This is a genomic window from Seohaeicola sp. 4SK31 (assembly GCF_028802875.1).
Taxonomy (GTDB): Bacteria; Pseudomonadota; Alphaproteobacteria; order Rhodobacterales; family Rhodobacteraceae; genus Seohaeicola.
Genome location: NZ_JARAMP010000021.1, coordinates 1 through 52,728, shown reverse-complemented (window position 1 = coordinate 52,728; position 52,728 = coordinate 1). Strand labels below are relative to the sequence as shown.

65 protein-coding genes and 1 pseudogene are annotated in these 52,728 nt (G+C 64.8%); 35 read left to right on the top strand and 31 right to left on the bottom strand.

Features of this window, described 5'->3' with window-relative positions:
* Window positions 1-22: 22 nt before the first annotated feature.
* Window positions 23-892: a hypothetical protein gene (locus PVW27_RS16595; RefSeq protein WP_274559665.1), complete on the top strand. Its 870-nt coding sequence runs from the start codon at window positions 23-25 to the stop codon at window positions 890-892.
* Window positions 893-897: 5 nt separating this feature from the next.
* On the opposite strand, the gene PVW27_RS16590 is transcribed toward PVW27_RS16595, so the two are convergent.
* The 4 genes from PVW27_RS16590 to fabA form a co-directional block, all read right to left on the bottom strand.
* On the bottom strand, window positions 898-2,160 hold the full coding sequence (locus tag PVW27_RS16590) for a flavin-dependent oxidoreductase (RefSeq protein WP_274559664.1): 1,263 nt from the start codon (window positions 2,158-2,160) through the stop codon (window positions 898-900).
* Between the two features lie 80 nt (window positions 2,161-2,240).
* Complete coding sequence (locus tag PVW27_RS16585; RefSeq protein ID WP_274559663.1) at window positions 2,241-3,032, bottom strand: enoyl-ACP reductase FabI; 792 nt, start codon at window positions 3,030-3,032, stop codon at window positions 2,241-2,243.
* A gap of 6 nt (window positions 3,033-3,038) precedes the next feature.
* Window positions 3,039-4,268: a beta-ketoacyl-ACP synthase I gene (gene fabB / locus PVW27_RS16580; RefSeq protein WP_274559661.1), complete on the bottom strand. Its 1,230-nt coding sequence runs from the start codon at window positions 4,266-4,268 to the stop codon at window positions 3,039-3,041.
* A 99-nt stretch (window positions 4,269-4,367) separates the two neighbouring features.
* Window positions 4,368-4,877 carry a bifunctional 3-hydroxydecanoyl-ACP dehydratase/trans-2-decenoyl-ACP isomerase gene (gene fabA / locus PVW27_RS16575; protein ID WP_274559659.1) on the bottom strand — a complete coding sequence of 170 codons (510 nt, stop codon included), beginning with the start codon at window positions 4,875-4,877 and terminating at the stop codon, window positions 4,368-4,370.
* 212 nt (window positions 4,878-5,089) lie between these two features.
* Here fabA and irrA point away from each other — a divergent pair, with 212 nt between their 5' ends.
* Both irrA and PVW27_RS16565 read left to right on the top strand, forming a co-directional pair.
* Window positions 5,090-5,542, top strand: a complete 453-nt coding sequence (gene irrA / locus PVW27_RS16570) for an iron response transcriptional regulator IrrA (RefSeq protein ID WP_432762087.1) — start codon at window positions 5,090-5,092, stop codon at window positions 5,540-5,542.
* 85 nt (window positions 5,543-5,627) lie between these two features.
* A complete protein-coding gene (locus PVW27_RS16565; RefSeq protein WP_274559657.1) occupies window positions 5,628-6,614 on the top strand; it encodes an NADPH:quinone reductase in 987 nt (328 codons plus the stop codon).
* 72 nt (window positions 6,615-6,686) lie between these two features.
* Here the strand turns inward: PVW27_RS16565 and PVW27_RS16560 are convergent, their stop codons facing one another.
* Both PVW27_RS16560 and PVW27_RS16555 read right to left on the bottom strand, forming a co-directional pair.
* On the bottom strand, window positions 6,687-7,277 hold the full coding sequence (locus PVW27_RS16560; protein ID WP_274559655.1) for a hypothetical protein: 591 nt from the start codon (window positions 7,275-7,277) through the stop codon (window positions 6,687-6,689).
* 90 nt (window positions 7,278-7,367) lie between these two features.
* Complete coding sequence (locus PVW27_RS16555; RefSeq protein ID WP_274559653.1) at window positions 7,368-7,796, bottom strand: FKBP-type peptidyl-prolyl cis-trans isomerase; 429 nt, start codon at window positions 7,794-7,796, stop codon at window positions 7,368-7,370.
* A gap of 207 nt (window positions 7,797-8,003) precedes the next feature.
* On the opposite strand from PVW27_RS16555, the gene PVW27_RS16550 reads away from it, so the two are divergent.
* The 11 genes from PVW27_RS16550 (at window position 8,004) to PVW27_RS16500 (ending at window position 16,673) form a co-directional block, all read left to right on the top strand.
* Window positions 8,004-8,687, top strand: a complete 684-nt coding sequence (locus PVW27_RS16550) for a haloacid dehalogenase type II (protein ID WP_274559651.1) — start codon at window positions 8,004-8,006, stop codon at window positions 8,685-8,687.
* A complete protein-coding gene (locus PVW27_RS16545) occupies window positions 8,687-9,514 on the top strand; it encodes an alpha/beta fold hydrolase (protein ID WP_274559649.1) in 828 nt (275 codons plus the stop codon). Before PVW27_RS16550 ends, PVW27_RS16545 begins: the two co-directional genes overlap by 1 nt.
* Window positions 9,511-10,485, top strand: a complete 975-nt coding sequence (locus PVW27_RS16540; RefSeq protein WP_274559647.1) for a threonine ammonia-lyase — start codon at window positions 9,511-9,513, stop codon at window positions 10,483-10,485. Before PVW27_RS16545 ends, PVW27_RS16540 begins: the two co-directional genes overlap by 4 nt.
* 150 nt (window positions 10,486-10,635) lie before the next feature.
* Complete coding sequence (locus tag PVW27_RS16535; protein WP_274559646.1) at window positions 10,636-10,890, top strand: hypothetical protein; 255 nt, start codon at window positions 10,636-10,638, stop codon at window positions 10,888-10,890.
* Window positions 10,891-10,966: 76 nt separating this feature from the next.
* Entirely contained in the window at window positions 10,967-12,133 is a 1,167-nt protein-coding gene (gene pobA / locus PVW27_RS16530; protein ID WP_274559644.1) for a 4-hydroxybenzoate 3-monooxygenase, read from the top strand.
* Window positions 12,133-12,921 (top strand): 3-oxoadipate enol-lactonase, encoded by a 789-nt coding sequence (gene pcaD, locus PVW27_RS16525; RefSeq protein WP_274559642.1) that lies wholly within the window; start codon window positions 12,133-12,135, stop codon window positions 12,919-12,921. The genes pobA and pcaD overlap by 1 nt, the downstream gene beginning before the upstream one ends.
* On the top strand, window positions 12,914-13,297 hold the full coding sequence (gene pcaC / locus PVW27_RS16520; RefSeq protein ID WP_274559640.1) for a 4-carboxymuconolactone decarboxylase: 384 nt from the start codon (window positions 12,914-12,916) through the stop codon (window positions 13,295-13,297). Before pcaD ends, pcaC begins: the two co-directional genes overlap by 8 nt.
* Complete coding sequence (gene pcaH, locus PVW27_RS16515) at window positions 13,290-14,027, top strand: protocatechuate 3,4-dioxygenase subunit beta (protein WP_274559638.1); 738 nt, start codon at window positions 13,290-13,292, stop codon at window positions 14,025-14,027. The genes pcaC and pcaH overlap by 8 nt, the downstream gene beginning before the upstream one ends.
* Before the next feature lie 3 nt (window positions 14,028-14,030).
* Complete coding sequence (pcaG, locus tag PVW27_RS16510) at window positions 14,031-14,630, top strand: protocatechuate 3,4-dioxygenase subunit alpha (protein WP_274559636.1); 600 nt, start codon at window positions 14,031-14,033, stop codon at window positions 14,628-14,630.
* Window positions 14,631-15,341 carry an alpha/beta fold hydrolase gene (locus PVW27_RS16505; protein WP_274559634.1) on the top strand — a complete coding sequence of 237 codons (711 nt, stop codon included), beginning with the start codon at window positions 14,631-14,633 and terminating at the stop codon, window positions 15,339-15,341.
* 3 nt (window positions 15,342-15,344) lie between these two features.
* Entirely contained in the window at window positions 15,345-16,673 is a 1,329-nt protein-coding gene (locus PVW27_RS16500; RefSeq protein WP_274559632.1) for a lyase family protein, read from the top strand.
* A gap of 54 nt (window positions 16,674-16,727) precedes the next feature.
* Here PVW27_RS16500 and PVW27_RS16495 read toward each other — a convergent pair whose 3' ends face one another.
* From PVW27_RS16495 to def (PVW27_RS16470), 6 genes are read right to left on the bottom strand one after another with little or no spacing between them, the layout of a single operon-like run.
* Window positions 16,728-16,967, bottom strand: coding sequence for a GlsB/YeaQ/YmgE family stress response membrane protein (locus PVW27_RS16495; RefSeq protein ID WP_274559631.1), 240 nt, complete (start codon window positions 16,965-16,967; stop codon window positions 16,728-16,730).
* Between the two features lie 9 nt (window positions 16,968-16,976).
* Window positions 16,977-17,216 carry a hypothetical protein gene (locus tag PVW27_RS16490; RefSeq protein WP_274559629.1) on the bottom strand — a complete coding sequence of 80 codons (240 nt, stop codon included), beginning with the start codon at window positions 17,214-17,216 and terminating at the stop codon, window positions 16,977-16,979.
* Between the two features lie 10 nt (window positions 17,217-17,226).
* Window positions 17,227-18,132 carry a methionyl-tRNA formyltransferase gene (gene fmt, locus PVW27_RS16485; protein WP_274559627.1) on the bottom strand — a complete coding sequence of 302 codons (906 nt, stop codon included), beginning with the start codon at window positions 18,130-18,132 and terminating at the stop codon, window positions 17,227-17,229.
* The gene (gene def, locus PVW27_RS16480; protein ID WP_274559625.1) at window positions 18,129-18,623 is read right to left on the bottom strand and encodes a peptide deformylase; all 495 of its coding nucleotides are present in this window, start codon (window positions 18,621-18,623) and stop codon (window positions 18,129-18,131) included. Before def (PVW27_RS16480) ends, fmt begins: the two co-directional genes overlap by 4 nt.
* The gene (gene def / locus PVW27_RS16475) at window positions 18,620-19,129 is read right to left on the bottom strand and encodes a peptide deformylase (protein ID WP_274559623.1); all 510 of its coding nucleotides are present in this window, start codon (window positions 19,127-19,129) and stop codon (window positions 18,620-18,622) included. The genes def (PVW27_RS16480) and def (PVW27_RS16475) overlap by 4 nt, the downstream gene beginning before the upstream one ends.
* Window positions 19,126-19,647: a peptide deformylase gene (gene def, locus PVW27_RS16470; protein WP_274559621.1), complete on the bottom strand. Its 522-nt coding sequence runs from the start codon at window positions 19,645-19,647 to the stop codon at window positions 19,126-19,128. The genes def (PVW27_RS16475) and def (PVW27_RS16470) overlap by 4 nt, the downstream gene beginning before the upstream one ends.
* Window positions 19,648-19,769: 122 nt before the next feature.
* On the opposite strand from def (PVW27_RS16470), the gene PVW27_RS16465 reads away from it, so the two are divergent.
* Window positions 19,770-20,942, top strand: a complete 1,173-nt coding sequence (locus PVW27_RS16465; protein ID WP_274559619.1) for a MalY/PatB family protein — start codon at window positions 19,770-19,772, stop codon at window positions 20,940-20,942.
* A gap of 39 nt (window positions 20,943-20,981) precedes the next feature.
* Here the strand turns inward: PVW27_RS16465 and PVW27_RS16460 are convergent, their stop codons facing one another.
* Both PVW27_RS16460 and PVW27_RS16455 read right to left on the bottom strand, forming a co-directional pair.
* Entirely contained in the window at window positions 20,982-21,332 is a 351-nt protein-coding gene (locus PVW27_RS16460; RefSeq protein WP_274559617.1) for a hypothetical protein, read from the bottom strand.
* A gap of 178 nt (window positions 21,333-21,510) precedes the next feature.
* Complete coding sequence (locus tag PVW27_RS16455) at window positions 21,511-22,353, bottom strand: molybdopterin guanine dinucleotide synthesis (protein ID WP_274559615.1); 843 nt, start codon at window positions 22,351-22,353, stop codon at window positions 21,511-21,513.
* A gap of 141 nt (window positions 22,354-22,494) precedes the next feature.
* Here PVW27_RS16455 and PVW27_RS16450 point away from each other — a divergent pair, with 141 nt between their 5' ends.
* Window positions 22,495-23,469, top strand: coding sequence for a glutathione S-transferase family protein (locus PVW27_RS16450; protein WP_274559613.1), 975 nt, complete (start codon window positions 22,495-22,497; stop codon window positions 23,467-23,469).
* 7 nt (window positions 23,470-23,476) lie between these two features.
* On the opposite strand, the gene PVW27_RS16445 is transcribed toward PVW27_RS16450, so the two are convergent.
* Window positions 23,477-23,839 (bottom strand): response regulator, encoded by a 363-nt coding sequence (locus PVW27_RS16445; protein ID WP_274559611.1) that lies wholly within the window; start codon window positions 23,837-23,839, stop codon window positions 23,477-23,479.
* A gap of 210 nt (window positions 23,840-24,049) precedes the next feature.
* Here PVW27_RS16445 and PVW27_RS16440 point away from each other — a divergent pair, with 210 nt between their 5' ends.
* The 3 genes from PVW27_RS16440 to PVW27_RS16430 all read left to right on the top strand — a co-directional run bounded on the left by PVW27_RS16440 (window position 24,050) and on the right by PVW27_RS16430 (window position 27,170).
* Window positions 24,050-25,042, top strand: a complete 993-nt coding sequence (locus PVW27_RS16440; protein ID WP_274559713.1) for an aminotransferase class I/II-fold pyridoxal phosphate-dependent enzyme — start codon at window positions 24,050-24,052, stop codon at window positions 25,040-25,042.
* On the top strand, window positions 25,039-25,935 hold the full coding sequence (cbiB, locus tag PVW27_RS16435; RefSeq protein ID WP_274559609.1) for an adenosylcobinamide-phosphate synthase CbiB: 897 nt from the start codon (window positions 25,039-25,041) through the stop codon (window positions 25,933-25,935). Before PVW27_RS16440 ends, cbiB begins: the two co-directional genes overlap by 4 nt.
* Window positions 25,936-26,003: 68 nt before the next feature.
* Window positions 26,004-27,170, top strand: coding sequence for a lytic murein transglycosylase (locus PVW27_RS16430; protein ID WP_432762089.1), 1,167 nt, complete (start codon window positions 26,004-26,006; stop codon window positions 27,168-27,170).
* A 96-nt stretch (window positions 27,171-27,266) separates the two neighbouring features.
* Here the strand turns inward: PVW27_RS16430 and smc are convergent, their stop codons facing one another.
* Window positions 27,267-30,722: a chromosome segregation protein SMC gene (smc, locus tag PVW27_RS16425; RefSeq protein WP_274559605.1), complete on the bottom strand. Its 3,456-nt coding sequence runs from the start codon at window positions 30,720-30,722 to the stop codon at window positions 27,267-27,269.
* A 208-nt stretch (window positions 30,723-30,930) separates the two neighbouring features.
* Here smc and PVW27_RS16420 point away from each other — a divergent pair, with 208 nt between their 5' ends.
* On the top strand, window positions 30,931-31,389 hold the full coding sequence (locus PVW27_RS16420) for a GNAT family N-acetyltransferase (RefSeq protein ID WP_274559603.1): 459 nt from the start codon (window positions 30,931-30,933) through the stop codon (window positions 31,387-31,389).
* A 28-nt stretch (window positions 31,390-31,417) separates the two neighbouring features.
* Window positions 31,418-31,867: a GNAT family N-acetyltransferase gene (locus PVW27_RS16415; RefSeq protein WP_274559711.1), complete on the top strand. Its 450-nt coding sequence runs from the start codon at window positions 31,418-31,420 to the stop codon at window positions 31,865-31,867.
* A gap of 2 nt (window positions 31,868-31,869) precedes the next feature.
* Here the strand turns inward: PVW27_RS16415 and PVW27_RS16410 are convergent, their stop codons facing one another.
* Window positions 31,870-32,151, bottom strand: coding sequence for a hypothetical protein (locus PVW27_RS16410; RefSeq protein WP_274559601.1), 282 nt, complete (start codon window positions 32,149-32,151; stop codon window positions 31,870-31,872).
* A gap of 106 nt (window positions 32,152-32,257) precedes the next feature.
* Here PVW27_RS16410 and PVW27_RS16405 point away from each other — a divergent pair, with 106 nt between their 5' ends.
* The 3 genes from PVW27_RS16405 (at window position 32,258) to PVW27_RS16395 (ending at window position 34,180) form a co-directional block, all read left to right on the top strand.
* A complete protein-coding gene (locus PVW27_RS16405) occupies window positions 32,258-32,629 on the top strand; it encodes a CidA/LrgA family protein (protein WP_274559599.1) in 372 nt (123 codons plus the stop codon).
* Window positions 32,626-33,342, top strand: a complete 717-nt coding sequence (locus PVW27_RS16400) for an LrgB family protein (RefSeq protein ID WP_274559598.1) — start codon at window positions 32,626-32,628, stop codon at window positions 33,340-33,342. The genes PVW27_RS16405 and PVW27_RS16400 overlap by 4 nt, the downstream gene beginning before the upstream one ends.
* 70 nt (window positions 33,343-33,412) lie before the next feature.
* Window positions 33,413-34,180 carry a FadR/GntR family transcriptional regulator gene (locus tag PVW27_RS16395; protein ID WP_274559596.1) on the top strand — a complete coding sequence of 256 codons (768 nt, stop codon included), beginning with the start codon at window positions 33,413-33,415 and terminating at the stop codon, window positions 34,178-34,180.
* A 92-nt stretch (window positions 34,181-34,272) separates the two neighbouring features.
* Here the strand turns inward: PVW27_RS16395 and PVW27_RS16390 are convergent, their stop codons facing one another.
* The 5 genes from PVW27_RS16390 to PVW27_RS16370 form a co-directional block, all read right to left on the bottom strand.
* A complete protein-coding gene (locus tag PVW27_RS16390; RefSeq protein WP_274559594.1) occupies window positions 34,273-34,836 on the bottom strand; it encodes a F0F1 ATP synthase subunit B in 564 nt (187 codons plus the stop codon).
* A 5-nt stretch (window positions 34,837-34,841) separates the two neighbouring features.
* Window positions 34,842-35,363: a F0F1 ATP synthase subunit B' gene (locus PVW27_RS16385; RefSeq protein WP_274559592.1), complete on the bottom strand. Its 522-nt coding sequence runs from the start codon at window positions 35,361-35,363 to the stop codon at window positions 34,842-34,844.
* A gap of 78 nt (window positions 35,364-35,441) precedes the next feature.
* Window positions 35,442-35,678 (bottom strand): F0F1 ATP synthase subunit C, encoded by a 237-nt coding sequence (locus PVW27_RS16380; protein ID WP_230801883.1) that lies wholly within the window; start codon window positions 35,676-35,678, stop codon window positions 35,442-35,444.
* Window positions 35,679-35,721: 43 nt separating this feature from the next.
* A complete protein-coding gene (locus PVW27_RS16375) occupies window positions 35,722-36,474 on the bottom strand; it encodes a F0F1 ATP synthase subunit A (RefSeq protein ID WP_274559584.1) in 753 nt (250 codons plus the stop codon).
* A 17-nt stretch (window positions 36,475-36,491) separates the two neighbouring features.
* Complete coding sequence (locus PVW27_RS16370) at window positions 36,492-36,827, bottom strand: AtpZ/AtpI family protein (RefSeq protein WP_274559583.1); 336 nt, start codon at window positions 36,825-36,827, stop codon at window positions 36,492-36,494.
* A 231-nt stretch (window positions 36,828-37,058) separates the two neighbouring features.
* Here PVW27_RS16370 and PVW27_RS16365 point away from each other — a divergent pair, with 231 nt between their 5' ends.
* Window positions 37,059-37,412, top strand: a complete 354-nt coding sequence (locus tag PVW27_RS16365) for an ArsR/SmtB family transcription factor (protein ID WP_274559581.1) — start codon at window positions 37,059-37,061, stop codon at window positions 37,410-37,412.
* Here the strand turns inward: PVW27_RS16365 and PVW27_RS16360 are convergent.
* Together PVW27_RS16360 and PVW27_RS16355 are read right to left on the bottom strand one after the other, a co-directional pair.
* Window positions 37,400-38,311 carry a DMT family transporter gene (locus tag PVW27_RS16360; RefSeq protein WP_274559579.1) on the bottom strand — a complete coding sequence of 304 codons (912 nt, stop codon included), beginning with the start codon at window positions 38,309-38,311 and terminating at the stop codon, window positions 37,400-37,402. The two genes, PVW27_RS16365 and PVW27_RS16360, sit on opposite strands and share 13 nt — an antisense overlap.
* Window positions 38,308-39,216 carry a LysR family transcriptional regulator gene (locus PVW27_RS16355; RefSeq protein WP_274559577.1) on the bottom strand — a complete coding sequence of 303 codons (909 nt, stop codon included), beginning with the start codon at window positions 39,214-39,216 and terminating at the stop codon, window positions 38,308-38,310. Before PVW27_RS16355 ends, PVW27_RS16360 begins: the two co-directional genes overlap by 4 nt.
* A 319-nt stretch (window positions 39,217-39,535) precedes the next feature.
* Between PVW27_RS16355 and ffh the strand changes: the two genes are divergently transcribed.
* The 7 genes from ffh to rimM are packed head-to-tail and all read left to right on the top strand — an operon-like array spanning window position 39,536 to window position 44,064.
* Entirely contained in the window at window positions 39,536-41,056 is a 1,521-nt protein-coding gene (gene ffh, locus PVW27_RS16350; RefSeq protein WP_274559575.1) for a signal recognition particle protein, read from the top strand.
* Window positions 41,057-41,059: 3 nt separating this feature from the next.
* The gene (locus PVW27_RS16345; protein ID WP_274559573.1) at window positions 41,060-41,644 is read left to right on the top strand and encodes a GNAT family N-acetyltransferase; all 585 of its coding nucleotides are present in this window, start codon (window positions 41,060-41,062) and stop codon (window positions 41,642-41,644) included.
* Entirely contained in the window at window positions 41,641-42,162 is a 522-nt protein-coding gene (locus tag PVW27_RS16340; protein WP_274559571.1) for a GNAT family N-acetyltransferase, read from the top strand. Before PVW27_RS16345 ends, PVW27_RS16340 begins: the two co-directional genes overlap by 4 nt.
* Complete coding sequence (locus tag PVW27_RS16335) at window positions 42,159-42,458, top strand: chorismate mutase (RefSeq protein WP_274559570.1); 300 nt, start codon at window positions 42,159-42,161, stop codon at window positions 42,456-42,458. Before PVW27_RS16340 ends, PVW27_RS16335 begins: the two co-directional genes overlap by 4 nt.
* A gap of 56 nt (window positions 42,459-42,514) precedes the next feature.
* On the top strand, window positions 42,515-42,892 hold the full coding sequence (gene rpsP / locus PVW27_RS16330) for a 30S ribosomal protein S16 (RefSeq protein ID WP_274559568.1): 378 nt from the start codon (window positions 42,515-42,517) through the stop codon (window positions 42,890-42,892).
* Between the two features lie 14 nt (window positions 42,893-42,906).
* Window positions 42,907-43,536, top strand: coding sequence for a 5,6-dimethylbenzimidazole synthase (bluB, locus tag PVW27_RS16325; protein ID WP_274559566.1), 630 nt, complete (start codon window positions 42,907-42,909; stop codon window positions 43,534-43,536).
* 24 nt (window positions 43,537-43,560) lie between these two features.
* Complete coding sequence (gene rimM, locus PVW27_RS16320) at window positions 43,561-44,064, top strand: ribosome maturation factor RimM (protein ID WP_274559564.1); 504 nt, start codon at window positions 43,561-43,563, stop codon at window positions 44,062-44,064.
* A 257-nt stretch (window positions 44,065-44,321) separates the two neighbouring features.
* Here rimM and PVW27_RS16315 read toward each other — a convergent pair whose 3' ends face one another.
* Both PVW27_RS16315 and PVW27_RS16310 read right to left on the bottom strand, forming a co-directional pair.
* On the bottom strand, window positions 44,322-45,488 hold the full coding sequence (locus tag PVW27_RS16315; protein ID WP_274559562.1) for a M20 aminoacylase family protein: 1,167 nt from the start codon (window positions 45,486-45,488) through the stop codon (window positions 44,322-44,324).
* Between the two features lie 166 nt (window positions 45,489-45,654).
* Window positions 45,655-46,608: a phosphotransferase gene (locus PVW27_RS16310; RefSeq protein WP_274559560.1), complete on the bottom strand. Its 954-nt coding sequence runs from the start codon at window positions 46,606-46,608 to the stop codon at window positions 45,655-45,657.
* Between the two features lie 104 nt (window positions 46,609-46,712).
* Here PVW27_RS16310 and trmD point away from each other — a divergent pair, with 104 nt between their 5' ends.
* The 3 genes from trmD (at window position 46,713) to rpmE (ending at window position 48,427) form a co-directional block, all read left to right on the top strand.
* A complete protein-coding gene (trmD, locus tag PVW27_RS16305) occupies window positions 46,713-47,543 on the top strand; it encodes a tRNA (guanosine(37)-N1)-methyltransferase TrmD (protein ID WP_274559558.1) in 831 nt (276 codons plus the stop codon).
* Between the two features lie 267 nt (window positions 47,544-47,810).
* A complete protein-coding gene (gene rplS / locus PVW27_RS16300) occupies window positions 47,811-48,194 on the top strand; it encodes a 50S ribosomal protein L19 (protein WP_274559556.1) in 384 nt (127 codons plus the stop codon).
* An 11-nt stretch (window positions 48,195-48,205) separates the two neighbouring features.
* Window positions 48,206-48,427 carry a 50S ribosomal protein L31 gene (gene rpmE, locus PVW27_RS16295; RefSeq protein ID WP_274559555.1) on the top strand — a complete coding sequence of 74 codons (222 nt, stop codon included), beginning with the start codon at window positions 48,206-48,208 and terminating at the stop codon, window positions 48,425-48,427.
* An 84-nt stretch (window positions 48,428-48,511) separates the two neighbouring features.
* Here the strand turns inward: rpmE and PVW27_RS16290 are convergent, their stop codons facing one another.
* From PVW27_RS16290 to PVW27_RS16270, 5 genes and pseudogenes are all read right to left on the bottom strand, one after another.
* Complete coding sequence (locus PVW27_RS16290; RefSeq protein ID WP_274559554.1) at window positions 48,512-49,702, bottom strand: rhamnan synthesis F family protein; 1,191 nt, start codon at window positions 49,700-49,702, stop codon at window positions 48,512-48,514.
* 51 nt (window positions 49,703-49,753) lie between these two features.
* Window positions 49,754-50,440 (bottom strand): hypothetical protein, encoded by a 687-nt coding sequence (locus tag PVW27_RS16285; RefSeq protein ID WP_274559552.1) that lies wholly within the window; start codon window positions 50,438-50,440, stop codon window positions 49,754-49,756.
* On the bottom strand, window positions 50,440-51,267 hold the full coding sequence (locus tag PVW27_RS16280; RefSeq protein WP_274559550.1) for a sulfotransferase domain-containing protein: 828 nt from the start codon (window positions 51,265-51,267) through the stop codon (window positions 50,440-50,442). Before PVW27_RS16280 ends, PVW27_RS16285 begins: the two co-directional genes overlap by 1 nt.
* Before the next feature lie 41 nt (window positions 51,268-51,308).
* The gene (locus PVW27_RS16275; protein ID WP_274559548.1) at window positions 51,309-52,478 is read right to left on the bottom strand and encodes an NAD-dependent epimerase/dehydratase family protein; all 1,170 of its coding nucleotides are present in this window, start codon (window positions 52,476-52,478) and stop codon (window positions 51,309-51,311) included.
* Window positions 52,479-52,574: 96 nt separating this feature from the next.
* Window positions 52,575-52,728: pseudogene (locus PVW27_RS16270) on the bottom strand (glucose-1-phosphate thymidylyltransferase); the annotation flags it as partial.

Here is a 52,728-nt window from a genome sequence, read left to right as displayed (position 1 = left end):
GGTGCGGGGCGATTTCACGGCGATGCGGTATACGAGTCTCAAGGATTTTCTGACCCGGTCGGACAAACTGCTGGCCAAGGGGCCGGTGGCGGTGATCTTTGTCGAGGATGAGGTCGAGGTCGCCTCGACCCTGCGGCATCATCTGGGGTTGGGATTTGCTGCGGTTCTGGCCTTCATGCCGGCCGCCTTCGATCTGGCGGAGGAGTTCGACAGCACGGTGCACCGGATCGACCACGACACGCTGGCGCCGACCATGCTGACCGATACGGTCAATGCGCTGATCAAGGCCGCGCCCGGAACATGGTTCTATTACTGCTACAACGCGGAATACCTGTTCTATCCCTTCTGCGAGAGCCGCTCTGCGGCCGAGATGCTGGCCTTTCACACCGAGGAACGGCGCGATGCGATGCTGTGCTATGTCATTGACCTCTATGCAGGGGATCTGAACGCGCGCCCGTCCGCCGTGAGCCTTGAGGATGCACATCTGGACAAGTCGGGCTATTACGCGCTGGCGCGTGTCGATCCGGACAATCACAACCACCCGCGCGAACGGCAGCTGGATTTCTTCGGCGGTCTGCGCTGGCGCTATGAGGAGCATATCCCCGCGCCGCGGCGCAAGATCGACCGGATCGCGCTGTTCCGGGCCAAGCCGGGGTTGGAGCTGCGCGAGACACACACGTTCAATAACGAGGAATACAACACCTATGCCTGCCCGTGGCATCACAACATCACGGCGGCCATCTGTTCGTTCCGCACGGCCAAGGCGCTGAAGGCCAACCCCGGATCGACCTTCGACATCCATAGTTTCCGCTGGCACAATTCCACCCTGTTCGAGTGGCATTCGCGACAGTTGCTGGATCTGGGGCTGATGGAGCCGGGTCAGTGGTTCTGAGCGGGTTATTCCGCCGCGCGGTCCATCGGCCCCAGAATGGCTGGCTGGGCGTTCAGCACCTCGATGGAAAAGCCTGACAGGCGCTTGTATTTCTCGGCATGGGCGGCGAGGTCGGCGCGGGGGATGACATCCTCGATCTTGTCGAACACACCGCCGCAACGGTCCTCGACCATCTGCATGACCGCATCCGGGCCAGCGCCACGATTGGCGCGCAGGATGCCTTCGGCGCGGGGGCGCATTTCGGCCTCGTAGGCTTCAAGGGCTTGGGGTGTCACGCCATGGGCGCGGAGCGCCGCCCCCAGTTTGCGCGCGTCGATGATGGCCTGGCTCGCGCCGTTGGAGCCCACCGGATAGGTGGCATGGGCGGCGTCCCCCATGAGCGTCACGCGGCCATCGGTCCAGCGGGCCATGGGTTCGCGGTCAACCATGGGATATTCATAGACCGGGCCGGTCGTGGCGCGGATCATGGCGGGGCAGTCGATCCAGCCGAAATCCCAATCCTCGAACGCGGGCAGGAATTCCGCCGGATCGGCGGGCTTGTTCCAGTCGCCCTTGGCCATGGCGCGGCCGGGATCGACGCGCAGTTCGGCGATCCAGTTCATCTCGGCCAGCCCGGTTGCGGGGTCGGTGGCGGAAATCGGATAGGCCACGAACCGCTGGGTGTCATGGCCTGCAAGGATCATCGCGGCCCCACCCAGAAAGGGCACGCCGGGGCTGGTGCCGCGCCACATGATCGCGCCGTTCCAGATCGGCTCGCCTTCGTCGGGCAGCATCTGGGCGCGGATGGCCGAGCGGATGCCATCGGCGGCAATCGCCAGATCGCCCGTCACGCGTGTCCCATCGCTCAGGATCAGGGTGGCGCCCTGTGCATCCGTCTCATAGCGCATCACGCCCGCGCCGGTGACCACGCAATCGGCCCCTGCCCTTGCTTGCAGTTCCTCCAGCAGCATCATCTGCAACTTGCCGCGATGGATCGAATATTGCGGCCATGTGTATCCGGCATGAAGCCCGCGCGGCTCGGCCCAGATTTCAAGGCCCGTCTTGGTGTAGAACCCGTATTGCCGCGTGCGCACGCCGATGGCGTCCAGATGGGTTTGCAGGCCCAGATCATAGAGTTCGCGCACCGCGTTGGGCTGGATGTTGATCCCCACGCCAAGGGGGCGCAATTCGCCCACGCGCTCGAAAATGCGGAAGGGGATGCCCAGCTGGTGCAGCGTAAGGCCCATGGCCAGCCCGGCAATGCCTGCGCCCGCGATCAGAACCGTCATTCCATGCCCCCAGAACCTGCGCTTCTTTTTGCTTCAAATATCCCCCGCGGAGCGTCCCTGCCCCGCCGCCCACGCGCCCGTCAGATATTGTCGGGCTGCGGCATGCCAAGCACGTGATAGCCGCCATCGACGCGGATGATCTCGCCCGTCGTGCAAGCCCCTGCGTCCGAGGCAAGATAGACCGCCGTGCCGCCCACCGCCTCGAGCGTGGCGTTCGACCGCAGGGGGGCGTTCATGTCGGTATGCTTGTAGGTCTTGCGCGCGCCGCCGATGGCGGCACCGGCCAGCGTCTTCATCGGGCCGGGGCTGATGGCGTTGACGCGGATGCCTTCGGGGCCAAGGTCATTGGCCAGATAGCGCACGGCGGATTCCAGCGCCGCCTTGGCCACGCCCATGACGTTGTAGAAGGGTGTAACGCGGTTTGATCCCTGATAGGTCAGGGTCAGGATGGTGCCGCCGTTCTCCACCATCAGGGGATGGGCGCGGCGGGCCACTTCGATCAGCGAATAGCACGAGATATCCAGCGAGTTGCGGAAATTGGCCCGGCTGGTGTTCAGGAAACGCCCGGTCAGTTCGTTCTTGTCGGAAAAGGCGATGGCGTGGACCACGAAATCAATCGTGGGCCAGCGGGCGGCCAAACTCTCAAACGCGGCATCAAGGCTGGCGTCATCGGTCACGTCCACGTCGACCATGAAATCGGAACCCACGCTTTCGGCCAGCGGTTTCAGGCGCGAACCGAAGGCTTCACCCTGATAGGTGAAGGCGAGTTCGGCCCCGGCCTCGGCCATCGCCTTGGCGATGCCCCATGCGATCGAGCGTTCGTTGGCGACCCCCATGATCAGGCCGCGTTTACCCTGCATCTGTCCTGTCATGTCAGATCACCCGTGATATTTCGACAAAAGCATCGAGCCATTGGTGCCGCCAAAGCCGAAGCTGTTGGTCATCACCGTGTCGAGCCCCGCATTGTCGATGCGCTGCGTGGCGATTTCGCCCGCATCAATCGCCGGATCAAGGGTTTTCACGTTGATCGAGGGGGCGATGAAATCATGTTCCAGCATCAAGAGGCAATAGATCGCCTCTTGTGCGCCGGTGGCCCCCTGGCTGTGGCCGGTCATGGATTTGGTCGAGGAGATCAGCGGAGTCGTGCCCCGGCCAAAGACGCGGCGGACGGCTTCGACCTCGCCCACGTCGCCCACGGGGGTGGATGTGCCATGGGCGTTGATATAGCCGACCTTGCGATCCTTGTTCAGGCCCGCCAGCGCCAGTCGCATGGCGCGTTCGCCGCCCTCGCCCGAGGGGGCGACCATGTCATGGCCGTCGGATGTGGCCGCATAGCCGGTGACTTCGGCATAGATCTTGGCGCCGCGCGCAAGGGCGTGGTCCAGTTCTTCCAGCACGACGATGCCACCGCCGCCTGCGATGACAAAGCCGTCACGGTCCGCATCAAAGGCGCGGGAGGCCAGTTCCGGTGTGTCGTTATACTTGCTGCTCATCGCGCCCATGGCGTCGAAGAGGCAAGACAGCGTCCAATCGAGTTCCTCGCCGCCGCCGGCGAACATCACGTCCTGCTTGCCCATCATGATCTGCTCCGCGGCGTTGCCGATGCAATGCAGCGAGGTCGAGCAGGCCGAGGTGATGGAATAGTTGATGCCCTTGATCTTGTAGGCGGTGCTGAGGTTGGCGGAAATGGTCGAGGACATGCATTTGGGCACGGCGAAGGGCCCGATCCGCTTGGGGCTGCCATTGGCCAGCACGGTCTGATGCGCCACCAGCATCGAGGATGTGGATGGGCCGCCGGAGCCTGCCACCAGCCCGGTGCGCTCGTTGGAGATATCGGCCTCGGTCAATCCTGCATCGGCGATGGCCTGCCCCATGGCGATATGGGCGTAAGCCGCCCCCGGCCCCATGAAACGCAGGGTGCGCTTGTCCACATGCTCGGCGATGTCGAGTTTGATGTCGCCTGCGATCTGGCTGCGGAAGCCGTGTTCCTTCATCGCCTCATTGGCGCGGATACCCGAGCGGCCCGCCTTGAGCGCCTCGAGCACTTCCGAGGCATTGTTGCCGATGCTGGACACGATCCCCAGCCCTGTAACGACGACGCGGCGCATGGACGCCCTCCCTTGATCTTGTTCAAGTCTGTGTAGGACAGCAGGGATTGAGGGGCAAGCGGTTAGGCGGAATGGCGTTGCGTCGGGTGGGGCGGGTTCTCAGCTTTCGCTGAGGGCCACTTTCATGTCCTTGACCTGGTAGATCACTTCGCCATCGGCCTCGACGATGCCGTCGGCCACGCCCATGGTCAGGCGGCGGGTCTGGATCGCCTTGGTGAAATCCACCTTGTAGGTCAGCATCTTGCGATCGGGGCGGACCATGCCGGTCAGTTTCACCTCGCCCACGCCCAGCGCGTAGCCGCGCCCCTGCCAGCCGCGCCAGCCCAGATTGAAGCCAGTGAGCTGCCACAGCCCGTCAAGACCCAGACAGCCGGGCATGATCGGGTTGCCGGGAAAATGGCAGGAGAAGAACCACAGGTCCGGGGTGATGTCGAATTCGGCCACCACATGGCCCTTGCCGTGCAGGCCGCCATCCTCGGAAATCTCAGTGATGCGGTCCATCATCAGCATCGGCGGTTCGGGAAGCTGGGCGTTGCCGGGGCCGAACAGCTCGCCACGGGCGCATTTCAGCAGGTCTTCCTTGTCGAAACGGGTGGGATACTGGGCCATGCGGGCGCGGTCCTTCTTGTGGTCTGGCGTGGGCTTCAGGGTGGTTTGGAGGCGTGATTTCAGTCTGACCCCTCTAGCATCGGCCCGCAAGCCCTTGCAAGCCTGCGCGACCGGGTCGCCATGGCGGGGGCGTTGCGGCTGATTATGGTTTGCAATTGAAATTTCCCTGTTTCGGGCTTTATAAGGAAGGGAAGAGACGGGAACGGATGACGATGACCAAGCACATGAGCGCACAGACGGACAGCCATCACAGCGCGCGCGCCCAACAGCGCGGCACCGATTGGCTGGCCACCGCAGGGCTGCGCCCGACCCGGCAGCGGGTGGCTTTGGCGGCCCTTCTGGTTGGTGATGGTGAACATCGCCATGTCACGGCAGAAAGCCTTTTCGCGGCCGTGCAGGACACGGGCGAGCGGGTGTCGCTGGCCACGGTCTACAATACGTTGCGGGCTTTTTGCGATGTCGGGCTGATGCACGAGATCACGGTGGATGGCACCAAAAGCTATTTCGACACCAACACGCATGACCATCCGCATTTCTACTGGGAGGATAGCGGCACGCTGACCGATGCGCCCAGCGAGGAGCTGGAGATCACGCGCATCCCGAACGCGCCTGCGGGGGCCGAGATCGCCTCGGTCGATGTGGTGATCCGGTTGCGGCGCAAATAGGCGCGCCAAGAGATTGAACAAGACCGCACGCCCTGCAAGTGTTGCGGGGCGTTTTGCATGTCAGCCCTCAAGGAAAGACCCGTCCATGAAAGCGATCACCTATTCCGCCTTTGGCCCAGCCGCCGATGTGCTGCACCTGACCGATCTGCCAACGCCCGACCCCGCCCCCGGCGAGGTTCTGGTGCGGCTGACCCATTCGGGTGTGAACCCCTCGGACGTCAAGGCCCGTGCAGGGTCGCGTCCCGGTGTGGTCAAGCCGCCCTTTGACGTGATCGTGCCCCATTCGGATGGCGCGGGCGTGATCGAAGCGGTGGGCGCGGGGGTCGAGTCGGCGCGGATCGGGCAGCGGGTCTGGATCTGGAACGGGCAATGGCGGCGGCCCTTTGGCACCGCGGCCGAGATGATCGCCCTGCCGTCGGCGCAGGCCGTGGCGCTGCCCGAAGGGATGAGGAATGAGGACGGGGCGACGCTGGGCATTCCGGGGCTGACCGCGGCGCATTGCGTCTTTGGTGGAGGGCGCGTGACGGACAAGACCCTGCTGGTTTCGGGCGGCGCGGGGGCCGTGGGCCATGATGCGGTGCAATTGGCGGCCTGGGGCGGGGCGCGGGTGATCGCCACGGCGTCACCCGGCGATTTCGACAGGGTGCGCGCGGCGGGGGCCGACACGGTGCTGGATTACCGCGACCCCGATCTGGCGGCACAGGTGCTGGACCTGACGGGCGGGCGCGGTGTGGATCGCGCGGTGGAGGTGGAGTTCGGTCTGAATGCCGCCATGCTGGCGCAGGCGGTGGCCGAGAACGGGACGGTGGCGGCCTATGGTTCCGCCTTGCAGATGACTCCGGTGCTACCTTTCGGTGCGTTCCTGTTCCGCGCGATCACCATCGATGTGGTGTTGATCTATCTGCTGCCCGAGGCCGAACGCGCCACGGCCATCGGCATGCTGCACCGGGCCCATGCGGCGGGCGCGCTGACGCCTGCGATCCATGCGCGTTTCGCGCTTGAGGATTGCGTTGCGGCGCATCAGGCGGTGGAGGCGGGTCGCCGCGCGGGGGCGGTTTTGCTGGAGATGTGAGGACGGGGGGCCTGCCCCCCGCGTCGAACTTCGTTCGACGATCCCCCCGGGATATTTCAGGCAAAAAGAAGCCTATTCTGCCGGGGGTGCAATCCTTGCGCGGTTGACCTCCAGCCCGTCCTGAAAGCCTGCGGCATCGCCGTAATCCACGAATTGCGCGTAATAGCGATGCTGGGCCCCCACGCGCGCGGCGTGTTTGATCGGGCACCAATAGGCTTCGGTCCGGCCGCCCACTTCCTGCACATAGGCGATGACGCCGTTGCAATAGCCGCAATAGACGCAGTTCAGTTTTTGCAGCGCGTTCAGATATTGCAGGTGGTGGCGGTCGATGCGGATGAAGTCGGCGCGGCGCACGGGTTGGATGCTGTAGATGGGAAAGCAGATGCGCTGGTAGAGCGTGACCATCACATCGAGGGCCACGAAAGGTATGATCAGGCTGTAGATCAATGGCGAGGTCAGCACGACCATGGGCCGGGTGTTGCGCAGGAAATCCGACAGGCGCACCCGCATCTCGCGCTGACGGCGGCGCGCCTCGGCGTCGAAGATCACACGGCCGTTGTCCAGCCGGTAGAGAAACGCCTCGCGGCGGCGGTCGAATTCGGCGTCGAGCTGTTCCTGCAGGTCGCGGATGCGGGCAAGGATCGTGTCGGTGGCATTGCTCATCACAGGTCTCCGGTGCGGAACGCTGCCCCATCATAGGAAAGGCGCGCGGCGAATGCACCCCGCGCCTTTCCTGCCTTGCGGCCTCCGGTCTCAGGCGATGGCGACCAGTTCGATGGCGAAGGTCAGGTCGCGCCCGGCAAGCGGGTGGTTCGCGTCCAGCGTCACCTCGGTTTCGGTCACATCGACCACCGTGACGGGCATCACCTGCCCCTGCGGTGTCTGGACCTGCAACTGGGTGCCCAGATCCAGCGGGATGTCCGCCGGGATCTCGGCGCGGGGCACGGCCTGACGGGCGTTCGGGTCGGGCTGGCCATAGGCCTCATCGGCGGAAACCTTGACGACCTTCTTTTCGCCCACGGTCATGCCGGGCAGGGCGACATCCAGACCCGAGATGATCTGACCCGAGCCCACCACGAATTCCAGCGGGTCGCGCCCTTCGGAGCTGTCGAAGGTGGCCCCGTCCGAGAGGGTGCCGGTGTAATGAATGCGGACGGTATCGCCCGGTTTGACCTGCGTCATGACTGTTCCAGTTCTGCTTTGGAAAGGTGAATGGTCGAGGCCGCCCTGCCTGTGGCGCGCGCGGGTTCTCGGGTGGACGGGTGCAAGGCTACAGAGACGGGGCCGATTTTGCAAACAAGAGAGCCAGATGCCGCTGATCCGCACTGATTAACTCTTTTCCCCTGCCCGCCGCCGTGCCAGTCTGACGCAAAAGGATAGCGCGCACAGATGATCACGACCTGCATATTCGACGCCTATGGCACCCTGTTCGACGTGGCGGCTGCCGCGCGTCAGGTCGCGGCCGAACCGGGGCGGGAGACTTTTGCCCGCCACTGGCCCGCGCTGTCCGAGAAGTGGCGGCAAAAACAGCTGCAATACAGTTGGTTGCGGGCCATCACGGGCGATCATACAGATTTCTGGACGGTCACCCAGGACGGGCTGGACTGGGCGCTGGAATCCGAGGGGCTCGACGGGGATGTGGCGCTGCGGGACCGGCTGCTGGCGCTTTACTGGCAATTGAGTGCCTTTCCCGAGGTGCCTGGCATGCTGAGCGCGCTCAAGGCCGCGGGGATGAACACGGCGATCCTGTCGAACGGCAGCCCCGAGATGCTGTCGGGGGCGGTGCAATCCGCCGGGCTGGGCGAGGTGCTGGACGATGTGCTGTCGGTCGAATCGGTGGGGATCTTCAAACCCGCGCCGCAGGTCTATGACATGGTGATCCAGCGGTTCGGCTGTGCCAAGTCGCATGTGCTGTTCGTCTCGTCGAACGGGTGGGACGCGGGCGCTGCGGCGGCCTACGGATTCCGGACAGTCTGGGTGAACCGCGCTGGCGATCCGGTGGACCGGCTGCCGGGGCGGCCTGACCATATCCTGCGCGACCTGACCGCGATCCCCGATCTGGTGACCCGCTGATGCCGCAGTTTCTGACGTCGGACGGGTTGCACCTGCATTACGAGGATGAGGGCGCGGGGCATGCGGTGCTGTGCCTGTCGGGCCTGACCCGCAACGCGCGGGATTTCGATTTCGTGGCTCCGCATCTGGCGGGTGTGCGATTGATCCGGCTGGATTATCGGGGGCGCGGACAGTCGGCGTGGTCGCCCGATCCGCTGACCTATACCGTGCCGCGCGAGGCGCAGGATGTGCTGGAACTGCTGGATCATCTGGGGCTGGAGCGCGTGGCGATCCTTGGCACATCGCGCGGAGGGCTGATCGCGATGGTTCTGGCCGCGATGGCGAAGCATCGGTTGATGGGTGTGGCGCTGAACGATATCGGGCCGGAACTGGATCCGGGCGGTCTGGATGTGATCATGGGGTATCTGGGCCGTCACCCGGAAGCGGCCACGCTGGACGATCTGGCCGTGCAGCGGGCTGCGGCGATGGCGGCGAAGTTTCCCGGTGTGCCACTGGCGCGCTGGCGTCAGGAGGTGACGCATACCCATGTGGAGACCCCCGAGGGTGTGCGGATCAATTACGACTCCGGCCTGCGCGAGGCGGTGATTGCGGCGGGGGCCAAGGGCGCGCCGGATCTGTGGCCGCTGTTCGATGCCATGGCCCCCCTGCCCTGCGCGGTGATCCATGGCGCGAACTCTGACCTGTTGAGCGATGCGACCGTCGCGCGGATGGCGGAACGGATGCCCGGCCTGATCGTCGCGCATGTGCCGGACCGGGCGCATATCCCCTTTCTTGACGAACCCGAGGCGCTGGATGCGCTGAACCTCTGGCTGGAGCAGATGGCATGAATATCGAGATGATCCGCGCGGCGGCAGAGCGGCTGAAGGGACATGCGCGCGAGACGCCGCTGTTGTCATCGCCCTTCATCGACCATCTGGCGGGGCGGCGTGTGCTGATCAAGGCGGAATGCCTTCAACATACGGGCAGCTTCAAGTATCGCGGCGGGTATTCCGCGGTTTCGGCCTTGGCAGAGGATGTGCGGGCCAACGGGGTGATCGCCTTTTCCTCGGGCAATCACGCGCAGGGCGTGGCGCTGGCGGCGACGCAGCACGGTGTGCCGTCGGTCATCATCATGCCGTCGGACGCGCCGCGCCTGAAGATCGAGAACACGCGTGCGCTGGGCGCTGAGGTGGTGCTGTATGACCGCGCGACCGAGGATCGTGACGCCATCGGTGCGCGCATGGCCGAGGAGCGCGGGCTGACGCTGATCAAGCCATTCGATGAGCCGGAGGTGATCGCCGGGCAAGGCACAACAGGGCTGGAGATCGCGGCGCAGGCGCGTGTCCTTGGCGTGGAGGAGGCGGATGTTCTGGTCTGTTGCGGGGGTGGTGGCCTGACATCGGGCATCGCGCTGGCGCTGGAGGCCGAGGCCCCCGGTCTGCGCGCGCGGCCCGCCGAGCCACAGGGATTCGACGACACGGCCCGGTCGCTGGCCAGTGGGAAGATCGAACGCAATGCCGCCATGACCGGCAGCATCTGCGATGCGATCGTGACGCCCAGCCCTGGCACCCTGACCTTTCCGATCATGCAGCGCCTGTGCGGACCCGGTCTTGTCGTGACCGACAACGAGGCGTTGCGGGCCATGGCGCAGGCGTTTTTGCGGCTGAAGATCGTGCTTGAACCGGGCGGAGCCGTGGCCTTGGCCGCCGCGCTGACCCGGCGTGACCAGATCGAGGGGGATGCGGTGATCGTCGTCGCCTCGGGCGGGAACGTGGATCTTGAGATGTTCGAGCAGGCGCTGAACACGTTGAAGCCCTGACAGGGCCATCTATCAGCCGGAGTTATCCACAACCTTAGGTAAGGTTTTCCCGCCTTTTCGGGTGCGACGTCACATGCAAAGGTTGTGCCTTATTTCACCATCATTGATCGGCCTTATTTCAGGCGTTCGTCACAGAAAGACCGTATCATCATGAAAATCATTCTTGCCTCACACCGGGCCGTCATGGTCCTGACCGCAGCCGGAAGCTATGCTCTGGCCACACTTCTGCTCAGACCCTATTGCGAGGGAATTCACCCCGGATGGCTGGCGGCGCTGGCGGTGATCGTGACGCTGGTGACCGTGCTGGTCATCGGCATCCTGTCAGCCTCGATCGCGCCGCCGACCATGCATCAGGCTTTGGGCGGGTTGCTGATCCTGACAGGGATCGTTCTGATCACGCTGTAGTTTCTGCATGCGCCATTTTAATTGACAGCGTAAACTATTTTTGCTTCTCTTCCCTCGCGAACAGGGGAGAGGTCACATGCGCACACAGGTCTGCATCATCGGCGGGGGTCCGTCGGGCCTGCTGCTGTCACAGCTGCTGCACAATGCCGGAATCGACACGGTGGTTCTGGAACGCCAGACCCGCGATTATGTGCTAAGCCGCATCCGCGCGGGCGTTCTGGAATGGGGCAGCGTCGAGATGCTGCGCAAGGCAGGGGTCGGTGCGCGCATGGATACCGAGGGATTCGTGCATGGCGGCACCTATCTGGCGGCGCGGAACCGGGGGTTTCGCATCGACTTTGATGCCTTGGTCGGCAAGCAGGTCATGGTTTACGGCCAGACCGAGGTGACGCGCGATCTTTATGCGGCGCGCGACAAGGCGGGTGGTGTGGTGATCCATGAGGCGGCGGCGGTGAAGCCGCATGATCTTGATACCGATGCGCCATACGTCACCTATATGAAAGATGGCAAAGTGCACCGGATCGACTGTGATTTCGTGGCTGGCTGCGACGGGTTCCACGGTCCTTGCCGCAAAGAGATTCCCGCCGATGTGCTGCGCGAATATGAGCGGGTTTATCCGTTCGGCTGGCTGGGTGTGCTGTCCGAGACGCCGCCTGTCAGCCATGAGCTGATCTATGCCAACCATGAGCGCGGCTTTGCGCTGTGTTCGATGCGGAACGCGAATCTGAGCCGCTATTACGTGCAGTGCCCGGTGACGGACAGTCTGGATCAATGGTCGGATCAGGCATTCTGGGATGAATTGCGCCGCCGGATTCCGGCGGATGCCGCAGAGGCGCTGGTGACAGGTCCGTCGATCGAGAAATCCATCGCACCCTTGCGGTCTTTCGTGGCCGAACCGATGCGATGGGGGCGGTTGTTCCTTGTTGGTGATGCGGCCCATATCGTGCCGCCCACGGGGGCCAAGGGTCTGAACCTTGCCATCGGGGATGTGCATTATCTGCATGAGGGGCTGATCCAGTATTATCAGGGCGATGATGAGGGTGTGACGAAATACTCGGAACGCGCCTTGGCCCGCGTCTGGAAATCGGAAAGGTTTTCATGGTCGCTGACGACCATGCTACACCGGTTCCCGGACCAGTCGCCCTTTGAGCAGCGCATGCAGGAGGCGGAGCTGGACTATCTGGAAACCTCTGTCGCGGCGCAGCGCGCCTTGGCGGAAAACTATGTGGGGTTACCATACTGATGCGTATAGCCGATCTGGGGGATATCAAGCTTCACTACCGTATCGACGGCGACCTGTCGGGGCGGCCTGTGGTGTTCGCAAACTCGCTGGGCACCGACCTGCGCCTGTGGGATCAGGTGCTGCCGCTACTGCCCAAGGGGTTGAAATACATCCGCTATGACAAGCGGGGGCATGGGCTGTCGGAACTGACGCCTGCGCCCTATGCCATGGGCACATTGGTGCGTGATGTGGAACGGTTGATGGATCATCTGGAGGTCAGGGACGCGCTTTTTGTGGGCCTGTCCATCGGCGGGATGATCGCGCAGGGTCTGGCCGTGAAACGGATGGATCTGGTGCGGGCAATGGTTCTGTCGAACACCGGCGCCAAGATCGGTCAGCCGGCGATGTGGGATGACCGGATTGCCGCGGTCCGCGCGGGCGGGATCGAGGCTTTGGCCGATGCGATCATGGAGCGGTGGTTTTCGGCGCCCTTCCGCAAGACGGACGCATTCCACGCCTGGCGCAACATGCTGGTGCGGCAACCGGCAGAGGGCTATATCGGCTGTTCTGCGGCGATTTCGGGGACGGATTTCTACACGCCGACTTCGGGCCTGCGCCTGCCGACGCTGGGGATTGCCGGGTCTGACGATGGTTCGACGCCGCCCGATCTGGTGCGTGAGACGGTGGAGTTGATCCCCGGGTCGCAGTTCCATCTGATCCGCAAGGCGGGGCATCTGCCTTGTGTCGAGCAGCCCGAAGAATACGCCGCCGTATTGACCAAGTTCATGCAGGATGTGGGTCATGTCTGAGCGGTTCGACAAGGGCATGCAGGTGCGCCGCAAGGTTCTGGGCGATACCCATGTGGACCGGGCCGAGGCGGCAAAGACAGCGTTTGACGAACCCTTCCAGACGCTGATCACCGAAGGGGCATGGGGCACCGTCTGGGCCAGTGACGGAATCAGCTTGCGCGAACGGTCGATGCTGACGCTGGCGCTGCTGGCGGCGACGGGGAATTTCGAGGAAATCCCGATGCATATCCGCGCCACGGCCCGGACGGGGGCCAGCAAGCGCGACGTGTTGGAGGCGTTTCAGCATGTGGCGATCTATGCCGGGGTGCCGCGGGCCAATCATGCGCTGAAACTGGCCAAGGCGACCTATGCCGAGATGGAGGCAGAGAATGAGTGAGACGACAGATCAAGGCCCGCTGATCCCGCGCCAGCGGCATCTGCATCCGGTTCCCTACGATCCCGAATACAAGACATCCGTGCCGCGCTCGCCGAAATGGCCGCTCTTGTCGATGGAAAGCACGCCCAGCGAGGAGACGGGGCCACGGTTCGGCCACTCCCTGCTGGGGCCACTGGATAACAACCTGATCCTCAACTTCTCAAAGGATGGCAGCCCTGCGATTGGCGAGCGTATCCTGATGCATGGGCGGGTACTGGATGAGAATGCGCGGCCCGTGCCGCATACTCTGGTGGAAATCTGGCAGGCCAATGCGGGCGGGCGCTATCGGCATGTGAAGGACAATTATCTGGCCCCGCTGGACCCGAATTTCGGCGGTTGCGGGCGCACGATCACCGATGCGGAGGGGCGCTATCAGTTCCTGACGATCCGGCCCGGGGCCTATCCTTGGCCGAACCGGGCGAATGACTGGCGACCGATGCATATCCATATCTCGGTCTTTGGGCACAGTTTCGGGCAACGCCTGATCACGCAGATGTATTTCGAGGGCGACCCCCTGATCGACCGCTGCCCGATTGCCGCGACGATCAAGGCGCGCAGCCAGTTGGACCGTCTGGTGGCGCCTCTGGACATGAGCCGGGCGCGGCCTTTGGATTTTCTGGCCTACAAGTTCGACATCGTGCTGCGCGGGCGGCGACAAACCATGTTCGAGAACAAGCTGGAGGGGATGTAAGCCATGGTGCAATCGCTTGAGACGCTGACCGAGACGCCATCCCAGACGGCAGGCCCCTATGTGCATATCGGCTGCATTCCCAGCTTTGCCGGGTTGCCGGGGGTTTACCCTGAGGATCTGGGGCTGTCGCCGATTGCGGAGGGGGCCAAGGGGCAGATCATCACCATCACGGGGGCTGTGATCGACGGCACCGGATGGGCGCTGCGCGATGCAATGATGGAAAGCTGGCAACCGGATGCGGCCGGGCTTTTCGCGGGACAGGCGGGGGCCGATCCGGCGGTCAGCGGATTTTGCCGCTTTGCCGCCGACAAGGACAGCGGGTTATTCACCCTGCGCACGGTGAAACCGGGCGCGGTGCGGCATCGCTCGGGCGCGATGCAGGCCCCGCATATCAGCCTGTGGATCGTGGCGCGCGGGATCAATATCGGCCTGTCTACCCGCATCTATTTCGAGGATGAGGATAACAGTGCCGATCCCTTGCTGGCACGGATCGAACAGCGGCCACGGGTTGAGACGTTGATTGCAAAGCGGACCGGTGAGGGTCAGTATCGTTTCGACATTCGTCTTCAGGGTGAGGGCGAGACGGTATTTCTGGATATCTGAATGGCTGACTTTCTTCTGATCCACGGCTCGTGCCACGGCGCGTGGTGCTGGCGTGACCTGATTCCGGCGCTGGAGGCGCGGGGGCATAGGGCCCGCGCCATTGACCTGCCGGGGCATGGGGCGGATGCCACGCCTTACCAAGAGATCACGCTGGAGGGTTACGCGCAGGCGATCGTCGACGCCATCGACGCGCCCGTGATGCTGGTTGGTCATTCCATGGCGGGTTTTCCGATTTCCCTGGCCGCCGAGATGGCCCCGGACAAGATCGCGCGGCTGATCTATCTGTGCGCCTATGCGGCGCAGGATGGGCGATCTCTGGTCGAGATGCGCGCGGAAGCGCCGCGTCAGCCGATGGCCGATGCCGCGATCCGGACCGAGGATGGGTTGGCTTTCCGCGTCGATCTGGCCAAGGCGCCGGGGCTTTTCTACAACGGCTGCCCGGCCGAGGCGGTGGAATACGCGCTGCCCCGCCTGTGCATTCAGGCGATCAAGCCGCAGGCCACGCCGATCCGGCTGGGCGCGGCCCATGCCAGCGTGAAGCGCAGCTACATCCGCTGCGATGATGATCAGACGATCCCGCCCGAGTATCAGCGGACCATGACGGAGGGCTGGCCGGACGCGGATGTTTACGCCATGCCGACGGGGCATTCGCCGTTCTTTGCCGACCCGGAGGGTCTGGCCGATCTGCTGACCCAGATCGCGAAGGGCTGAGCCATGGCCGCATCCGTGTTCGACAGCCCTCTATACAGCCGCCTTTTCCCGGCGGGCGATGTGGGCAAGCTCTTTACCGACACGGCCGAGGTGCGCGCCATGCTGCTGGTCGAAGGCGCGCTGGCACGCGTGCAAGGCGCGCTGGGGGTGATCCCGGAAACGGCGGCGGCCTTCATCCACCGCGCCGCGATGGAGGTGCAGATCGACCCTGCCGGGCTGGCGGCACCGACTGGGCAGAATGGTGTCTCGGTCCCCGGTCTGGTGGCCGCTTTCCGTGCCGCGATGGAGGCGCCGGAACATGCGCAATACGCCCATTGGGGCGCGACCTCGCAGGATATCATCGACACGGGGCTGATGCTGCGGTTGCGGCAGATGCTGGTGTTGCAGGAAGAGATGCTGCGGGCCACGGTCAAGGCGCTGGGGCGGCTGGCGGCGGATCATGCCGATCTGCCGATGGCGGCGCGGACCTATGGGCAGCACGCGACACCCACCAGTTTCGGCGCGACGGTGGCGCATTGGGGCGCGCCGCTGCTTGATCTGGTGGGGGAGTTGCCTGCGTTGCGGCAATCATCGCTCTGGGTGTCGCTGTCGGGGGCGGCGGGCACATCGGCGGCTTTGGGGCCAAGGGCGTTTGAGACGCGGGAGGCGTTGGCCAAGGCGCTGAACCTGCATGATCCGGCGCGCAGCTGGCACAGTGACCGCGGGCCGATCCTGCGTATTGCCGATTGGCAGGCCCGGCTGGCCTTGGCCCTTGGCAAGATGGCCGAGGATCTGTTGATCCTGACGCAGACGGGGATTGGCGAGGTCTCGCTTGGTGCCGCTGGCGCCTCCTCGACCATGCCGCAGAAACAGAACCCGGTGTCGCCATCGGCCATGGCGGCGACGGCGCGGCATGTGGCGGGGCTGCAGGCCACCTTGCAGGGCGCGGCCTTGCATCGGCTGGACCGGGACGGGGCGGCGTGGTTCACCGAATGGCTGGTGCTGCCGCAGCTTTGCCTTGCCACCACTGCGACACTGATTCACGCACAAAGCCTGTCCCAGACACTGGCCCCCTTGCCCCGCGCGATGCTGGGCGCGATGATCGACGGGCAGAACCTGATCCATGCCGAGGCGTTGAGTTTCGCGCTAGCGGCGCATCTGCCCCGGCCTGACGCGCAGGCGGCGATCAAGGCGCTGAGCAAAAAGGCCGGCGAGACCGGCGCGGATCTGGCCGATCTGGCGCGCGCCTCTTATCCTGATCTGGATCTTTCCCCGGTTTTCGATCCCACGCAGCAGATGGGCCTTGCCCCCGATGAGGCGCGTCGCTTCGCGGCTGCGGCAGGGGCGCTTTAGCTTCTTCTTGCTGAAAATATCCAAAGGGCAACGCGGCCACGGGCGCAGGTTGCGTTACTTGCGGCCCGTGTAAAGCTGCCAGAGCCAGATCAGCAACAGCGAACCGAGGATCGCGCCCACCAGTCCCGCGCCGAAGCCCATCACTGCCAGCAGGGCGCGCAGCACCAGCCCCCCGATCAGCGCGCCGACCATGCCGATCACGATGGTGGTGATAATATCCGCCTCGATCCGCATCAGGCGTGTGGCGATGAAACCCGCCGCGGCCCCTATGATCAGCAACCAGATCACCGCCATCACAGCCTCCTATCGTTTGCGCCAATGGGTCGGGACCAGAATCAACGCTCCGATCGAGGACAGGATCGCGTCCACGCCGGGGGTGCCGATGCTGAGACCGAACATGATCCGCACGAAGTAAAAGAGGAACGCCCCGCCGACGCAAATGATGATCGATTGCAGGTAACCGTTATGGGTGAAACCCGTCTTTTCCGAGGCATAGCCGACGATCCCCGCTATCACCACCGTTCCGATCATCGTGGGAAACATCGTTCAACCCTTATAGTTGCGTGCCTTTGGACAGCGGCATGCCGCGCAGAAACTCTGCCGCATCCTGCGCGCCGCGCCCGGCCCGTTGCAAGCGCAAAAGCTGCACCGCACCCGTGCCGCAGGCGACGGTCAGGGCATCGTCCAGCACCGTGCCGGGCGCGCCCGTGCCTTGCGCCAGACGCGAGGCCAGCAGTTTGATCCGCTGGCCGTCATGGAGGGTCCAGGCGCCGGGAAAGGGCGAGAGGCCACGGATCAGGCGGTCCACCTCAAGCGCGGGGCGGGACCAGTCGATGGCGGCTTCGGCCTTGTCGATCTTGCTGGCATAGGTGACGCCGTCGGCGGGCTGTGCTTCGGGCACCAGATCACCCAGCCGGGAAAGGGCCTCGACGATCAGGCGTGCGCCCATCCGGGACAGGCGGTCGTGGAGTTGGCCTGTGGTTTCCGCGGGTCCGATGGGGGTCGCCGCGCGCAGCAGCACGGGGCCGGTGTCCAGCCCCGCGTCCATCTGCATGATGCAGATACCCGTTTCGGCATCGCCCGCCATGATGGCGCGGTGGATGGGGGCGGCACCGCGCCAGCGCGGCAGAAGGCTGGCATGGATGTTCAGGCAGCCATGTCTGGGCGCGTCCAGCACCGCTTGCGGCAGGATCAGACCATAGGCCACAACCACGGCCACATCGGCATTGAGTGCGGCGAAATCCGCCTGCGCCTCTGCCCCCTTGAGGCTGGTGGGGTGGCGGACCGGCAAGCCCAGTTCGGCCGCGCGCTGATGCACGGGGGTGGGCGTCTCCTTCTTGCCGCGTCCTGCGGGGCGGGGCGGCTGGCAATAGACGGCGGCAATGTCATGGCCCGCGGCGACCAGCGCATCCAGCACCGGGACCGAAAATTCGGGCGTGCCCATGAACACCAGTCTCATGCCTGTTTCCTTGCGCGGCGGAGCAGCATGTCGCGTTTCACCTTTGACAGGTGATCGAAATACATCCGGCCTGCCAGATGGTCGATCTGATGCTGCACCGATGTGGCCCAGAGGCCGACGAAATCCCGTTCCTCAACCTCGCCCAGTTCGTTGAGGAAGCGCACGAGGACCGCGCGGGGGCGGCTGATCGTGGCGGACACACCGGGCAGGTTGGGGCTGGCTTCTTCGTGGTCGCGCAGCTGGACCGAGGCGTGGACGATCTCGGGGTTGGCCATGCGCACGGCCTGCCCGCGCTTGTCCGAGGCATCGACGACGGCAAGGCGCAGCATCACGCCGATCTGGGGCGCGGCGAGGCCGACGCCGGGCATCGCTTCCATCGTGTCGATCATGTCGGTCCAGATGGCGCGGATCTCATCGGTGATGGCGGGCACATCGGCCGCAGGCGTCCGCAGGCGCTTATCGGGCCATGGGATGCAGCGGCGCGCGGTCACGCGGGGCGCACCGGAAAGCTGACGGAATAGGCTTCTTCCACCACGCGGCGCGCCTCGGGTGAGAGACGGTCGAAGGTGACGATCCCGTCAAGATGATCCAGTTCATGCTGCGCGCAGCGCGCCTCGAACCCGTCCAGCTCCACCTCTTGGACCGCGCCGTCGAGATCGCGGTAGCGCAGCAGGATACGTTCGGGGCGCATCACCTCGGCCAGAACGCCGGGGATCGACAGGCAGCCCTCAGAGCCGGGGGCCATGCCATCGGCACGCAGGATTTCGGGATTGATGCAGACCATCGGTGTCATATCGCCATCCTTCCAGCCGCAATCCATCACGAAAAGCCGCTTCAAGACGCCCACTTGCGGCGCGGCAAGGCCGCGACCGGGGGCATCATACATCGTTTCGAACATGGCGCGGACCAGATCGCCCAGATCGTCATCCGGGCCGACCGGGTCGCAGACCGTGGAGAGCCGTGCGTCCGGCCAGCGCAGGATCGGCAGCCCGCTCACACCCGCGCCCTGTCGCGTTTCAGTTTCTGCATCCTGCGGGTGATCAACTGACGGCGCAGCGGCGTGAGGTAGTCGATGAAGAGTTTGCCATCCAGATGGTCCACCTCGTGCTGCACGCAGGTGGCCCAGAGGTCGGCGAAATCCTCTTGCTGTTCGTGGCCGTTGCGGTCGATCCAGCGCACCGTCACTTCGGCGGGGCGGGTCACGTCGCCATATTGTTCGGGGATCGAAAGGCAGCCTTCCTCATAGGTGCTGCTTTCGTCCGAGGATGCCACGATCTCGGGGTTGAACATGATCAGGGGGCGCGGGGTTTCCTTGTCGCCCTTGACGCAATCCAGCACGATCAGCCGTGCATTGATCCCCACCTGCGGGGCGGCCAGACCGATGCCCGGCGCGTCATACATGGTTTCCAGCATGTCATCGGCCAGTCGGCGCAGATCATCGCTGAGGTCCGGCACGGGGGCCGAGACCTTTTTCAGGCGCGGGTCGGGATGGATCAGGATCGTGCGTTTGCTCATATCCCGTCAGATAGGACGAAGGATCGGACGGTGCAATGGGCCAAAAGGGCCGTCTGCGCGCAAAATTGCCCGTTGCAGCCGCCACTCCACTGGGTAGGCTGGCGCGCAAACAGGAGACGCGCATGAGCTTTGATACCAGGATCGACCGTTTCGGCACCCATTCCGTGAAATGGGACATGATGGAGACACTCTATGGCGTGCCGGCCCAGGACGGCATCCCGATGTGGGTGGCCGACATGGATTTCCGCGCGCCGGATTGCATCCAGCGGGCCGTGGCGCAGATGGTGGAGCATGGGGTTTACGGCTATTACGGGGATGACGCGGCCTATCGCGCGGCGATCTGCTGGTGGATGCAGGACCGGCATGGCTGGACAGTGCAGCCGGAATGGATCTTTTCGCCGCATGGGTTGGTGAACGGGACGGCGCTGTGCGTGGATACCTATACGCAACCGGGCGACGGTGTGGTGCTGTTCACGCCGGTTTACCACGCGTTTGCCAAGGTCATCAAAGCGAATGGGCGCAAGGTCGTTGAATGTCCGTTGGTAAACAATGACGGGCGTTACGAGATGGATTTCGACGCCTATGACGCACAGATGGACGGGACGGCCAAGATGGTGATCCTGTGCTCGCCGCATAATCCGGGCGGGCGCGTCTGGACACGGGCCGAGTTGCAGGGCGTGGCGGATTTCGCCAAGCGGCACGATCTGATCCTTGTGTCGGACGAGATCCATCACGACCTGCTGTTTCCGGGGGTCACGCATACGGTGATGGCGAATGTGGACGCCAGCATAAGCGACCGGCTGATCATGATGACGGCCACGACCAAGACCTTCAACATCGCGGGCAGTCACACAGGGAATGTGATCATTCCCGATGCGGCGCTGCGGGCCAAGTTCGAACAGCGGATGATGGGTTTGGGTCTGTCGCCCAATTCCTTTGGTCTGTTCATGGCGACGGCGGCTTATTCCCCGGAGGGCGCGGCCTGGGTGGATGATCTGATGGTCTATCTGGATGGCAACCGGCGGGTGTTTGACGCAGGGATCAACGCGATCCCGGGCCTTGCGTCGATGCCGCTGGAGGCGACCTATCTGGCATGGGTGGATTTCGCGGGCACGGGGATGGACCAGGCCGAGTTCACGCGGCGCGTGGAACAGGGCGCGCATATCGCGGCCAATCACGGACCGACCTTCGGCAAGGGGGGCGAGACGTTTCTGCGGTTCAATCTGGCCACGCCGCGCGTGCTGGTCGAGCAGGCGGTGGAGCGGATGCACAAAGCTTTTGGTGATCTGCAATAAGGCGATCGGGGCGGTTGAACCGCCCCGCCGCGGCCGGGCCTAATCGCGGGCGATCAGGGCGACGGGGGCGGATTCGTCGCGGGCGAAGTCAAGTGCTGCGCGGTCAGCGACCGGGGTGCTGCGCTTGAAGTCGAACCACATCTCATCCTCTTGCGCTTCGGATGCGACGATGAGGCATTGCGACAGGTGCCGTCCGCCATCGTAAAGGTCCACCAACCCGCGCAGATGGGGGGCGTCGTCAAGGTCCATGGCGAAGCCGCCATTCCAGACGCGCAATACGGGGTAGGTCCGGCCGTCCACGTCGATGCGCAGCCGGCTTTTTCGCTTTTCCGCGAGCTTGCGGGCCGCGGCCAGACCTTCGCGCAGTTCCTTGGACAAAAACGTTGTCATGGCATCCCCCTTACCAATTCTCAATCACAGGATGAGCTAAGGTTTAAAATCGTCAAGTAAAGCTTTGACGACATTTCATTTCCATCCCGTTACCAAATCACGAAAAAAGGGAATTCAGCGGCTTTTCCACATTTGATTTCGCCTTTGGCCCATCGGCAGGACGCCGTGAGGCAGGTTGTCACGACCGACCGGGAGCGACCCCGAGGATCATCGCCTCGAAGCGGCGCACCGATTCGGGCATCTGGCGGGCGGCGTCCAGCATCGCGGACAGGTGTCCTGCCGCATCCCATCCGGCCATCGTCCGGGCCAGACCGATGACCTGCGCCGCATCGCGGATGCTGTGCAAGCCCGGATCCAGCGGGATCAGCGAGGGGAAAACCTCGGCCAGAACGGCGGGGGCGGTGCGGATGTCCTCGAAGGGCCAGACCGAGACGGGCAATCGGCGGCGCAAGCCTTCCAGCGCGGCCTGTCCGGTCAGGCTTTGCCCCCCCACCGCGCCTGCCCCGCTGAGTTTCCAGACTTCCTGCGCGCCGGGTGCAAGGCTGTCGGTCAGACGGCGGTTGTCGGGCAGCGTGTCGCCCCAGCCCTGAGGCTTGCGGCGCGGCAGGCCGGGGATGTCGCGGGCCAGACCGTTGCCCCAGAAAGGACCATCGCTGGGGAAGAAGGTGTTGAGCCGTGCCGCCAGATCGAAGCGGTTATTGGCATTGTCGGGGCCATCGGTCAGGTGGTCGTGCAGCCAGGCCCAGATATCGCGCCAGTCGGCCCCCTGCCCCATCGCCTGGGCCAGACCGGCGGGATAGCCGAAGGCGAAGTCGAACCCGGCAAGGATGCGGCGGCCGTGGCGGGATTCGTCCTCCAGCGTCGCGGTGATGCGGGCCATGGCGGCGGTGCGCGTGGGCGGGTTGTCCAGCCTGACGGGTTGGCCGGGATGCAGATGCGCGATCCAGATACTGTCGCGCCCGGTCTTGGGCGTGCCATTGGCGGACCAGTCCACCACCATGTAGCTGTCGAAGAGGGGCATGTGCGATCCTTTGCCGGGGAACCTAGCAGGGTTCTGCGCCTTGCCAAGCTGTGCGCTGATGCAGGGCGGATGCGCGGACCCTTGGGTTTTCGCACAGCACCGGGGGCATTAGGTTCCTCGCAACACAAAGGAGACAGACCGATGGGCCAACTGGTTGACGGCGAATGGCACGACACCTGGTATGATACCAGCAAGACGGGCGGCAAATTCGAACGCTCCACCGCGGGGTTCCGCAACTGGGTGACGGCGGATGGCAGCGCAGGTCCCAGTGGCGAGGGCGGGTTCAAGGCGGAAAGCGGGCGGTATCATCTCTATGTCTCGCTGGCCTGCCCCTGGGCGCATCGGACGCTGATTTTCCGGGCCTTGAAGGGACTGACCGATCATATCGGCATTTCGGTCGTGCATCCCGAGATGCTGTCGGATGGCTGGACCTTTGCCACGGATTTTCGGGGTGCAACCGGCGACCGGCTGTTCGGCCTGCCCTTCCTGCGCGACATCTATACCAGAACCGATCCCAAGGTGTCGGGACGGGTGACGGTGCCGATCCTTTACGACACGCAGCGCGGCACGATCGTGTCGAATGAAAGTTCCGAGATTATCCGCATGTTCAATTCGGCCTTTGACGGCCTGACCGGGAACACGGACGATTACTGGCCCGAGGCCCTGCGCGACGGGATCGAGGATGTCAACGCGCGGATCTATGACACGGTGAACAACGGCGTCTACAAGGCCGGGTTTGCCACCACACAGGCGGCCTATGAGGCGGGGGTATATCCGTTGTTCGAGACGCTGGACTGGCTGGAAAAGCGGCTTTCGCAGAACCGCTATCTGCTGGGCGACCGGCTGACCGAGGCGGACTGGCGGCTGTTTCCCACGCTGGTGCGGTTCGATTCCGTTTATCATCTGCATTTCAAATGCAACCGGAAGCGGATCGTGGATTACCCGAACCTCTGGGCCTATACGCGGGAGTTGTATCAGGTGCCGGGTGTGGCCGAGACGGTCAATCTGGACCATATCGTGCGGCATTACCATTACAGCCATGACACGATCAATCCGCACCGGATCATCCCCATCAACCCGATCCTTGATTTCGACGCGCCGCACGGGCGCGGCTGATCGCGGGTCAACTGGCGCGGCTGTAATGCATGACCATGGCCGCCAGATCCTCGGGCGGGGTGGCGCTTTGCAGGAAGGCACAGGCATTGGGGCTGTGCAGGAAGATGGACCCGTCCGAGAAGAAGGTGGTGTTGGTGACGAAGATCACCTGCGCCTTGGGGCGGCGATAGCTGGCATAGTCCGAGATCGCCAGGGCGCTGCCCTGTTTCAGCACAAGGTCCAGCACGATCATGTCGATGGCGAGGGTGCGCAGAAGGTCGAAGGCAGCATCCTGCCCCTGCACCAGATGCACCTCGGCGCCCTGACGTTCCACGTGACGTTTCCAGAGCCGGCCCAGGTCGGGGCAAGGCTCGACGATCAGCACGATCATGCATTCCCCACTGAATCACCAAGGCCATGGATGACCCCGGACCGCCGGTCTTGAGAAGGCGTGCCGGCCTGCCCCAATGTGATGCCCCCGAATAGCTAATAAAGCGTTAATGAAAGCGAATGATCTGTTAACGCGTGGCCGCCTGCTTGCGCTTTTGGCGCAAATCCGGTTGATGGGGCGCAGTCAGGAGCGTGGCATATGTCCTATGAAATGACGGGTGCGGGGCAGCAGGGTGGATTGCCGCAAGGCAAGGGTCCGGTGCGCGATCACGGCGGCGGGTTGGACGGGGCGGTGGCCTGTTTCGGCGGGGCCCGCGCGGCGTGGATCGACCTGTCCACGGGGATCAATCCCTGTCCCTGGCTGGTGGAGCGCGTGGTGCTGCCCGCCATGTCCTGGACCGCCCTGCCCGACCGTGCGGCGATGGCCGCGCTGGAGGCCGCGGCGCGGGATCTTTGGCAGGTGCCTGACGGCATGGGTGTGCTGGCGGCGCCCGGTGCCTCGGCCCTGATCGCGCGGATACCCGGGCTGGCCCGGGCGGGGCGAGTGCATATTCCGCAGCCTACCTACAACGAACATGCCGCCGCTTTTTCCCTGCATGGCTGGGAGGTTTGCGCCGAAGCGGACGGCCCGGTGCAGGCGCGGGTGATCGTGCATCCCAACAACCCGGACGGGCGATGGTTCGGGCCGCGAGATCTGGACGCTGTGCCACTGGTCGTGGTGGATGAAAGTTTCTGCGACGTGGCCCCGGCGCGGTCGCTGCTGCCACATCTGCCGCGTGAGGGCGGGATTGTCCTCAAGAGTTTCGGCAAGTTCTGGGGGCTGGCGGGTCTGCGGCTGGGATTCGCGATCGGTGATCCGTCGCTCTTGGCGCGACTGGCCGAAGGAATGGGGCCATGGGCGGTTTCCGGCCCGGCCTTGGCGATTGGCGCGGCGGCGTTGCGGGATCGGGACTGGGCCGCGGCGACGCGGGCGCGGCTGGCGGCGGATTCTGTCCGGCTGGATGGTTTGATGACCACGGCCGGGGCGCGCGTGGCAGGCGGGACCGATCTGTTCCGGCTTTATGCGGTCAATGACGCGGAAGAATGGCAGGCGCGGCTGGCCGAGGCGCGTATCTGGAGTCGGATTTTCCCGTGGTCCAAGACGCTGATCCGGCTGGGCCTGCCTGCGCCGGAGCATTGGGCGCGGGTCGAGGCGGTGTTGTGACGCTGGTTCTGGCGATGTTGCTGGATGCGTGGCTGGGCGAGCCGCGCTGGCTATGGTCACGCGCGCCGCATCCGGCGGTGCTGATGGGGCGGCTGATCGGCTGGGCGGATGCGCGGTTCAATCGCGGTGCCGCACGGCGGTTGAAGGGTGTGGCTGTGATGGTCGTGCTGGGGCTGGGTGCGCTGGGTCTTGGCGCGGCGCTGGCGGCGCTGGGGCCTGTGGTCGAGGTGATCGTGGCGGCGATCCTGATCGCACAGCGCAGTCTGGTGGAACATGTGCTGGCGGTGGCCCACGGCCTGCGGCAAGGCTTGGCCGAGGGGCGCGCAGCGGTGGCAATGATCGTGAGCCGGGATACCGGGCAGATGGACGAGAGCGCCGTCGCGCGGGCGGCGATTGAATCGGCGGCCGAGAACATGTCCGACGGGGTGGTGGCGCCCTTGTTCTGGTTCGCGGTGGCGGGGTTGCCGGGTCTGCTGCTCTACAAGATCACCAATACCGCAGACAGCATGATCGGCTATCGCACGCCACGGCATAAAGCCTTTGGCTGGGCGGCGGCGCGGTTTGATGATCTGCTGAACCTGTTGCCCGCGCGCGGCACGGCGGTGCTGATGGCGCTGACGCAGGGCGTGTGGCGTGACTGGCGCGGGATCGTCGCGGATGCGGGCCTGCACCGGTCGCCCAATGCCGGTTGGCCCGAGGCGGCGATGGCCCGCGCCTTGGGCATCGCGCTGTCGGGGCCACGCGCCTATGACGGGCGGATGCAGGACTTTCCCTTTGTTCATGCCAGTGGCCGCAAGCCTCTGATGGCGCAGGATATCGAGGCTGCCGTCCGTGTCCTGTGGGCGGTCTGGGTGGCGGTTCTTTGCCTTGCCCTGGGTCTGGCGCTCTTGTGATCGCACTTGCAGGGGCGGGCTGCTAGGGTCCGGCCAAACGGATCAAATCAAGGTGACCCATGTCCAAGATGACCCTTTCGCTGGTGGCGGCGCTGCTGTCGCTGACGGCGGCCCCTGCCATGGCCCAATGTGGCGGTAGTTTCGGCGATTTCGTGGAGGGGCTGAAGGCCGAGGCGCAGACGCGCGGGCACAGTTCCGACACGGTGGCGCGGTTCTTTGCGCCCGTGCGGCAGGACCCGGCGGTGATCGCGGCGGATCGGCGGCAGGGGGTGTTCACGCTGGATTTCACGACGTTTTCGCGCCGGTTGATCAGCGCGCAGAGGTTGCAGACGGGGCAGGCCAAAGCGCGGGAATGGGATGCGGTCTTTGACCGGGCCGAGGCGGAATATGGCGTGCCGCGCGGGGTCTTGCTGGCCTTCTGGGGGTTCGAGACGGATTACGGCAGTTTTCAGGGCGATTTCAACACGGCCAATGCGTTGGTGACGCTGGCCCATGATTGCAGGCGGCCCGATCTGTTCCGGCCGCAGGTGTTTCATGCGCTGACGCTGTTCGCGAATGATGATTTCGATCCTGCCACCACGACAGGCGCATGGGCGGGCGAGATCGGGATGGTGCAGATGCTGCCCGGCGACATCATCGAGAATGGTGTGGATGGTGACGGGGATGGGCATGTGCGGCTGAAAACATCCACGCCGGATGCTTTGCTCTCGGGGGCGAAGATGCTGGCGCATTTCGGCTGGCGCAAGGGCGAGCCGTGGTTGCAGGAAGTGGAGGTGCCCGCCGAGATGAACTGGTCACAGGCGGGGATCGGCACGGCGCTGCCTGTGGCGCAATGGGCGGCGATGGGGGTGCAGCCCCGGTCAGGCGGCTGGGCGGCGGACCTGCCGGCAAGCCTGATCCTGCCGCAGGGACACAAGGGACCGGCCTTTGTCGCCTATCCGAATTTCAACGTGTTCTTCGACTGGAACCAGAGTTTCACCTATGTGCTGACCGCCGCCTATTTCGGCACGCGGCTGGAAGGCGCGCCGGTGTTCGATCCGGGCAATCCCGATCCGGGTCTGGATCAGGACGGCATGAAGCGGTTGCAGGAGAGGCTGGCGGCGCGTGGTCATGATGTGGGCGCGGTGGATGGTATCCTGGGTGCGGGCACCCGCGCGGCGGTCAGGGCGGAACAGATGCGGTTGGGTCTGCCTGCGGATGGATGGCCAACGGCGGCTTTGATGTCGCGGCTGTGATCGGGAGCGCGCGTCTGGGGAGGCGTTGAGTTTAGAGTATTTGGGGAACGATGAAAGGGGGCGCGGCCTTGCCTGACGCGCCGCCCGGTTGTGGGATCAGGCGACCAATGCCTCGGCCTTTTTCAGATCGACCGAGACAAGCTGACTGACGCCCTGTTCCTGCATCGTCACACCGAAAAGGCGGTCCATCCGCGCCATGGTCACGGCGTGATGGGTGATGATCAGGAAGCGCGTGTCGGTGCGGCGGCACATTTCATCGAGCAGGTCGCAGAAGCGGGTGACGTTCGCGTCATCGAGCGGCGCGTCCACCTCGTCCAGCACGCAGATGGGCGCGGGGTTGGCGAGGAAGACGGCGAAGATGAGCGCGAGTGCCGTCAGGGTCTGTTCGCCCCCTGACAAGAGGCTGAGGGTCGAGAGTTTCTTGCCCGGCGGCTGGCACATGATTTCCAGCCCCGCCTCAAGCGGGTCGTCGGATTCGACCAGCACCAGATCAGCCTCGCCGCCGCCGAAAAGGTGTTTGAACAGAAGCGAGAAATTGCTGTTCACCTGCTCGAAGGCGGTGAGCAGACGTTCGCGGCCCTCGCGGTTGAGGCTGGCGATGCCGGAGCGCAGGGCCTTGATTGCTTCCTCGAGATCATGCTTTTCGCGGGCGAGGGTGTCGTGTTCGGTCTGCACCTCTGCAGCGTCTTCCTCGGCGCGCAGGTTGACGGCCCCCAGCGCGTCGCGTTGGCGTTTGAGGCGGTTCACGTCAGCCTCGATCATATCGGAGGCAGGCATGGCGTCGGGGTCGGCCCCAAGGGATTCCAGCAGTTGGGCGGGGGTCGTCTCCTGATCCTCGGCGATCCGCTCGGCGGCATAGGCAACGGTTTCGCGGGCGGCATCGGCACGGGCCTCGGCGCGGGCGCGGGCTTCGCGGGCCTCGGATGCGGCGCGTTCGGCGTCGCGTTCCGCCTGTTCGGCGGCACGCAGGGCAGTTTCCGCCTCGGCCAAGGCATCGGCGGCGCGGCGGCGGCGCGCCTCGGCGGTGTCGATGGCGTCCGTGAGTTCCTCGCGCTTGGCGGCGATTTCCTCAGGCGCCGCGCTGGCCTCGCGCAGGTCCTCTTCCGAGGCCTGTTTGCGGTCCACCAGTTCGGCGCTGCGGACTTCGGCGGTTTGCAGGCGGTGACGCCAGCCGGAGAGTTCCTTGGTGACTTCCTGCGCGCGTTTGGTGCGCGCCTCGCCTTCGCGGCGGACTTCATCATGGGCGGAGCGGCGGGTCATCATGGTGATGCGCGCAGCCTCGACCGTCATGCGCAGGTCTTCCATGGCGGCGCGGGCCTCGGACAGGTCTTCGAGCCCGGCGACGGCGCGTTCCGCTTCCAGCACCTGGGCGCGGGCGGCCATCGCCTCGTCCTCATGCCGGGTGACGGCGAGGCCAAGGGATTCTAGGCGCGAGGCGGCGAGGTTGCGATCGGCCTCGGCCCGGCTGAGGGCGCGGTTCGCCTCGTTCACGCGGGCATCGGCGGCGCGGCGTGCTCCACGGGCGGCCTGATCGGCGGCGGTCAGATCGGCCAGACGGGCGGACAGGTTGTCATGGGCGGCGCGAGCGGCATCTGCGCGGGCGGTCGCGCGTTCCATCTGCTGTTTCAGCTCTTCCAGACGGTTGAGCTGTTGCAGGCGCAGGGCGGCGGCGGAGGGGGCATCCTCGGCCCAGGCGCGGAACCCGTCCCAACGCCAGAGATCGCCTTCGACGCTGACAAGGCGCTGGCCGGGCTTCAGAAGCGGCTGAAAGCGCGGGCCGTCATCTGGATCGACGAGACCGATCTGACCCATGCGGCGCACGAGCACATCGGGAACGGAGACATGGTTGGTCAGCGCCGTGACGCCCTTGGGCAAGGGCTGCGGTGTGTCGTAGGCGGGCAGCGCTGTCCAGCCGGAGGGGCCGTCGGCTTCCACTTCGGGGGCGCGCAGGTCATCGGCCAGCGCCGCCCCCAGCGCTTTTTCGAACCCCTGTTCGACTTGCAGGCGGTCCATGATCTGACCGCCCTCGGCGGTGTCGCGCTGCACGAGGCGGGCGAGCGCCGTGACCTCGGCGCGCAGGGCGTTCAGCTCGCCTTCGGCGGCGGAGCGTTCGGCACGGACATCGGCCTCACGCTCCTGCGTTTCGGCGCGGGCGGCTTCGGCGGCGAGCAGGGTTTCATCGGCGCGGGCGGCCAGATCGGTGGCGGCCTCTTCCTGGGCCTGCGCTTCTTCCAGGGCGGCGATGGCGGCGTCCAGCGCGCCTTGGGAGGCTTCGACCGCGTCACGGGCGCGGGTTGCCTCGGCCTCGCTGCGGGCACGGGTCTTGAGGCTGTCTTCCAGCAGGCGATGCGCGGATTGGTGGCGCGCGGCCAGACGGGCGACGTCTTCGGTCAACTGGCTGAGGTCGGCTTCGCGCTGTTGCAGCACCTCGGCGGCGTCGCGGGCGGCGGCGGCGGCGGCGTCGAGTTTGTCAGCATGGCCTTCGCCCGCCTTGGCGAGTTCGCGGGCCTCCCATTCCAGACGGGCGATGGTCTCGCCCGCGTCGCGGTTCAGACCGGCCTCGCGTTCGATGTCGCGGGTGAGCTGTTCGATACGGCCTCGCAGCGTGTCGATGGTCTGACGGGCGCGGGTTTCCTGATCGGTCAGGGCGTCGCGCTGCACCTGTAACCGTTGCAGCACGGCGCTGGCGATGGCCTCCTCTTCGCGCAGGGGGGGGAGGGCGTCGTCACGGGCTATGCGGTCCTTGCCGGCGGCACGGGCAGTGGTTTCGGCCTGAGCGGCGGCGGTCACGCGGGCGCGCAGATCATCCTCGGCCGCGGCGCGGGCGGTGTCCGCCTCTTTCCAGCGGCGATAGAGCAGGAGTCCTTCGGCGCGGCGCAGTTCATCGCCGATGGCGCGGTAGCGTTGCGCCTGTCGCGCTTGGCGTTCCAGCTGCGCCAGTTGCGTGGCCAGTTGTTCCAGCACGTCATCGACGCGCAAGAGGTTCGCTTCGGCCGCGTTCAGCTTCAGCTCGGCCTCGTGGCGGCGCTGGTAGAGGCCCGAGATACCCGCGGCTTCCTCGAGGATGCGGCGGCGGTTCTTGGGTTTGGCGTTGATCAGTTCGGAAATCTGGCCCTGCCGGACCAGCGCGGGCGAATGCGCCCCGGTCGAGGCATCGGCAAACAGCATCTGCACGTCGCGGGCGCGCACATCCTTGGTGTTCACCTTGTAGGCGCTGCCCGCGTCGCGGGTGATGCGGCGGGTGATTTCCAGCGCGTCATTGTCGTTGAACCCGGCGGGGGCCAGTCGGTCGGCATTGTCGAGCACAAGCGTCACTTCGGCAAAGTTGCGCGCCGGGCGGGTGGCAGCGCCTGCGAAAATAACGTCTTCCATCCCGCCGCCGCGCATGGCCGAGGCGCGATTCTCGCCCATGACCCAACGCAGGGCTTCGAGCAGGTTGGACTTGCCGCAGCCGTTCGGACCGACCACACCTGTCAGACCGTCCCGAATCAGCAGATCGGTCGGATCGACGAAGCTTTTGAAGCCTGTCAGTCTGAGCTTGGTGAAACGCAACGGCGCGGCCTTTCGATTCCCTTGATCCGGGAATCTGCGGGTCTTGGGGGGCGTGAGTCAACGGGGTTGCACCGGATCTGGGGATTTCCGCCGAGTTATCCCCAATATATTGGGCGACTGATGCGTCCAGCACATCTTTCAAAGCCGTTGACAGACACTGTCCGGCTGCGTCACGCTGCAGTGCAACATCGAAGGACAGATCGCGATCATGCGGCAGATGCACATCCGTTCGGGCGACCCGCGCGAACCCGGCGCCACGGCGTTGTTGCAGGCCAGCCATGCCCTGATGGAGAGCCTTTTTCCGCCCGAGGACAATCATTACCTGTCGATCGACGCGCTGCGCGTGCCCGAGATTTCGTTCTTCGTGGCCGAGGATGCAGGCGGTGTGCTGGGCACCATCGCGCTGGCGCGGAAGGCGGGCTATGGCGAGGTGAAGTCGATGTTCGTCAGCCCTGCGGCGCGCGGGCGGGGCGTGGCGCGGGCGCTGTTGTGTCATCTGGAAGAGGTGGCGCGTGGGATGGGGCTGCCCGTTCTGCGGCTGGAGACAGGGACCCTGCTGGAGGCGGCGATTGCGCTTTACACGGCGCAGGGATACCGGCGCTGCGGCGCGTTTGGCGACTATGCGGTCAATGGCACCAGCGTTTTCATGGAGAAACCGATTGGCTGAAGGGCTGGAGACAGGCGCGCCGCGCCGCATGGCACCGGATGAGGACATGGGGCCGGTGCATGCCCTGTTGACGATGGCCTTTGCCTATATGGAGGGACGGATCGACCCGCCCTCCTCGCTTGGGCGGATGGGGGTCGAGGCGTTGCGGCAGGCGGCGGCGGATGCAGAGCTGTGGGTCATCGAAGGCGAGGCGGGACCGCTGGCCTGCATGATCCTGACTCCGCAGGCGGATACGCTTTATCTGGGCAAGCTGGCCGTGGCCCATGCGGCGCGGGGGCGGGGATTGGCGCGAGCCTTGATCGCCCTGAGCCTTGATCGCGCGCGGGCGCTGGGTCTGGCGACGGTCAGTTTGCAGACGCGGGTGGAATTGCTGGAGAATCACGCAACCTTTGCGGCGCTGGGGTTCGAGATGACGGGAACCACGGCGCATCCGGGCTATGACAGGCCGACATCGGTGAGTTTCCGCCGCGCTGTGTAGCGTCAGCACGTGAGCAGACCAAGGATCAGCGCCTGATCGCCGCGGATCTCGCGCACGGTGCATCCGCTGACCTGTTCCATCGCGCGGGCGGCGCGGCCGCCGATAGGGCCCATGCGCGGGGCGTATTGCGGGTTGGTACGCACGGCTTCGGCCAGATCGCCCTTGACGCGGACGGCAAAGACGCTTCCCTCCACCTCGACCCGCGTGGGTGGGATGCCCATGAAATGAGGGCTGCCGCCATCGCAGGCGGGCAAAAGAAGAAGAGGCATGATCCAGCGTGTCATGCCGTCATGTGACTCGATATTGGTTAATCTTTTCTGAACACCTTTCCTTTTGCGCGACCGCCCTGCCTGTGCGCTTATGAGCGCAAACACGCTGTGGAGTGCTGCGATGATCCTGGCCGTTGCCATCCTTCTGATCTGTCAGTTGCTGGGGGAGACGCTGGCGCGGGGGCTGGGCCTGCCTGTGCCGGGGCCGGTGCTGGGCATGGCGTTGCTGCTGCTGGGGTGTCTGGTGCTGCCGGGGATGGCGGCGCGGGTCATGCCCACGGCGCAGGGTCTGTTGTCGCATCTGTCGCTGCTGTTCGTGCCTGCGGGTGTCGGGGTGATCAGCCATCTGGACGTGCTGGGCGGGTCGGGACCGGCGCTGCTGCTGGTGCTGGTGATCAGCACGGCACTGGCGCTGATCGCGGGCGTTCTGACCTTCGTGGCGGTGGCGCGGCTGACCGGGAATGCGGACGCCACCGAGGAGCCGCGCGGATGACCGCCCTGCCCGAGATCTGGTCCTATCTGAGCCGCGAACCGTTATTGTGGCTGACGGCCACGCTGGTGGCCTATCTGATCGGGGATCAGTTATCGCAGCGCGCCGGGCGCAATCCGTTGGTCAATCCGGTGCTGGTGGCGATGGTCCTGCTGGGCGGGTTGCTGTGGGTCACCAAGACGCCCTATCAGACCTATTTCGCGGGGGCGCAGTTCGTGCATTTCATGCTGGGACCGGCGACTGTCGCGCTGGCCCTTCCCCTGTATGTCAATCGAGCGCAGATCCGGCGGGCGCTTTTGCCGATGGTGGCGGCGCTGCTGGCGGGGTCCGTGACGGCCATCGTCTCGGCCCTGTGGATCGCGCGGGTTCTGGGGATCGAGGGGCCGGTCTGGCTGTCGCTGGCACCGAAATCCACCACGGCGCCGGTGGCCATCGGCATTGCCGAGCAATTGGGCGGGCTGCCCACGCTGACGGCGGCGCTGGTGATCCTGACGGGGATCATCGGGGCGGTGATCGTGACGCCGCTGATGCGGCTGATGCATATCCGCGACTGGCGGGCGCGCGGTTTTGCCGTGGGGGTGGCCGCCCACGGGATCGGCACGGCGCGGGCATTTCAGGTGAATGACACGGCGGGGGCCTTTGCGGGAATCGGGATGGGGTTGAATGCGCTGCTGACCGCGATCCTTGCGCCCTATGTGGTGTCACTGATGCTGTGACCGCGCGGAATTGCGGTTGTCGGGGCGGAATACCGGTCATATGATTTTACCAATTCAAACGAGGTAAGCCATGCCGTTCCGGTCTGTTCAGCCAGAGAAGATTTCGACCAGTGTGACCCATCAGATCGAATTGCTGATCCTGCGCGGCATCCTGCGGCCCGGCGAACGGTTGCCGTCCGAGCGTGAACTGTCCGAGCGGCTGGGCATATCCCGCCCCTCGCTGCGCGAGGCGGTGGCCGAGTTGCAGGACAAGGGGCTGCTGACCAGCAAGGCCGGGGCGGGGATCTATGTGGCCGATGTGCTGGGCGGGGCGTTTTCGCCTGCGCTGATCCGGCTGTTCGCAGCCCATGACGAGGCGGTATTCGATTATATCGCCTTTCGCCGGGACATGGAGGGGTTGGCGGCGGAACGGGCGGCGCGGCTGGCCTCGGACACCGATCTGCGGGTGATCCAGACGATCTTTGACAAGATGCTGGCCGCCCATACCAAACGCGATCCGGCGGATGAAGCGCTGCTGGATGCGGATTTTCACTTGTCGATCATCGAAGCCAGTCACAACGTCATCATGCTGCACATGATGCGGTCGATGTATGAATTGCTGCGCGAGGGCGTGTTCTACAACCGGCAGATCATGTTCCGCAATCGCAGTATCCGCGATCTGCTGCTGGATCAGCACCGCGCGATCAACGAGGCGATTCAGGCGCGCGATCCTGCCGGAGCGCGGGCGGCGGTCGAGGCGCATCTGAATTTCGTCGAGCAGGCATTGACCGATCAGAAGCGGGCCGAGCATCACGAGGCCATTGCGCGGCAACGCTATGAGCACGAGCAGCGTCGCTAGGGTGGCGGCGCGCCTACGGCGTTCCTTGCGGGCATGAAAAAACCCCGCAGTGGGCTGCGGGGTTTTGTTCTTTTCGGGATTTTCCGCGCGGATTAGTGCAGCTTGGCATCCACGATGGCGATACCCTCGTCAATGGTCTTGCCTGCGTCAGCGGCGGTCATCTGCTTGGCGATCACGTCACGGGCCGCACCAATGGCGATGACGACAGCACGGTCGCGCACTTCCTTGATGGCGGCTGCTTCGGCGGACGCGATCTGATCCTCGGCGGCGGCGATGCGGCGCGCGATGGATGCCTTGAGGTCTTCCTTGGCCTGTGCAGCGGAAGCGTTGGCTTCGTCACGGGCCTGGGCGACGATGCGGTCGGCCTGTTCCTGCACTTCTTTCTGCTTACGCTCGTAGGAGGCCAGCAGGGTCTGCGCCTCTTCCCGCAGGGCGCGGGCTTCTTCCAGTTCGGACTTGATGGTGGCGGCGCGCTTGTCCAGCAGGCCGCCAATCATTGCGGGCACCTTGAAATAGAACAGGATGCCGATGAAGATCAGGAAGGAGACCAGAACCACGAAATCGGTGTTCTTCAGCGAGAAGAACGGACCTTCCGCGGCCAGTGCCGGGCTGGAGGTCAGCGCCAGAAGCGCGGGGAGGAGGATCAGCTTGCGCATCGGAGTCACCCTTTCATCCGGGCGTTGACCGCGGCGGTCACGCTGCGGGCATCGGCCTTGCCACCCATGGCGGCGACGATTTCCTTGGCGGTGTCCTTGGCCACTTCGGTGACATTCTCAAGGGCGGTCGCGCGAATCTCGGCGATGGCTTTCTCGCCTTCGGCAGCTTTTGCCGCGATCTGGGCGTCCGCCTTGGCAATCGCCTTGTCGAGATCGGCCTGAATGTCGGCCTTGGCCTCGGCAATGATGCGGTTCGCTTCAAGCCGGGCGTCGGCGAGGGCCTTGTTATAGGCAGCCTCGGCTTCGATGGCCTTGGCACGCAGGTTTTCGGCTGCGGCAATATCGTTGGTGATCGTCCCCTGACGTTCGGCCAGAACGGCACCGATCCGCGGCAGGGCGATACGGGAGAGGATGAAATAGATCACGACCAACGTGATCAGCAGCCAGAAGATCTGGTTGCCGAAGGTCGAGAAATCCAGTTGCGGCATGCCGGGGCCGGATGCTGCGCCCGTTGCTTCGGTTGCCATGTCGTTCTCCCTTGGGAAACGTGCCGTGGTGGATGGATGGGCCCGTCAGGCCCATCCGATCTTGAATCGTCGTCCGTATCAGACGGCGAACATCAGCAGCAGAGCGACCAGGAACGAGAAGATGCCCAGTGCTTCTGCGAATGCGATGCCGATGAACAGCGTGGCGGTCTGGCCAGCTGCGGCAGAGGGGTTGCGCAGTGCGCCTGCCAGGAAGTTGCCGGCAACGTTGCCCACACCGAGGGCGGCAAGACCCATGCCCAGCGCCGAGATGCCTGCGCCGATGAACTTGCCCATTTCTGCGATATCGCCTTCCATTTGAACTCTCTCCTTGGTTGGAATGGCTGGAATGATCCGGACCTTAGTGGTGGGGATGAAGCGCGTCCTTCAGATAGACGCAGGTCAGGATGGTGAACACATAGGCCTGAATGAAGCAGACCAGAATTTCGAGGCCATACATGGCGACAACGCCCAGGATGGCCAGCGGCGACAGGGCGACAAGCCCTGCGAAGGCGGCGAACACCTTCACCACGGCGTGGCCTGCGGTCATGTTGCCGGCAAGACGGATGGAGTGGCTGACGGGGCGCACGAAGTAGCTGATCACCTCGATCAGCGCCAGAACCGGACGCAGGGCCAGCGGCGCGCTTGTCACCCAGAACATGCCCAGAAAGGCCGGGCCGTTCTTGACGAAACCGAGGATCGTCACGGTCAGGAACACGGCCAGCGCCAGAACGCCTGTCACAGCGATATGGCTGGTGGTGGTGAAGGCCATCGGCACGAGGCCGAGGAAGTTCGAGAACAGAACGAACATGAACAGGGTCATGATATAGGGGAAATACCTGAGACCGTCCTTGCCGGTCACGTCTTCCACCATCTTGTAGACGAAGCCATAGGCCAGTTCGCCGATGGACTGGCTGCGGGTCGGGATCACGGCGCGGCGCGAGGTGCCCAGCACCAGCATCGCGGTGATGCCGAGGATTGCGATGACCATCCACAGGGTCACGTTGGTCGGCGTGTACCAGTTCACCACGTCACCGCCGAACAGCGGCTTGACCAGAAACTGTCCCATCGGATCGAATTTCAGACCCGTGCCTGTCGCTGCATCCGTTGCCATGACCCGTCCTCTTGCCGTCAGCCCCTTGGGGCGCCTGTCTCGTCAGCCTCATCGGCCTGTTTGGTCTTCTGGACCTCCTGTGCGGAGCGGAGCATCGTCTTTACCCCTGCCGCAAGGCCCAGCAATGTGAAGAGCACCAGAAAGATCGGGAGCGTCCCGAACAGGCTGTCCAGCCCGTATCCGATGCCGAAGCCGATCCCCAGACCGGCCACAAGTTCGATCACCATGCGCCATGCCAGATTGGCCTGCGAGTAGTGTTCATCCGCACGGGGCTTGGGCGCGTGAGCCGCTTTCGCCGCCGCGATCCTTGCCTCAAGCTCGGCCAGTTGCCGCTGCTGATCCGGACCCGTCACGCCAGAGACCCCCCTTCGGATGGTTGGCGCATTGCTATGCGCAGGGACGTTGTGAGTCAAGCGCCCTTGCCGCAGCGCCGCATTCACGACAAGCTATTGTTTTAATGAGTATTTATAGCAAGATGAAACCGTGAAGCTGTTCTGTCGCAGGGTGCTTTGCGGCCACGCGGGGCCGGTGGGCATATTCAACCATCCGGTTGACGATTGCGGGCATGCGCGCTTAATGGCGGCATGACCGATCCGCTTGATACCGTCTTTGCCGCCTTGGCCGACCCGACCCGCCGCGCGATCCTGTCGATGCTGCTGGAGGATGACATGGCCGTGACGGATGTGGCGGAACCTTTCCAGATGAGCCTTGCGGGCATTTCCAAGCATCTGGCCATACTGGCGGGGGCGGGGCTGATCACGCAGGAGAAGCGGGGCCGCGTGAAGTGGTGCAAGCTGGAACCAGACGCGCTGCGCGCGGCAAGTGTCTGGATGCAGGGGTTCGGGCAATTCGAACCGGTGAACCTTGACGCCTTCGAGCGGTTTCTGGCGGCGGAATTGCCGGGCGAGGACGAGGGTCTGGCCGTTCAGGGGGATTGAGGTGTGGGTGCCGGGGCGGGCGCGTCGTCGCGCAACAGCAGCAACAGCGCCAGAATGGTCAGCGCGACCCCGCCCAGCACCCATGCCGAGGGCAGGCCATTGCCAAGGGCGAATTCCAGCAGGATCACCCAGCTTGGGGTGAGATAGGTGTAGGCCATCACCTTGGCCGAGGGCAGGTGCATGGTCGCGTATTGCAAGAGCACGAAGGTTGTCGCACTGGCGAAGATCGAGACATAGGCGAGCGTGATCCAGACGATCCCCGGCAGGGCCATCCAGTCGGTGGCGCGGATCGCGGGCCAGGCCCATGCCGTCACCAGAAGCCCGCCGCCGATCAGCATGCCGAAGGTAAAGACAACGGGCGGCTCTCCCCTGTTCAGTTTGCGCACCATCGGCGTGTAGACGGCATGGGCGATGCAGCCGACGAAGAAGATCGCCTCGCCCCGGCCAATCTGAAACCGGGCGAGCGCCGCCAGATCGGCGCGGAAGATCACCCAGACCGCGCCCACGGCACCGATGGCCAGCGCCAGCGCCATGCGCGGCGTGGTGATCTGGCGCAGCAGAAACCAGCCCGCGATGCCCGCGATGACTGGCGTGAGGGTGAATACTGCCGATGCCGAGACGGCCTGCGCCGTTTTCAGGCCCTCGAACATCAGCACGAAGTAGATGCCGAACATGCCGCCCAGCAGCAGGTAGCGCCAAGGGGCTTGCAGCGCGCGGCGCGGCAGGCCGGTGGTCAAGGCGGCGGCGGTGCCCACGATGGCGGCGGCCAGCCAGAAGCGCAGCGCGGTCAAAGCAGCGGGGTCGATATGGGGCGCGGCCATGACCCCCAGCGAGAAGCTGCCCGCGACCAGCGCAGAGAAGAGCAGCATCGCCAGATGGCCGCGCGCCTGACCGCTCATGTGTCGCGGGTTCCCTGTGCCTCGGCGTCAAGCGGCTGGCCGCGTGCCTGTGCCTTGAGAAAGGAGAGGAAGGTCTGGACCTTGGTGGTGCGGTGCAGATCGACATGGGTGACCAGCCAGAGCGGCGCCTCCCATTCCGGGCGGGAGGGTGCGATCTCCAGCAGCTCAGGGTGGGCGTCGGCCTCCCATTGGCTGAGAAAGCCGATGCCCATGCCGCGCAGCACGGCCATTTCCAGCGCGCCCATATCGGTGCTGCGGAAAACGACGTTCTCTTCGGGGATGGTGTTCCAGAGCCATTGGTTGAAGGGGGCGCGGTTGGATTTGTCGTCATTGGCGACGAAGAAATGGTCGGTGAAATCCTCGGGTCCGTCGGGCAGGCCGTGGCGGTCGGCATAGGCAGGGGTCGCGTAAAGCGCGGGGGCCATGCTGATGAAGGGCTGGACCACGTTGTCGGGCTGGTCTGGAACAGATCCGGCGCGGATCGCCACATGCGCCTCGCCATATTCCAGACGGAAGAGACGTTCGCCCGTCAGATATCGCAGGATGATGCCGGGATGCGCCACGCGGAAGGCGGCCAGAACCGGCAGGATCAACGCCTCCAGCCCGGCAAGAGAGGTGATCACCAGCTCGCCCGAGACATCCTTGCCGCGCCCCTTGATGCGGCCTGCCAGTTGCGCGAACTGGTCATCGGTGGCGGCGGCGACGCGCAAGAGATCCTCGCCCGCCTCGGTCGCGGTATAGCCGCGTGGGTGACGCTGGAAGAGTTTGACGCCCAGCCGCTGTTCCAGCGCGTCGATATGGCGGATCACGGTGGCATGGTGAACGCCCAGCACCTCGGCGGCGCCGCTGACCGTGCCCATGCGGGCGACGTGATAGGCAGTGCGGATTTCATCCCAGTTGTCCATCGGGGTCTCCTTGGGCGGTGGGCTGCGTTCTGTGCAGGGTTGCACATGTCCCGATAAAAACGCGGGTTACGCGGCGATGACAAGGGGCAAAGGGCTGAACGGCTTGACTCTGCCAGCGGGCGCGCCTAAAGCCTGCGCCATTCCGGAGGTCTGTCAGAACTTCCGGTCCCTTGGGCTTGGCCCGGGATCGCCCCCCGTCAGCGCGTTGCGCCCACGGGGGCTGTTCCGGTTTTCATGGTCCGGTCCCGGGGATCATTGGCAAGGAGAGCGGCGCTTCTTATCTGAAGCGTCAAACGCAACGGGCAAAGGAGCCGTTTAGATGTTTGAAAATCTGTCCGAACGCCTCTCTGGTGTGTTTGACCGGCTGACCCGTCAGGGGTCCTTGTCCGATGAGGATGTGAAAACCGCCCTGCGCGAAGTGCGCGTGGCCCTGCTCGAGGCGGATGTCTCGCTGCCCGTGGCGCGGGATTTCGTGGCCGCCGTGCAGGCCAAGGCGACCGGGCAGGCCGTGACCAAATCGGTGACGCCGGGCCAGCAGGTCGTCAAGATCGTGCATGACGCGCTGGTAGACGTGCTGACGGGGTCGGAAGATCCCGGTGCCTTGAAGATCGACAACCCGCCTGCCCCGATCCTGATGGTCGGTTTGCAAGGCTCGGGCAAGACCACCACCACCGGAAAGCTGGCCAAGCGGCTGAAAGAGCGGGATGGCAAGCGGGTGCTGATGGCCTCGCTCGATATCTACCGCCCCGCCGCCATGCAGCAGTTGCAGATTCTGGGCCAGCAGATCGGGGTGGACACGCTGCCCATCGTGGCGGGCGAAAGCGCCGTGCAGATCGCCAAACGCGCCAAGACGCAAGCCAGCCTTGGCGGCTATGACGTCTACCTGCTGGACACCGCAGGCCGGTTGCAGATCGACCAGACCCTGATGCAGGAGGTCGAGGATGTCCGCGACGCGGTCAAGCCGCGCGAGACGCTTTTGGTTGTGGATGGTCTGACCGGTCAGGTCGCCGTCGAGGTGGCCGAGGAGTTTGACGCCAAGGTCGGCATTTCCGGCGTGATCCTGACGCGGATGGATGGCGACGGGCGCGGCGGTGCGGCGCTGTCGATGCGGGCTGTCACCGGCAAGCCCATCCGCTTTGTCGGTCTGGGCGAGAAGATGGACGCGCTGGAGACCTTCGAGCCGCAGCGCGTGGCGGGCCGTATCCTTGGCATGGGCGACATCGTCGCGCTGGTCGAGAAGGCGCAGGAGACCATCGAGGCCGAACAGGCCGAGCGGATGATGAAGCGCTTCCAGAAGGGTCAGTTCAACATGAACGACCTGCGGATGCAGCTGGAACAGATGCTGAAGATGGGCGGGATGGAATCCATCATGGGCATGATGCCCGGCATGGGAAAGATGGCCGCACAGGTCAAGGATGCGGGCTTTGACGACCGTATCCTCAAGCGGCAGATCGCGCTGATCCAGTCGATGACCAAGAAGGAACGCGCCAACCCCGATCTGTTGCAGGCCAGCCGCAAGAAGCGGATCGCGGCGGGTGCGGGCATGGAAGTGTCCGAGTTGAACAAGCTTCTGAAGATGCACCGCCAGATGGCGGACATGATGAAGAAGATGGGCAAGATGGGCAAAGGGGGCATGCTGAAACAGGCCATGAAGGGCATGTTCGGCAAAGGGGGCATGCCTGCGGGCGGGATGGACCCGTCGCAGATGGACCCCCAGGCGCTGGAAGCCGCCGCCAAGGCGATGACGGGCGGCAAGCTGCCGTCCAGTCTGACGGGCCCCGGTGGCTTGGGTGGCATGAAGCTGCCGGGCGGTCTGAGCGGTTTCGGAAAGAAGAAGTAAGTGATGCAGGCGCCCTCCTCTTCCCTGCCTGTCGCGCCGTTGACGCAGGCCCCGCGTCTTGAGACGCAGAACCTGATCCTGCGCGGACCGGAGCATGGCGACATCGAGCCGATGATCGCCTTTCTGACGGATCGCGAGCGGTCCTGGGGGTTCGGGTCCTATGACAACCGTCATGACGCGTGGCGCTGGTTCGGGCTGAACGTGGGGCATTGGCATATCCACGGCTATGGCTATTTCACCATCGAGGACCGCGAGAGCGGCGAGGTGGCGGGAATCACCGGCGTCTGGAATCCCGATGGCTGGCCCGAGCCGGAACTGGGCTGGGCGCTGTTCGACGGTTTCGAGGGGCGCGGTATCGCGCATGAAGCGGCGGCGCGGGCGCGGGAATGGGCCTATACCGAATTGGGCTTCATGACCCTGACATCGAATATCGTGCCGGGCAATGACCGCTCGGTCGCGCTTGCCGAGCGGTTGGGCGCATGGCTGGAGCGGACCTATCAGAATGTCTATATGGGCAAGGAGATGCTCTATCGGCATCCCGGCCCGGAATCGCTGGACAATGACGGATCGGTGGAGGCCTACGCATGACGCGGTTTGCCTTCGAGATTCCGATGCTGGACGCGGGCGATGTGACCCTGCGCGCCATTCAGGAAAGCGATCTGGAACCGCTTGCCGCATTCTATGCGACCGAGCGGAGCCAGTTCGTCGGCGGTCCGCTGCCGCGTGTGGATGCGTGGCGGATCATTTCCGGCAACCTTGGCCATTGGGCGCTGCGCGGTTACGGCATGTGGGTGATCGCATCGGATCAGCAGCCGGTTGGCATGTGCGGCTTCATCTTCCGCGAAGGCTGGGACGAGCCGGAACTGGGCTGGCAGGTCTGGGGCGGCCATGAGGGGCGCGGCATTGCCTTTCAAGCGGTCAGTGCGGCGCGGGCGCATGGCGTGCGGGCCTTCGGGCTGAACGGCGTGATTTCCTATATCCGGCCGGACAATGCCCGCTCGATCCGTCTGGCCGAACGGCTGGGTGCGGCGTTCGAGCGCGAGACCGTGTTTTTCGACAAACCCTGCCACGTCTATCGCCACCCCAAGATGGAGGAAGCGGCATGACACAGACCACCGCCGAACGTGCCGCCGAGGTGCTGCGCGATCATCGTGCCAGCATCGACCGGCTGGATGCCATCCTTGTCTATACGCTGGGTGAGCGGTTCAAGCATACGCAGGCCGTGGGGCGCCTGAAGGCGCAGCACGACCTTCCCCCTTCCGATCCCGATCGCGAGGCGCGCCAGATTGCCCGGCTGGAACAGCTGGCGCAGGACGCCGATCTGGACCCGGAATTCGCCAAGGCTTTCCTGCAGTTCATCATTCAGGAAGTCATTCAACACCACAAGAAACACCAACAGTAACAAGACCATTTGGCGGGGAAGCCCGTCAACCCAAGCCATCCAAAGGAGAAACTGACATGGCAATGAAAATCCGTCTGGCCCGTGGCGGCAGCAAGAAACGCCCCTTCTATCGCATCGTGGCCGCCGACAGCCGCATGCCCCGCGATGGTCGTTTCATCGAGAAGCTGGGCACCTATAACCCGCTTCTGCCGAAAGACAGCGAAGACCGCGTCCGTATGGATGTCGAGCGTGTGAAGCATTGGCTGGCCCAAGGCGCGCAGACCACCGACCGTGTGGCCCGCATGCTGGAAGCCGCTGGCGTGACCCCCAAGACCGAGCGCAGCAACCCCAAGAAGGGCGAGCCGGGCAAGAAAGCCAAGGACCGCGCCGCGCAGAAAGCGGCCAAGGAGGCCGAAGCCAACGCACCCGCCGAAGAGGCTGCTGCCGAGGAATAAGTCAGGAGGTCGGGATGCAGGACTTCGACACGGCATTCCAGGACCAACTGACCGCGCTGATGCGCTGGCGTCGCGATGTGCGGCGCTTTCGCACCGACCCGGTGGACGAGGCAATGCTGCGGCATTGCCTCGACGCTTTTCTGCTGGCCCCCTCGGTGGGGCTGTCGCAACCGTGGCGGCTGATCCGGGTTCAAAGCGAGGCCGCGCGCGCCGCGGCCTTGGCCAATTTCGAAACGGCCAATGCGCAGGCGCTGGCCGGGTATGACGGCGAGAAGGCCGCGCTCTATGCGGGGCTGAAACTGTCGGGCATGCGCGAGGCGCCGGTGCATCTGACGGTCTGGTGCGACGAGGCGACCGCGACCGGGCACGGCCTGGGTGCGGCAACCATGCCCGAGATGCGGCGCTATTCCGTCGTGGCCTCGGTCATGCAATTCTGGCTGGTGGCGCGGGCGCATGGGCTGGGCGTGGGCTGGGTGTCGATCCTTGATCCGGCACGGCTGGCGCAGGATCTGGCGGTGCCCGAAGGCTGGCGGCTGGTGGCCTATCTCTGCATCGGCTGGCCCGAGGCCGAGAGCGAGACGCCCGAACTGGAACGGCAGGGCTGGGAGGTGCGGCGCGATCACCTGACGGTCGAGACGCGCTGAAACAAGGAAGGACGAGGTCTCAACATGAGCGATCTGATCTGCGTGGCGGTCATCGCGGGCGCTTTCGGTGTCCGGGGCGAAGTCCGTTTGAAAAGTTTTACGGCCGATCCGGTGGCCATCGGGGAATATGCCCCACTTGTGACCGAGGATGGCAGCCGCAGCTTTGACGTGGCGCTGGAGGGGCAGTTGACAAACGGGCTGCTGGTGCGCCTGTCGGGGGTGAAGACCAAGGAAGAGGCGGACGCGCTGAAAGGTGTGAAGCTCTTCGTGCCGCGGGACCGTTTGCCCGGTCTGCCGGACGATGAATATTACCACGCTGACCTGATCGGGCTGGACGTGCTGGACAGTGGCGGCGCGCGCTTGGGGCGGGTCAAGGCCGTTCTGAATCACGGGGCGGGCGATATTCTTGAGGTGCAGGTGCCGGGCTCATCCGAGACGGTGCTGCTGCCCTTTACAATGGAGGCGGTGCCGACCGTCGATCTGGCCAGCGGGCGCATCATCGCGGACCCGCCGGAGGGGTTGTTCTAGCCCGCATCAGAGGGGTGTCCCACGATGGGACATTTTTCGGATTGTGTGTTTTCAACGCGTTACGCGCCCGCGTTTACCATATTTTAACGGATTGCCGCGCAGGGGGCAGGACAAGACGGCTTGTGCTGATCCCGGCTTCGCCCGGTGGATTTCGAGTATTTTTGGCAAGATGAAAGGGGGCGCGGAGAGGGACTGCGTCCCTTTCCGCTTGTCGGGGCGATCTGGCAGATGCGTTGCTGCGCGCCCGGCGGCGCGCGTCAGGCCAGCGGCATGCGGCGTTCTGCCATTGCGGCGAACCAACTGCAGCCCACGGGGATGATCTCGTCATTGAACTCGTAATGCGGGTTGTGCAGATCGGCGCTGTCGCCGTTGCCGATGAAGAGATAGGCGCCGGGACGCTCAAGCAGCATTTCGGAGAAATCCTCGCCGCCCATTGTCGGCTCCAGATCGCGTTGTGCCACGCCTGCGACGGACAGCGCGACCTCGGCGGCGAGATCCGCCTCGCGCGCGTGGTTCACCAGCGCGGGCGGGCCGGAGGTATGCGTCACCTCGGCCACCGCGCCGTAGGCCGCAGCCGTCGCCGTGGCCAGCGCGTCGATGCGGGCCCGCACGAGGCGTTGCACCGCGGGCTCGAATGTCCTGACCGTGCCGCGCATGTGAACAGAGTTCGGGATCACGTTATATGTGTCGGTTTCGGTGCGAAAGCCGCAGACCGACACCACCACATTGGCCATGGGATTGATGTTGCGGGACGCGATGGATTGCAGGGCGACAACAATATGTGACGCCACCAATGTCGTATCCACGCCCTTGTGCGGCATGGCACCATGGCCGCCCGTGCCGCGCACGATGATTTCGAACTTGTCCGGCGAGGCCATCTGCGGCCCGGTGCGGACCGCGAATGCGCCGAGGGGCATGCCGGGCATGTTATGCATGCCGTAGATTTCTGCGATGCCCCACCGTTCCATCAAGCCTGCGTCGATCATCGCGCGGGCGCCACCGCCGCCTTCTTCGGCGGGCTGGAAGGCCAGGACGACCCGACCGTCGAAATTCCGCGTCTCGGCCAGATATTTCGCCGCCCCCAACAGCATCGCGGTATGCCCGTCATGTCCGCAGGCATGCATTTTCCCCGGCACGGTCGAGGCATGGGGCAGTTTGGTCGCCTCATGGATCGGCAGGGCGTCCATGTCGGCGCGAAAGCCGATGGTTTTGCCGGACGTGGCTGATCTGCCGTTGATCACGCCGACCACGCCGGTTTCGCCGAAGCCGGTCACGACCTCGTCACAGCCAAATTCCTTGAGTTTGGCTGCCACAAAGGCCGCCGTGCGATGCTCCTGAAAACGCAGTTCGGGATTGGCGTGGATATCACGCCGCCAGGCTGAAATCTCGGGCAGCATTTCGGCAAAGCGGTTCAAGACAGGCATCGGTTTCCTCCATCCAGTTGCGTGTTCAGCCTGCGCCGCGTTCACAGCAGATGCAAGACGCCGCGCACCCCACGCCAATGGGTGTTGCAAGCGCAAGTGTGCAGCCTTGGCACGCGGGCGACATCAGACCGCTGACTTGCCCGATGGTGTCAGAGGCGGCCAGGGCTTAGCTTGCGTCCTTGCTTTCCAGACGGGCAGTCATGGCCTGAAGCCCGGCCCAGAGATGCGCGCGGCGGGGGCTGGCTTGGGTTGGGTGCGCGGGCATGTCGGACCAGAGACGGGCCAGTCGCAGGGCGATGTGGAAGCGCAGCAGCGGATCATGGCGCAGGTCGTTGCCATAGGCCTGCCAGAAGGCCTGAATCGCGGCGGGGTGATGCCCGAACCAGAGTTCGTGGTCGATCAGCAGCATCGCAATATCCCGTGCGCGCGGGGCGGGTGTATCATTCTCGACGTCGATGCCGGTGATCTGATCCGGGGCGATCAGAAGGTTGCCCAGCGTCATGTCGCCATGGATCACGGCTTGGGGCCATGTCCTGTCAGGCAGTGGCACGGCCAATGTCCGGACACGGGCGATCAGACGGGCCAAGGCCGTTTGGCGGGGTGCCACGGACGTTCGTGCGCGCCGTGCCTGTCCGCGCAAGGCGGGGGCGGGGTCGAAGGCAGCGGGGGCGGCTGGCTGTCCCCGGTGCAGCGCGCCCAGCCAGAGGCCAGCGGCGCGCAGGACCGGGATATGATCGTCGGGGTTCGTGCTGTCCGCCAAGAGGCTGCGGGCGTCGGTGCCGGGGCTGTAGGACAGGATCAGCGCGTGATGCGCGGGCAGGGTCATGATGAGGCGCGGCACCGCCAGACCGGGCTGTCCTGCAAGGCTGGTGGCGGCAAGGCGATAGGCGCGGGCGGCCTGTTCCAGCGCGGCGGGGTCGCCGCCGAGACGCAGTTTCAGGATGAGGCTGTCGGCACCGTCGCGGGGCATGATGTGCATGACGATGCGCCCGCCCTTTGCTTCGCGCCGCGCGCTGAGGATCTGGGTCGCGCAGGCCCTGGCCTCAAGCTCAAGGCGCGGGGCGGCCTCTTGCCATGCGGCGCGGGCGGCATCGGCCAGCCTTGTGCGGTCATCGGTCATCGGTGCATCTGGTCCTGCAGCAGTCGCAGCGACCCTAGGCCGGTGGTGGAGTGGCCGCAATCGGGCATCTTTTGCCCCGGTGGAAAAGGCGCTATGGGGTTGGCATGACGCAAGAACACGATCCCGAGGGCCCTGCCCCGCTGAAATCCCATGGTCGCAAGTCGATCCGCGCGACGCTGCGTCCGCGGGAGTTGGTGACGGATACGCCTGATCTGGCGGGGGCTTGGGTGGCGCAGGTGATCACGCTGGTGCCGCAGGCTTTTCCGGGTGTTCTGGGCGAGAGCCTGACGGGCAAGGCGCTGGCCGAGGGGCGGTGGGCGTTGCGGACGATTGATCTGCGGGAATTTGGCGAGGGCAAGCATCGCAATGTGGATGACACGCCCGCGGGTGGGGGTGCCGGGATGGTGCTGCGGCCTGATGTTCTGGGTCATGCGCTGGATGCGGCGGCGGAGGGCGCGCGGGGGCGCTGGCCGGTGATCTATCTGTCCCCACGCGGGGCGCCGCTGACGCAAGCCATGGCGCGGCGCTTGGCGGCGGCGGATGGGGTGACGCTGTTGTGTGGGCGGTTCGAGGGTGTGGATGAGCGGGTGCTGGAGGCCTATGCGATCGAGGAGGTCAGTCTGGGCGATTTCGTCCTGACCGGCGGCGAGATCGCGGCGATGGCGCTGATTGACGCCACGGTGCGGCTGTTGCCGGGGGTGCTGGGCAATGCGGCCTCGACCGAGGAGGAAAGTTTCTCGGACGGGTTGCTGGAGCATCCGCAGTATACGCGGCCTGCCGCATGGCGCGGGCGCGTGATCCCCGAGGTGTTGCAGTCGGGCCATCACGGCAAGATCACTGCGTGGCGGCGGGCGCAATCGGAAGCCATCACCAAGGCGCGTCGGCCCGATCTGTGGGCGGCTCATGAGGCGCGGACAGACAAGCCGGACGGCTGATCGCGCGGGATTCGGTTCTTGCCAAAGGGGGCGCGGCCCGGTATGACCCGCGCGTCCGGGACTGTGTTGAGTCTATCGGACCTGATGTCTTTGGTTCAGGTTGCCTTCTTCGGCACCACGGATGAACCGGGACGCAGCACCAAGGAACGACGACCTGACCTCTGGCGGGCGCACCGAATTTCGGCAGGCGGACCCGGTTGAAGACCAAGAGCTCTGAGGACGTGGCAAACTTTGCGGGACAAACCGCAAGCAGATAGGAGACCCGCGATGAACCTGATCGCACAGATCGAGGCGGAACAGATTGCCGCCCTCGGGAAGGAAATTCCCGATTTCAAGGCCGGCGATACGATCCGCGTCGGCTATAAAGTGACCGAAGGCACCCGCAGCCGTGTGCAGGCCTATGAAGGCGTCTGCATCAGCCGCAAGAACGGCAAGGGCATTGCCGGGTCGTTCACGGTCCGCAAGATTTCGTTCGGCGAAGGCGTGGAGCGTGTGTTCCCGCTCTATTCGACCAATATCGACAGCATCACCGTGGTGCGTCGTGGTCGTGTCCGTCGCGCCAAGCTGTACTATCTGCGCGCGCGTCGCGGCAAATCCGCCCGTATCGCAGAAGTCGCCAACTACAAGCCCGGTTCGGGCGCTGAAGCATAAGGATCGGCACGATGAAAAAAGACATCCACCCCGATTATCACATGATCACCGTCAAGATGACCGACGGCTCGACCTTCCAGATGCATTCGACCTGGGGCAAGGAAGGCGACACGCTGTCGCTGGATATCGACCCCACGGTGCACCCGGCCTGGACCGGTGGCTCCTCGCGTCTGATGGATGCGGGCGGCCGTGTGTCGAAGTTCAAGAACAAATACGCCGGTCTGGGTTTCTGATCCACTCCGCGCAGGACTTGGAGAACGCCGCCCCTTTGGGCGGCGTTTTTCGTTGCGTGACAGCGCCGCGCCCTGTGTGGGACGTCACAGGCGATACCCCGGTGTCAGCAGGGGCAGGATCCGCCGCGCCACAGGCTTGAGATAGGCGCGCGCGCCGGGAAAGCGGCGGATGATGCGGCCATAGATCACACGAAGCCGCCTGATCAGGCGGATGCCGAAGGTTTCGGCGTTGCGGTCCAGTTGTGCCAGCTGATCCAGAAGGTGATGCGAGGCAAGCCGCGCGGCGAAGAGCTGCATCTTGTATTCCAGCCTTGCATAGTTGCGCGCGGCCAGTTGCGGCGTCATGACCGAGAGGGTGCGATAGCCGCTGGCCTGAACGGCATAGCCGATCAGCCGTTCCTGCGCATGGGCGAGGCCACCGTCGATGTGATGCGGTTCGGGATTGTAATCCTCCCACTGCCAGGGCCAGTCGAACATCACCCGCAGCGCCGGGATGCGGAACCAGAACATCGTGCCATAGGGGGCCACCGGGGTATCCGCGTCGAGCGGCACGTTCAGGCCCATGCGGGCAGACAGATCCCGCACAACCTCGCGGTTGGAATACCAGGCATGGCCCAAAGTGCCGAAACCTGTGTGAATGACAGGGGGAATCACCAGCCCGAGGTCAGGCTCGGCCTCGAACCGGTCGAGCAACTGGCGGATCGTGGCGGGCGAATGAACCAGATTGTCGAAAAGATGTGCCTTGAACCCTTCGGCCACCTGTCGACTGACCTGCGGCGTTCGTTTGGAATGCAGGCGCAGCGCCACCTGATAATCGCCGGACAGGGCCACGTCACGGAACGTGATGAACAGCGCGGACATGTCGCGCCCGCGGTTCTGCGCCACGACACGCACGGTGCGATGGGCGGCGGGCCATTGCTGTGCGTCCAGAAAGGCTTCGATCATGGCCTTGTCCTGATCGCTGGCGGTAGACAGGAAGAGATGGGCAGGCATGGGAAACTTTGCGATCAGCGCCCAGAATTCGGGCATCATCTCGGCATAGAAGGCATGGATGAAGACCGCGACGGGCCCGAAATCCCATGTGCCGCGGTCCGAGGGGTAATGCGTGCTTAACACCTCGTATTGATCGGCGATGGTGGTGAAGGCGCGCAGCGGCACGCGCGCCGCCGCAAAGGCCATCACGGCATTGTAGAGGGCAGGATTGCGCGCGCGCAGACCATCGAGTGCGGCGCGCAGGTCGATCCCGTTCAGGTCATGGAGGAGCGGGTCCAGCATCAGAACGGAGACCGGCAGGCAGGGTGCGCCTTCGGCGACGAGGCGATGCACCTAATAGTGGCGCGGATCGGCGGTCTGCATCGCGTCCTCCGGTATGGCCCAGGCGATACGGCGGCCGGTATCGCGCAGGAACCGGGCCAGCGGGACCAGACCACGCTCGATCTGATCCCAATAGTCGTTGAAGAGGGGCAGATCGTGGCAGAGTTTCTGGAAGCCGGGATCGTTGACCAGCGCGGGCGAGAGCAGCGCGAAGTCCAGATAGGGCAGTTTGTCGGGCATGTCGGCACGGGACCGCAGGCGCGGGTCGAGAGCGGCGTTGTGCCAATAGGCCGACAGAAGATCGGCATCGCGCTGCAGATCGCGCCAGCCGTCGGGGCGGATCGGGCCGAAAACGTGATAGCCGGTCAGGATCACATGGCCGGTGACAGGCCCGTCGCGCAACAGACGCCCCAGACCCGCGCGATAGGCCGAGAGGATCGCGCCATCCCTGTCATGCGAGATCACGGTGGCACGTTGCCCCCTGTCGAGACCGGCCAGCGTGGCCTGCACATCGGGCAGGCTGTCGCCGTTGGTCACGACGATCACGCGGGTGGCGATGGCCAGCAGGTCCGTGAGAGCCAGTCTGACATGGGCCGCAGCCTCGGCCTTGTGCTGGATGACGTAGATGGCCGCCGCATATGGCTCTGGCGGGTGCGGTCGCGGTTCGGGTTGTCCTGTCTGGCGAGTGCGGGGCGGCATCAGCGGTGATATCCCAGGGCGTGCATCCGGTCCTGATGGCGCTGCCAGAAGGTGTCGATCTGGCTTTGGTCGAGATAGTCGCGATGGGTGCCGACCTTGCGTTTCCAGAAGAATTTGCCATCCCCGGCGGTCAAGCCTTCGGAGATCTGGCGGATACGGTCCAGATCGCCCGTGGTCAGGGGGACGTCGAGAAAGGCGCAGATGGCGCTGACGGCGGTGTCGAAATCGTCGATCAGATCCTCATAGCGCAGGATATGGACCGGCCCTCCCGCGTCGCGCAGGGCGGTGTAGTTGTCGATGCTGTCGAACAGGCTGCCGAAGGGATTGGCCGCGCGCGGATCGAAGGTGCCGTGCGTGGTGAAACGGTCGAGAAGGCGGCTCATCTCGGCCTTGGTCAGATCCTCGACCCGGTCGAAGGTGAAGCCGAAGACCTTTTGCGACAGGGCCGTGACGTTGCCGGAGAGGTAGTTGAGGTAGGAGGTGAAGATATCCAGCGGGTGGCGGTAGATATAGATGATCCGGTCGGGGTGGATCATCCTGTCGCCATCGGGAATCGCCGGGGTCTTGTTGTGCGATTTGTAGAAGCACCAGCTTCTGTCGAACTGGCGCCAGGGCCGTTTGCCGATGGCCTGCCCCATATGGGTGTCGATCACATATTCGGCCATCATCCCCGATGCGACAGGCACCTGGAAGATCGCGGCGATGATGGCCCGCAGCCAGGTATTGCCGCTTTTGGGGAAGGAATAGAGACCAACAAGTGTGTCACATCCGGCAATCCCGGTGTCGGGCGGGGTCGGATGATCCGTCCTGATCATGTGCGTTGTCATGGCCGTATGCCTCTTGTCCTTGCCTATCCCTGTATGGCTGTTCAGCTGATGGCCCTTGCGGGATAGCTGACCTGATCGCGTGACCATGCGGCGAGGCGGGCCAGGCCGTCGGGCAGCGCCACGTCGGGCTGCCAGCCCAGCAGGGTGACGGCGCGGCTGATATCGGCGACCGCATGGCGGATGTCCCCCGGGCGATAGGCGCCCGTCACGACCAGCCGGTCGGGCGGTGCGCCAAGGCAGGCCAGCAGGGTCTGCGCCACCGACAGGATCGTGGCCCCCTGCCCTGCGCCGATATCCAGCACCTCCTGCGGCATGGCGCGGGCCTGTCCCATCATGGCGAAGGCGCGCACGACATCATCGACCTGCACGAAATCGCGGGTGATCTGCCCGTCTTCGAAGATATCGAGCACCTGCCCGTCCAGTATCTGGCGGCAGAAGATCGACAGCACACCGGTATAGGGATTGTTCATCGACTGCCCCGGACCATAGACATTCTGCAGGCGCAGGATACCGACCCGCGTTGGCGTGCCCCAGAATGCCTGCGACAGCAGATATTCCTGCATGAGTTTGGTCGAGGCATAGACCGAGGCGGGGGCGATCGGGCAGGTCGCATCGGTGGGCACCGGGGTCAGCAGGGCGCCGGTGCGGCTGCGCGGCTGGAACAGCCCGGCGTCCAGATCAGGCTGTCGCCGGTCCATGGCGCAGGCGGGGCGACCCTGCGCGTCGATGCAGCTTCCTTCCCCATAGACGGAGCGGGAGCCGGCGAGGATGATGCGGGGCAGATCCGGGACGTGGCGGCGGACCGCTTCGATCAGGTGCGCGGTGCCCATCACGTTGACGTCGGTGTAATGGGTGGGCTTGGAATAGGACTGGCCGGTGCCGGTTTCCGCCGCCAGATGATAGATCACACGCGGGCGGGTCCGGGCCACGGCGGCCCCCACCTCACGCGGATCGCGGATATCGCCGGTGATGACATCGACACCGTGACGGGCCAGACGCATCCGCGTTTGCGGCACGGCGTCATGGACCTGCGGGTTGAAATTGTCGAATACCGTCACGCGGTGACGGTCCGAGAGTGTCATCGCCAGACGCGCGCCGATGAAGCCCGCGCCACCCGTGATCAATACCGATTGTCCTGCCAGCATACCCGTCCACCATGCGTCGCACATGGCCTGTATCGCTGTCAGCCGATGGCTGCGGGACGTGGTCAACCAGCCCTGTCGCGCGGACAGGACGCAAACCCCGGAATCATGGCGAGAGGATACAAGCTCTGACCTGCATCTTCGCCCAGCGGGATTAAGATCGGGTTAGTCCAGAAGGCGTTTGAGATATTTTCCGTAGTCGTTCTTGGCAAATTTCTCGGCCATGGCGGCCATGGCGGCGCGGTCGATCCAGCCTTGTTCGAAGGCGATTTCCTCGGGGCAGCCGGTCTGCATCCCCTGCCGCTTTTCCAGCGTGCGG

Bases quoted from the DNA above. Each gene is read 5' to 3' on its own strand.
- PVW27_RS16420 (WP_274559603.1), top strand. From the start codon at position 30,931: ATGCGGCAGATGCACATCCGTTCGGGCGACCCGCGCGAACCCGGCGCC.
- PVW27_RS16310 (WP_274559560.1), bottom strand. From the start codon at position 46,608: ATGACCGATGACCGCACAAGGCTGGCCGATGCCGCCCGCGCCGCATGG.
- fabA (WP_274559659.1), bottom strand. From the start codon at position 4,877: ATGGCCCAGTATCCCACCCGTTTCGACAAGGAAGACCTGCTGAAATGC.
- PVW27_RS16315 (WP_274559562.1), bottom strand. From the start codon at position 45,488: ATGCCTGTCTTGAACCGCTTTGCCGAAATGCTGCCCGAGATTTCAGCC.
- PVW27_RS16450 (WP_274559613.1), top strand. From the start codon at position 22,495: ATGGGCCAACTGGTTGACGGCGAATGGCACGACACCTGGTATGATACC.
- PVW27_RS16360 (WP_274559579.1), bottom strand. From the start codon at position 38,311: ATGAGCGGTCAGGCGCGCGGCCATCTGGCGATGCTGCTCTTCTCTGCG.
- rimM (WP_274559564.1), top strand. From the start codon at position 43,561: ATGAGCGATCTGATCTGCGTGGCGGTCATCGCGGGCGCTTTCGGTGTC.
- PVW27_RS16355 (WP_274559577.1), bottom strand. From the start codon at position 39,216: ATGGACAACTGGGATGAAATCCGCACTGCCTATCACGTCGCCCGCATG.
- PVW27_RS16535 (WP_274559646.1), top strand. From the start codon at position 10,636: ATGAAAATCATTCTTGCCTCACACCGGGCCGTCATGGTCCTGACCGCA.
- PVW27_RS16440 (WP_274559713.1), top strand. From the start codon at position 24,050: ATGACGGGTGCGGGGCAGCAGGGTGGATTGCCGCAAGGCAAGGGTCCG.
- PVW27_RS16545 (WP_274559649.1), top strand. From the start codon at position 8,687: ATGCCGCAGTTTCTGACGTCGGACGGGTTGCACCTGCATTACGAGGAT.
- PVW27_RS16565 (WP_274559657.1), top strand. From the start codon at position 5,628: ATGAAAGCGATCACCTATTCCGCCTTTGGCCCAGCCGCCGATGTGCTG.
- def (WP_274559621.1), bottom strand. From the start codon at position 19,647: ATGAGCAAACGCACGATCCTGATCCATCCCGACCCGCGCCTGAAAAAG.
- pcaD (WP_274559642.1), top strand. From the start codon at position 12,133: ATGCGTATAGCCGATCTGGGGGATATCAAGCTTCACTACCGTATCGAC.
- PVW27_RS16365 (WP_274559581.1), top strand. From the start codon at position 37,059: ATGACCGATCCGCTTGATACCGTCTTTGCCGCCTTGGCCGACCCGACC.
- pcaC (WP_274559640.1), top strand. From the start codon at position 12,914: ATGTCTGAGCGGTTCGACAAGGGCATGCAGGTGCGCCGCAAGGTTCTG.
- PVW27_RS16495 (WP_274559631.1), bottom strand. From the start codon at position 16,967: ATGGCGGTGATCTGGTTGCTGATCATAGGGGCCGCGGCGGGTTTCATC.
- irrA (WP_432762087.1), top strand. From the start codon at position 5,090: ATGACCAAGCACATGAGCGCACAGACGGACAGCCATCACAGCGCGCGC.
- fmt (WP_274559627.1), bottom strand. From the start codon at position 18,132: ATGAGACTGGTGTTCATGGGCACGCCCGAATTTTCGGTCCCGGTGCTG.
- PVW27_RS16550 (WP_274559651.1), top strand. From the start codon at position 8,004: ATGATCACGACCTGCATATTCGACGCCTATGGCACCCTGTTCGACGTG.
- rpmE (WP_274559555.1), top strand. From the start codon at position 48,206: ATGAAAAAAGACATCCACCCCGATTATCACATGATCACCGTCAAGATG.
- PVW27_RS16285 (WP_274559552.1), bottom strand. From the start codon at position 50,440: ATGCCGCCCCGCACTCGCCAGACAGGACAACCCGAACCGCGACCGCAC.
- PVW27_RS16445 (WP_274559611.1), bottom strand. From the start codon at position 23,839: ATGATCGTGCTGATCGTCGAGCCTTGCCCCGACCTGGGCCGGCTCTGG.
- PVW27_RS16500 (WP_274559632.1), top strand. From the start codon at position 15,345: ATGGCCGCATCCGTGTTCGACAGCCCTCTATACAGCCGCCTTTTCCCG.
- PVW27_RS16430 (WP_432762089.1), top strand. From the start codon at position 26,004: ATGACCCTTTCGCTGGTGGCGGCGCTGCTGTCGCTGACGGCGGCCCCT.
- PVW27_RS16290 (WP_274559554.1), bottom strand. From the start codon at position 49,702: ATGCTGGACCCGCTCCTCCATGACCTGAACGGGATCGACCTGCGCGCC.
- PVW27_RS16585 (WP_274559663.1), bottom strand. From the start codon at position 3,032: ATGACAGGACAGATGCAGGGTAAACGCGGCCTGATCATGGGGGTCGCC.
- trmD (WP_274559558.1), top strand. From the start codon at position 46,713: ATGACGCAAGAACACGATCCCGAGGGCCCTGCCCCGCTGAAATCCCAT.
- PVW27_RS16405 (WP_274559599.1), top strand. From the start codon at position 32,258: ATGATCCTGGCCGTTGCCATCCTTCTGATCTGTCAGTTGCTGGGGGAG.
- rpsP (WP_274559568.1), top strand. From the start codon at position 42,515: ATGGCAATGAAAATCCGTCTGGCCCGTGGCGGCAGCAAGAAACGCCCC.
- pcaH (WP_274559638.1), top strand. From the start codon at position 13,290: ATGAGTGAGACGACAGATCAAGGCCCGCTGATCCCGCGCCAGCGGCAT.
- PVW27_RS16490 (WP_274559629.1), bottom strand. From the start codon at position 17,216: ATGTTTCCCACGATGATCGGAACGGTGGTGATAGCGGGGATCGTCGGC.
- PVW27_RS16595 (WP_274559665.1), top strand. From the start codon at position 23: ATGCGGTATACGAGTCTCAAGGATTTTCTGACCCGGTCGGACAAACTG.
- PVW27_RS16460 (WP_274559617.1), bottom strand. From the start codon at position 21,332: ATGACAACGTTTTTGTCCAAGGAACTGCGCGAAGGTCTGGCCGCGGCC.
- PVW27_RS16410 (WP_274559601.1), bottom strand. From the start codon at position 32,151: ATGACACGCTGGATCATGCCTCTTCTTCTTTTGCCCGCCTGCGATGGC.
- PVW27_RS16375 (WP_274559584.1), bottom strand. From the start codon at position 36,474: ATGGCAACGGATGCAGCGACAGGCACGGGTCTGAAATTCGATCCGATG.
- pobA (WP_274559644.1), top strand. From the start codon at position 10,967: ATGCGCACACAGGTCTGCATCATCGGCGGGGGTCCGTCGGGCCTGCTG.
- PVW27_RS16415 (WP_274559711.1), top strand. From the start codon at position 31,418: ATGGCACCGGATGAGGACATGGGGCCGGTGCATGCCCTGTTGACGATG.
- PVW27_RS16385 (WP_274559592.1), bottom strand. From the start codon at position 35,363: ATGGCAACCGAAGCAACGGGCGCAGCATCCGGCCCCGGCATGCCGCAA.
- PVW27_RS16380 (WP_230801883.1), bottom strand. From the start codon at position 35,678: ATGGAAGGCGATATCGCAGAAATGGGCAAGTTCATCGGCGCAGGCATC.
- PVW27_RS16540 (WP_274559647.1), top strand. From the start codon at position 9,511: ATGAATATCGAGATGATCCGCGCGGCGGCAGAGCGGCTGAAGGGACAT.
- PVW27_RS16280 (WP_274559550.1), bottom strand. From the start codon at position 51,267: ATGACAACGCACATGATCAGGACGGATCATCCGACCCCGCCCGACACC.
- rplS (WP_274559556.1), top strand. From the start codon at position 47,811: ATGAACCTGATCGCACAGATCGAGGCGGAACAGATTGCCGCCCTCGGG.
- ffh (WP_274559575.1), top strand. From the start codon at position 39,536: ATGTTTGAAAATCTGTCCGAACGCCTCTCTGGTGTGTTTGACCGGCTG.
- fabB (WP_274559661.1), bottom strand. From the start codon at position 4,268: ATGCGCCGCGTCGTCGTTACAGGGCTGGGGATCGTGTCCAGCATCGGC.
- PVW27_RS16560 (WP_274559655.1), bottom strand. From the start codon at position 7,277: ATGAGCAATGCCACCGACACGATCCTTGCCCGCATCCGCGACCTGCAG.
- PVW27_RS16465 (WP_274559619.1), top strand. From the start codon at position 19,770: ATGAGCTTTGATACCAGGATCGACCGTTTCGGCACCCATTCCGTGAAA.
- pcaG (WP_274559636.1), top strand. From the start codon at position 14,031: ATGGTGCAATCGCTTGAGACGCTGACCGAGACGCCATCCCAGACGGCA.
- PVW27_RS16390 (WP_274559594.1), bottom strand. From the start codon at position 34,836: ATGCGCAAGCTGATCCTCCTCCCCGCGCTTCTGGCGCTGACCTCCAGC.
- PVW27_RS16400 (WP_274559598.1), top strand. From the start codon at position 32,626: ATGACCGCCCTGCCCGAGATCTGGTCCTATCTGAGCCGCGAACCGTTA.
- PVW27_RS16590 (WP_274559664.1), bottom strand. From the start codon at position 2,160: ATGACGGTTCTGATCGCGGGCGCAGGCATTGCCGGGCTGGCCATGGGC.
- bluB (WP_274559566.1), top strand. From the start codon at position 42,907: ATGCAGGACTTCGACACGGCATTCCAGGACCAACTGACCGCGCTGATG.
- PVW27_RS16455 (WP_274559615.1), bottom strand. From the start codon at position 22,353: ATGCCCCTCTTCGACAGCTACATGGTGGTGGACTGGTCCGCCAATGGC.
- PVW27_RS16395 (WP_274559596.1), top strand. From the start codon at position 33,413: ATGCCGTTCCGGTCTGTTCAGCCAGAGAAGATTTCGACCAGTGTGACC.
- PVW27_RS16345 (WP_274559573.1), top strand. From the start codon at position 41,060: ATGCAGGCGCCCTCCTCTTCCCTGCCTGTCGCGCCGTTGACGCAGGCC.
- PVW27_RS16505 (WP_274559634.1), top strand. From the start codon at position 14,631: ATGGCTGACTTTCTTCTGATCCACGGCTCGTGCCACGGCGCGTGGTGC.
- PVW27_RS16335 (WP_274559570.1), top strand. From the start codon at position 42,159: ATGACACAGACCACCGCCGAACGTGCCGCCGAGGTGCTGCGCGATCAT.
- PVW27_RS16555 (WP_274559653.1), bottom strand. From the start codon at position 7,796: ATGACGCAGGTCAAACCGGGCGATACCGTCCGCATTCATTACACCGGC.
- PVW27_RS16340 (WP_274559571.1), top strand. From the start codon at position 41,641: ATGACGCGGTTTGCCTTCGAGATTCCGATGCTGGACGCGGGCGATGTG.